The organism is Exiguobacterium sp. s80 (genome assembly GCF_018618725.1).
Classification (GTDB): Bacteria; Bacillota; Bacilli; order Exiguobacteriales; family Exiguobacteriaceae; genus Exiguobacterium_A; species Exiguobacterium_A oxidotolerans.
This window is the reverse complement of sequence record NZ_JACSMP010000007.1, coordinates 1-57248: the sequence shown is the minus strand read 5'-3', so window position 1 is coordinate 57248 and position 57248 is coordinate 1. Positions and strand designations below refer to the sequence as shown.

General features: G+C 47.4%; 57 protein-coding genes, 7 tRNA genes, 1 rRNA gene and 2 pseudogenes (1 of these 67 running past the window's edge). 25 read left to right on the top strand and 42 right to left on the bottom strand.

From position 1 onward, the window contains the following. Both KNP94_RS12240 and KNP94_RS12235 read left to right on the top strand, forming a co-directional pair. Positions 1-117, top strand: partial view of a MarR family winged helix-turn-helix transcriptional regulator gene (locus tag KNP94_RS12240; protein WP_088836062.1) — the end only. It extends 339 nt beyond the left edge of the window; the window shows 117 of its 456 coding nt (coding positions 340-456); its start codon lies beyond the left edge, outside the window; its stop codon occupies positions 115-117. Positions 118-273: 156 nt separating this feature from the next. After that, positions 274-1365: a GGDEF domain-containing protein gene (locus tag KNP94_RS12235; protein WP_251132085.1), complete on the top strand. Its 1092-nt coding sequence runs from the start codon at positions 274-276 to the stop codon at positions 1363-1365. A gap of 72 nt (positions 1366-1437) precedes the next feature. On the opposite strand, the gene KNP94_RS12230 is transcribed toward KNP94_RS12235, so the two are convergent. Beyond that, entirely contained in the window at positions 1438-2052 is a 615-nt protein-coding gene (locus tag KNP94_RS12230; RefSeq protein ID WP_215115735.1) for a TetR/AcrR family transcriptional regulator, read from the bottom strand. 193 nt (positions 2053-2245) lie between these two features. On the opposite strand from KNP94_RS12230, the gene KNP94_RS12225 reads away from it, so the two are divergent. From KNP94_RS12225 to KNP94_RS12210, 4 genes are all read left to right on the top strand, one after another. Further along, positions 2246-2902, top strand: a complete 657-nt coding sequence (locus tag KNP94_RS12225) for an HlyD family secretion protein (protein ID WP_088836060.1) — start codon at positions 2246-2248, stop codon at positions 2900-2902. Positions 2903-2914: 12 nt separating this feature from the next. Then, positions 2915-4609, top strand: a complete 1695-nt coding sequence (locus tag KNP94_RS12220) for a DHA2 family efflux MFS transporter permease subunit (RefSeq protein ID WP_214767657.1) — start codon at positions 2915-2917, stop codon at positions 4607-4609. A gap of 122 nt (positions 4610-4731) precedes the next feature. Continuing rightward, on the top strand, positions 4732-5274 hold the full coding sequence (locus KNP94_RS12215; RefSeq protein ID WP_159174009.1) for a hypothetical protein: 543 nt from the start codon (positions 4732-4734) through the stop codon (positions 5272-5274). A 128-nt stretch (positions 5275-5402) separates the two neighbouring features. Continuing rightward, entirely contained in the window at positions 5403-5960 is a 558-nt protein-coding gene (locus KNP94_RS12210; RefSeq protein WP_088836057.1) for a nitroreductase family protein, read from the top strand. A gap of 247 nt (positions 5961-6207) precedes the next feature. Here KNP94_RS12210 and KNP94_RS12205 read toward each other — a convergent pair whose 3' ends face one another. The 3 genes from KNP94_RS12205 to KNP94_RS12195 are packed head-to-tail and all read right to left on the bottom strand — an operon-like array spanning position 6208 to position 9180. Beyond that, on the bottom strand, positions 6208-7413 hold the full coding sequence (locus tag KNP94_RS12205; protein ID WP_214805681.1) for a CDP-glycerol glycerophosphotransferase family protein: 1206 nt from the start codon (positions 7411-7413) through the stop codon (positions 6208-6210). A 31-nt stretch (positions 7414-7444) separates the two neighbouring features. Beyond that, the gene (locus tag KNP94_RS12200) at positions 7445-8470 is read right to left on the bottom strand and encodes a ribitol-5-phosphate dehydrogenase (RefSeq protein WP_029332337.1); all 1026 of its coding nucleotides are present in this window, start codon (positions 8468-8470) and stop codon (positions 7445-7447) included. Beyond that, the gene (locus KNP94_RS12195) at positions 8467-9180 is read right to left on the bottom strand and encodes an IspD/TarI family cytidylyltransferase (RefSeq protein ID WP_029332336.1); all 714 of its coding nucleotides are present in this window, start codon (positions 9178-9180) and stop codon (positions 8467-8469) included. The genes KNP94_RS12200 and KNP94_RS12195 overlap by 4 nt, the downstream gene beginning before the upstream one ends. A gap of 309 nt (positions 9181-9489) precedes the next feature. Between KNP94_RS12195 and KNP94_RS12190 the strand changes: the two genes are divergently transcribed. From KNP94_RS12190 to KNP94_RS12180, 3 genes are all read left to right on the top strand, one after another. Continuing rightward, positions 9490-11253 carry a CDP-glycerol glycerophosphotransferase family protein gene (locus KNP94_RS12190; RefSeq protein WP_251132648.1) on the top strand — a complete coding sequence of 588 codons (1764 nt, stop codon included), beginning with the start codon at positions 9490-9492 and terminating at the stop codon, positions 11251-11253. Beyond that, on the top strand, positions 11250-12311 hold the full coding sequence (locus KNP94_RS12185; protein ID WP_214805679.1) for an acyltransferase family protein: 1062 nt from the start codon (positions 11250-11252) through the stop codon (positions 12309-12311). Before KNP94_RS12190 ends, KNP94_RS12185 begins: the two co-directional genes overlap by 4 nt. 219 nt (positions 12312-12530) lie before the next feature. Further along, positions 12531-13727, top strand: a complete 1197-nt coding sequence (locus KNP94_RS12180; RefSeq protein WP_214894101.1) for an MFS transporter — start codon at positions 12531-12533, stop codon at positions 13725-13727. A gap of 147 nt (positions 13728-13874) precedes the next feature. Here KNP94_RS12180 and KNP94_RS12175 read toward each other — a convergent pair whose 3' ends face one another. Both KNP94_RS12175 and KNP94_RS12170 read right to left on the bottom strand, forming a co-directional pair. Beyond that, a complete protein-coding gene (locus KNP94_RS12175) occupies positions 13875-14327 on the bottom strand; it encodes a DUF4385 domain-containing protein (protein WP_088836053.1) in 453 nt (150 codons plus the stop codon). Positions 14328-14380: 53 nt separating this feature from the next. Continuing rightward, complete coding sequence (locus KNP94_RS12170) at positions 14381-15007, bottom strand: TetR/AcrR family transcriptional regulator (RefSeq protein WP_088836052.1); 627 nt, start codon at positions 15005-15007, stop codon at positions 14381-14383. Positions 15008-15117: 110 nt separating this feature from the next. Between KNP94_RS12170 and kynU the strand changes: the two genes are divergently transcribed. The 4 genes from kynU to kynB are packed head-to-tail and all read left to right on the top strand — an operon-like array spanning position 15118 to position 19285. Continuing rightward, positions 15118-16395, top strand: a complete 1278-nt coding sequence (gene kynU / locus KNP94_RS12165; protein WP_215115734.1) for a kynureninase — start codon at positions 15118-15120, stop codon at positions 16393-16395. A gap of 10 nt (positions 16396-16405) precedes the next feature. Continuing rightward, the gene (locus tag KNP94_RS12160) at positions 16406-17788 is read left to right on the top strand and encodes an amino acid permease (protein WP_214770570.1); all 1383 of its coding nucleotides are present in this window, start codon (positions 16406-16408) and stop codon (positions 17786-17788) included. A gap of 20 nt (positions 17789-17808) precedes the next feature. Continuing rightward, the gene (gene kynA / locus KNP94_RS12155) at positions 17809-18648 is read left to right on the top strand and encodes a tryptophan 2,3-dioxygenase (protein WP_215115733.1); all 840 of its coding nucleotides are present in this window, start codon (positions 17809-17811) and stop codon (positions 18646-18648) included. Positions 18649-18661: 13 nt separating this feature from the next. Beyond that, positions 18662-19285, top strand: coding sequence for an arylformamidase (kynB, locus tag KNP94_RS12150; RefSeq protein ID WP_214894105.1), 624 nt, complete (start codon positions 18662-18664; stop codon positions 19283-19285). A gap of 271 nt (positions 19286-19556) precedes the next feature. On the opposite strand, the gene KNP94_RS12145 is transcribed toward kynB, so the two are convergent. Beyond that, positions 19557-20204: a cyclase gene (locus tag KNP94_RS12145; RefSeq protein ID WP_215115732.1), complete on the bottom strand. Its 648-nt coding sequence runs from the start codon at positions 20202-20204 to the stop codon at positions 19557-19559. A gap of 150 nt (positions 20205-20354) precedes the next feature. Here KNP94_RS12145 and KNP94_RS12140 point away from each other — a divergent pair, with 150 nt between their 5' ends. Then, positions 20355-20858: a hypothetical protein gene (locus KNP94_RS12140; RefSeq protein ID WP_088836046.1), complete on the top strand. Its 504-nt coding sequence runs from the start codon at positions 20355-20357 to the stop codon at positions 20856-20858. Between the two features lie 59 nt (positions 20859-20917). On the opposite strand, the gene cydC is transcribed toward KNP94_RS12140, so the two are convergent. After that, entirely contained in the window at positions 20918-22633 is a 1716-nt protein-coding gene (gene cydC / locus KNP94_RS12135; RefSeq protein ID WP_215115731.1) for a thiol reductant ABC exporter subunit CydC, read from the bottom strand. After that, positions 22630-24360: a thiol reductant ABC exporter subunit CydD gene (gene cydD, locus KNP94_RS12130; protein ID WP_215115730.1), complete on the bottom strand. Its 1731-nt coding sequence runs from the start codon at positions 24358-24360 to the stop codon at positions 22630-22632. Before cydD ends, cydC begins: the two co-directional genes overlap by 4 nt. 211 nt (positions 24361-24571) lie before the next feature. Here cydD and KNP94_RS12125 point away from each other — a divergent pair, with 211 nt between their 5' ends. Further along, positions 24572-25054: an Rrf2 family transcriptional regulator gene (locus tag KNP94_RS12125; protein ID WP_088836043.1), complete on the top strand. Its 483-nt coding sequence runs from the start codon at positions 24572-24574 to the stop codon at positions 25052-25054. A 14-nt stretch (positions 25055-25068) separates the two neighbouring features. Further along, positions 25069-25452, top strand: a complete 384-nt coding sequence (locus KNP94_RS12120) for a nuclear transport factor 2 family protein (protein ID WP_215115729.1) — start codon at positions 25069-25071, stop codon at positions 25450-25452. A gap of 51 nt (positions 25453-25503) precedes the next feature. Here the strand turns inward: KNP94_RS12120 and ypfJ are convergent, their stop codons facing one another. After that, the gene (ypfJ, locus tag KNP94_RS12115) at positions 25504-26349 is read right to left on the bottom strand and encodes a KPN_02809 family neutral zinc metallopeptidase (protein ID WP_214802752.1); all 846 of its coding nucleotides are present in this window, start codon (positions 26347-26349) and stop codon (positions 25504-25506) included. 208 nt (positions 26350-26557) lie between these two features. Here ypfJ and KNP94_RS12110 point away from each other — a divergent pair, with 208 nt between their 5' ends. From KNP94_RS12110 to KNP94_RS12100, 3 genes are all read left to right on the top strand, one after another. Continuing rightward, positions 26558-28081, top strand: coding sequence for a methyl-accepting chemotaxis protein (locus KNP94_RS12110; RefSeq protein WP_215115728.1), 1524 nt, complete (start codon positions 26558-26560; stop codon positions 28079-28081). A 272-nt stretch (positions 28082-28353) separates the two neighbouring features. Beyond that, positions 28354-29469, top strand: coding sequence for a glycosyltransferase family 4 protein (locus KNP94_RS12105; RefSeq protein ID WP_088836039.1), 1116 nt, complete (start codon positions 28354-28356; stop codon positions 29467-29469). A gap of 151 nt (positions 29470-29620) precedes the next feature. Continuing rightward, positions 29621-30955 (top strand): sugar phosphate nucleotidyltransferase, encoded by a 1335-nt coding sequence (locus KNP94_RS12100; RefSeq protein ID WP_088836038.1) that lies wholly within the window; start codon positions 29621-29623, stop codon positions 30953-30955. A 130-nt stretch (positions 30956-31085) separates the two neighbouring features. Here the strand turns inward: KNP94_RS12100 and KNP94_RS12095 are convergent, their stop codons facing one another. Next, positions 31086-31721, bottom strand: coding sequence for a peroxiredoxin-like family protein (locus KNP94_RS12095; protein ID WP_215115727.1), 636 nt, complete (start codon positions 31719-31721; stop codon positions 31086-31088). Between the two features lie 64 nt (positions 31722-31785). After that, entirely contained in the window at positions 31786-32829 is a 1044-nt protein-coding gene (locus KNP94_RS12090; RefSeq protein WP_214894123.1) for a YcjF family protein, read from the bottom strand. A 123-nt stretch (positions 32830-32952) separates the two neighbouring features. Here KNP94_RS12090 and KNP94_RS12085 point away from each other — a divergent pair, with 123 nt between their 5' ends. Together KNP94_RS12085 and KNP94_RS12080 are read left to right on the top strand one after the other, a co-directional pair. Next, complete coding sequence (locus KNP94_RS12085) at positions 32953-33558, top strand: hypothetical protein (RefSeq protein WP_215115726.1); 606 nt, start codon at positions 32953-32955, stop codon at positions 33556-33558. Positions 33559-33604: 46 nt separating this feature from the next. Then, a complete protein-coding gene (locus tag KNP94_RS12080; RefSeq protein ID WP_215115725.1) occupies positions 33605-34171 on the top strand; it encodes a hypothetical protein in 567 nt (188 codons plus the stop codon). Between the two features lie 89 nt (positions 34172-34260). Here KNP94_RS12080 and KNP94_RS12075 read toward each other — a convergent pair whose 3' ends face one another. The 6 genes and pseudogenes from KNP94_RS12075 to KNP94_RS12050 form a co-directional block, all read right to left on the bottom strand. Further along, a complete protein-coding gene (locus KNP94_RS12075) occupies positions 34261-34740 on the bottom strand; it encodes a GNAT family N-acetyltransferase (RefSeq protein WP_215115724.1) in 480 nt (159 codons plus the stop codon). A 62-nt stretch (positions 34741-34802) separates the two neighbouring features. Then, on the bottom strand, positions 34803-35504 hold the full coding sequence (locus tag KNP94_RS12070) for a YjjG family noncanonical pyrimidine nucleotidase (protein ID WP_215115723.1): 702 nt from the start codon (positions 35502-35504) through the stop codon (positions 34803-34805). Between the two features lie 3 nt (positions 35505-35507). Next, positions 35508-35978, bottom strand: a complete 471-nt coding sequence (locus KNP94_RS12065) for a DMT family transporter (RefSeq protein ID WP_214894129.1) — start codon at positions 35976-35978, stop codon at positions 35508-35510. 12 nt (positions 35979-35990) lie between these two features. Beyond that, entirely contained in the window at positions 35991-36659 is a 669-nt protein-coding gene (locus tag KNP94_RS12060) for a Crp/Fnr family transcriptional regulator (RefSeq protein ID WP_215115722.1), read from the bottom strand. Positions 36660-36671: 12 nt separating this feature from the next. Further along, positions 36672-37097: a DMT family transporter gene (locus KNP94_RS12055; RefSeq protein WP_214802732.1), complete on the bottom strand. Its 426-nt coding sequence runs from the start codon at positions 37095-37097 to the stop codon at positions 36672-36674. Positions 37098-37240: 143 nt separating this feature from the next. Next, positions 37241-37580 (bottom strand): annotated as a pseudogene (locus KNP94_RS12050) (zinc ribbon domain-containing protein YjdM). A gap of 114 nt (positions 37581-37694) precedes the next feature. Here KNP94_RS12050 and KNP94_RS12045 point away from each other — a divergent pair. Beyond that, positions 37695-37841, top strand: a complete 147-nt coding sequence (locus KNP94_RS12045) for a hypothetical protein (RefSeq protein ID WP_215115721.1) — start codon at positions 37695-37697, stop codon at positions 37839-37841. A 157-nt stretch (positions 37842-37998) separates the two neighbouring features. On the opposite strand, the gene KNP94_RS12040 is transcribed toward KNP94_RS12045, so the two are convergent. Beyond that, on the bottom strand, positions 37999-38850 hold the full coding sequence (locus KNP94_RS12040) for a PPK2 family polyphosphate kinase (RefSeq protein WP_214811478.1): 852 nt from the start codon (positions 38848-38850) through the stop codon (positions 37999-38001). A 77-nt stretch (positions 38851-38927) separates the two neighbouring features. After that, positions 38928-39785: an SDR family oxidoreductase gene (locus tag KNP94_RS12035; RefSeq protein ID WP_215115720.1), complete on the bottom strand. Its 858-nt coding sequence runs from the start codon at positions 39783-39785 to the stop codon at positions 38928-38930. Between the two features lie 129 nt (positions 39786-39914). Here KNP94_RS12035 and KNP94_RS12030 point away from each other — a divergent pair, with 129 nt between their 5' ends. After that, positions 39915-40244, top strand: coding sequence for a winged helix-turn-helix transcriptional regulator (locus KNP94_RS12030; protein ID WP_215115719.1), 330 nt, complete (start codon positions 39915-39917; stop codon positions 40242-40244). A 38-nt stretch (positions 40245-40282) separates the two neighbouring features. On the opposite strand, the gene KNP94_RS12025 is transcribed toward KNP94_RS12030, so the two are convergent. The 3 genes from KNP94_RS12025 to KNP94_RS12015 form a co-directional block, all read right to left on the bottom strand. Continuing rightward, on the bottom strand, positions 40283-41275 hold the full coding sequence (locus KNP94_RS12025; protein ID WP_215115718.1) for an NAD(P)/FAD-dependent oxidoreductase: 993 nt from the start codon (positions 41273-41275) through the stop codon (positions 40283-40285). Between the two features lie 67 nt (positions 41276-41342). Continuing rightward, the gene (locus KNP94_RS12020; RefSeq protein WP_215115717.1) at positions 41343-42239 is read right to left on the bottom strand and encodes a phosphotransferase family protein; all 897 of its coding nucleotides are present in this window, start codon (positions 42237-42239) and stop codon (positions 41343-41345) included. A 128-nt stretch (positions 42240-42367) separates the two neighbouring features. After that, positions 42368-42928, bottom strand: a complete 561-nt coding sequence (locus KNP94_RS12015) for an isochorismatase family protein (protein WP_215115716.1) — start codon at positions 42926-42928, stop codon at positions 42368-42370. Positions 42929-43064: 136 nt separating this feature from the next. Between KNP94_RS12015 and KNP94_RS12010 the strand changes: the two genes are divergently transcribed. Further along, positions 43065-43247: a hypothetical protein gene (locus KNP94_RS12010; protein WP_159174053.1), complete on the top strand. Its 183-nt coding sequence runs from the start codon at positions 43065-43067 to the stop codon at positions 43245-43247. A 44-nt stretch (positions 43248-43291) separates the two neighbouring features. Here KNP94_RS12010 and KNP94_RS12005 read toward each other — a convergent pair. Next, positions 43292-43769, bottom strand: a pseudogene (locus KNP94_RS12005) (short chain dehydrogenase). Positions 43770-43830: 61 nt separating this feature from the next. Beyond that, entirely contained in the window at positions 43831-44403 is a 573-nt protein-coding gene (locus KNP94_RS12000; RefSeq protein ID WP_215115715.1) for a hypothetical protein, read from the bottom strand. 119 nt (positions 44404-44522) lie between these two features. Here KNP94_RS12000 and KNP94_RS11995 point away from each other — a divergent pair, with 119 nt between their 5' ends. Beyond that, positions 44523-45785 carry a hypothetical protein gene (locus KNP94_RS11995; RefSeq protein WP_215115714.1) on the top strand — a complete coding sequence of 421 codons (1263 nt, stop codon included), beginning with the start codon at positions 44523-44525 and terminating at the stop codon, positions 45783-45785. Positions 45786-46202: 417 nt separating this feature from the next. Here KNP94_RS11995 and KNP94_RS11990 read toward each other — a convergent pair whose 3' ends face one another. The 17 genes from KNP94_RS11990 to rrf all read right to left on the bottom strand — a co-directional run. Continuing rightward, positions 46203-46970, bottom strand: coding sequence for a hypothetical protein (locus KNP94_RS11990; protein WP_215115713.1), 768 nt, complete (start codon positions 46968-46970; stop codon positions 46203-46205). A 12-nt stretch (positions 46971-46982) separates the two neighbouring features. Next, entirely contained in the window at positions 46983-47771 is a 789-nt protein-coding gene (locus KNP94_RS11985) for an SMODS domain-containing nucleotidyltransferase (RefSeq protein WP_215115712.1), read from the bottom strand. A gap of 305 nt (positions 47772-48076) precedes the next feature. Continuing rightward, positions 48077-49873 carry a glutamine--fructose-6-phosphate transaminase (isomerizing) gene (glmS, locus tag KNP94_RS11980; RefSeq protein WP_214894138.1) on the bottom strand — a complete coding sequence of 599 codons (1797 nt, stop codon included), beginning with the start codon at positions 49871-49873 and terminating at the stop codon, positions 48077-48079. A gap of 601 nt (positions 49874-50474) precedes the next feature. After that, positions 50475-51830, bottom strand: coding sequence for a phosphoglucosamine mutase (gene glmM, locus KNP94_RS11975; RefSeq protein WP_215115711.1), 1356 nt, complete (start codon positions 51828-51830; stop codon positions 50475-50477). 29 nt (positions 51831-51859) lie between these two features. Further along, a complete protein-coding gene (locus KNP94_RS11970) occupies positions 51860-53146 on the bottom strand; it encodes a CdaR family protein (protein WP_214803712.1) in 1287 nt (428 codons plus the stop codon). Further along, the gene (cdaA, locus tag KNP94_RS11965; RefSeq protein ID WP_204251426.1) at positions 53146-53970 is read right to left on the bottom strand and encodes a diadenylate cyclase CdaA; all 825 of its coding nucleotides are present in this window, start codon (positions 53968-53970) and stop codon (positions 53146-53148) included. The genes KNP94_RS11970 and cdaA overlap by 1 nt, the downstream gene beginning before the upstream one ends. A 115-nt stretch (positions 53971-54085) precedes the next feature. After that, positions 54086-54700: a polymer-forming cytoskeletal protein gene (locus tag KNP94_RS11960; RefSeq protein ID WP_088836017.1), complete on the bottom strand. Its 615-nt coding sequence runs from the start codon at positions 54698-54700 to the stop codon at positions 54086-54088. 16 nt (positions 54701-54716) lie between these two features. Beyond that, complete coding sequence (sigW, locus tag KNP94_RS11955) at positions 54717-55280, bottom strand: RNA polymerase sigma factor SigW (RefSeq protein WP_214767576.1); 564 nt, start codon at positions 55278-55280, stop codon at positions 54717-54719. Between the two features lie 125 nt (positions 55281-55405). Beyond that, positions 55406-56314: an arginase gene (gene rocF, locus KNP94_RS11950; RefSeq protein WP_215115710.1), complete on the bottom strand. Its 909-nt coding sequence runs from the start codon at positions 56312-56314 to the stop codon at positions 55406-55408. Positions 56315-56535: 221 nt separating this feature from the next. Beyond that, positions 56536-56611 (bottom strand) — tRNA-Ala (locus KNP94_RS11945). Positions 56612-56627: 16 nt separating this feature from the next. Beyond that, positions 56628-56699: transfer RNA gene (locus KNP94_RS11940), tRNA-Gly, on the bottom strand. Positions 56700-56706: 7 nt separating this feature from the next. After that, positions 56707-56779: transfer RNA gene (locus KNP94_RS11935), tRNA-Lys, on the bottom strand. A 4-nt stretch (positions 56780-56783) separates the two neighbouring features. Next, positions 56784-56867: transfer RNA gene (locus tag KNP94_RS11930), tRNA-Tyr, on the bottom strand. Between the two features lie 33 nt (positions 56868-56900). Then, positions 56901-56973, bottom strand: a tRNA-Thr gene (locus KNP94_RS11925). Between the two features lie 9 nt (positions 56974-56982). Beyond that, positions 56983-57057, bottom strand: a tRNA-Glu gene (locus tag KNP94_RS11920). Between the two features lie 2 nt (positions 57058-57059). After that, positions 57060-57134 (bottom strand) — tRNA-Asn (locus KNP94_RS11915). A gap of 16 nt (positions 57135-57150) precedes the next feature. Beyond that, positions 57151-57248: ribosomal RNA gene (gene rrf / locus KNP94_RS11910) — 5S ribosomal RNA — on the bottom strand; the annotation flags it as partial.

Genomic DNA, 57248 nt, shown 5'->3' with positions numbered 1-57248 from the left:
CGCAAATATCTTCAGGAGCGATTCGGCACTTTGTCTGAAGAGGAACTGAACGTGATGATCCATGTATTTGATAAAATCCTCGCGACAATGGATGAAGAAGTCGTCTCATCCAATTAATAAATTAAAAATCAAGAGAAGGACAGAGGTTTTATTCTGTTTTTCTTTTTTTATTCTAAACATTCAGACCTCCTATACCGTTAGTAGAACGAGTATACTCAAAGTATATAATTGGAAGTATACTGCAGGGGGAGTTGGGAGGATTTGTTGTCTATTATGAATAACTTCATCATAAATTTTTGTCTCTTATTCACGACGATCACGCTTTTATTTTTACCTTTTCGAAATCAACCAAGAATTACACCAAAATCAAAGCTTGAATCACGCCTTATTTTAGGTTGTGTAGCTGGTGCAATTGCTGTACTCCTCATGTTCAACAGCATTCAAATTGATATTGCCCGGATTGACTTACGTATCATTCCTGTCGCGATTGCCACATTATTTGGCGGATTGCCTAGTGCCTTCATCACGGGAGTCATGATTATCGGAACGCGTTTTTTAATTACACCTGCTGATCAAATCGAAGGAGCGATTCTCGCTTCCGTCATCATGATTTTATTCATTTTGACAATTGGCATAGCACGCAGATTTTTACGTAATACATTGCTGACTTTTGAATTAATGATCGGAATCGGTATTCTCTATTCGTTACCAGCTATCTATGCACTGACAAACAGTTGGGAAACGTTTTTCAAAGTATCGGTTACGTACATTTTCTTTAATTTATTAGCCGGACTCGTCACCTATCGCTTATTAGCCGAACTGCGACGACATTTTGAAAATATCCAGTACCAGCAAAAACTTGCGATGACCGACGCCTTGACGGGTCTCGCTAATCGCCGACGTCTGGACGACTCCCTATCACTCGTCGGATCGGATGACGATGGATATTCACTTATCCTGATCGATATCGATTTCTTCAAACACGTTAACGATACATATGGTCATGATGCGGGCGACGATGTGTTGCGGCAACTCGGAACGACACTTGCCTCTATTGTACGTCCGGATGATTTAGTCGGTCGGTACGGCGGAGAAGAATTTTTGATCATTTTACCGAACACATCATTGAAGGATGCGAAAAAAATCTCTGAATTAGCGCGGACGACAGTCGCCCGTAACCTGTTCCCGACTGCACATGTACCTGATTTGAAGATTACGATTTCGTTAGGAATTGCCCATTCGGGTGGATCCCATACATCACTCGAAGCATTGCAACAAGCGGATAAAGCACTCTATGCTTCAAAAGAGCACGGACGTAACCAAAGTACGATTTATACGAAACAGCTGGAATTCCGTCAAGCGTAATCTAACGTTATATCCGACTAGCACCAAAAGTGCCATTCCCTCACATCGGAATGGCACTTTTTAGTTCATTTTTTAGACAGTCCCAGGGCCTGTCTGAGGAAAACCAATACTTTCAACTGTTCCGAAGACGATCATCTGACTGAGCTGATTTGCCATATACTCGGAGGAATACGGACGATCATTTCGTAACCACGACATCAAGAGCCCGAGTTGACCACCAATGACGTAGTTCAGTAATAAATCCCGATCCGCCGGAACAGAGACACTTGTCGTCTCCCGGAAAGCAAGACGGTAGTTTTCTTTTAACGTATCCAAGAAACGGGAGATGAACGTCTTGACTGTTCCTTGGAGCAGCATCGTCCGGTAAAAGCGCTCGTTTTGCTCAATGTGGATGAACAAACGTGCAAAGTAACGACTGACGCGTTCGACTGTCGGAGGCTCGGTCGATTGTTTTCCTGTAATCCGAATCGCTTCTGCGAGCAACGTCATGTGTTCCTCAACGATTTGATCCAGCAAATCGTATTTATCTTTATAGTGCGCATAGAAGGTCGAACGATTGACCTCAGCACCATCCGTCAACATTTTGACGGTGATCGTCGAAAAGGAATGGTGTTCAAGTAAATGAAATAGCTCTGTCGTAATACGTTCACGTGAACGTTTAGGACGGGGATCGCACGACTGATTCATTTAAAATTCAGCTCCTTTTTACGTATTGTATCCGTTAACGAAGACTTTTCCAACATTTCGTCGGAAATTGTTGGTTGTTTGTTTGTTATGCACCCATATAATTAACTGTATTAACTACTCCTCCCCAGAGGAGTCTTTTTTATGAGACCGCACTGGGGCGATCAGCTAGTAACAGAAAGGATGCAACTTACTCATGAACATGAAGAAATTATTAATCATCAATATTTTAACGCTCGTCGTTTTAATTGGTGGTGGTGCGATCGGTTATTATTACTACGATCAAGCAACAAGTTACGTCAAAACAGAAAATGCCAAAATCGACGGTAAGATGATTACAATTGCTAGTCCTGGCGCTGGAAAACTCACTGACTGGACGGCAAAAACAGGACAGACACTCGATAACGGGGCGACACTTGGTCACGTCATGATAGCACAAACTGGTCAAAAACCGGTTGATGCGTCAATCGAAATGCCAGCAAAAGCAACCGTCGTTCAGTCGATGGCGACAGAGAACGGCTTTGTTGGTGCCGGTACGCCGCTCGCTTACGGATTTAACTTAAATGAATTATGGGTCACAGCAAACGTCGAAGAAACAGAAATCGATGAAGTCAAAGTCGGTCAAGCCGTCGATGTCTATGTCGATAGCTATCCTGATACAACACTTTCGGGTGAAGTCGAACAAATCGGGATGACAACAGCAGGCACGTTCTCGATAATGCCGTCATCGAACGGAAACGCAAACTATACAAAAGTCGCGCAAGTGATTCCCGTGAAGGTATCGCTCTCACAAGAAAAATCACTCGACATTCGCCCTGGTATGAATGTGACCGTCCGCATTCATAAGGATTAAGGAGGGACGCTTATGTCTACGACCTTCCTCTTTGGATACATTGTGTTCATGCTTGTCACGTTCCTTGCAGTCAATTTGATTGCACGCCGGGCACGGCAACCGCGGGTAGCTGGCGCAGGAGGTCCGGCGCTTGATGAAACATTGATTGAAGCAGAAGCGGTTGGCGCGATTCCAGCCGCCCCTGCTCCGCAAGCGCAAGCGACGATTTCAACGGAAAACATCAGTATCCCGAAAGTCATCACTGTCCTGTTAATTGGAATGTTCATCGCGATTTTGAATCAGACATTAATCAACGTCGCTCTTCCTGTCTTGATCAACGACTTCAACGTCACGACGTCGACAGCACAGTGGTTGACGACCGGGTTCATGCTTGTCAACGGAATCTTGATTCCAATCAGTGCGTTCCTCATGCGAAGCTATACGTTTCGCCGCTTGTTTCTTGTCTCGATGACGTTGTTCTTCTTCGGATCGATCATTTGTTCGATGGCGATGAACTTCCCGGTTATGATGATCGGACGTGTGGTCCAAGCAGCCGGAGCCGGTGTCTTGATGCCGCTCGGTACGAACGTCTTCATGACATTGTTTCCACCCCATAAACGGGGAGCTGCGATGGGCATGCTCGGGATTGCGATGATTCTTGCACCGGCGATCGGACCAACGATCACAGGATATGTCATTCAAAACTACGATTGGCACGTCATGTTCTATGCAATGGCCTTCTTTGGTCTCTTAACACTTTTACTTGGATTTGCCTGGTTCAAACTCGTCCAACCGTTATCAAAACCAAAGTTCGATGCTCTCGGTGTTGTCTTTAGTACGATCGGGTTTGGTAGTCTCTTATACGGATTCAGTGAAGCCGGAAACGACGGTTGGGACAGCCCTGTCGTCATCAGTACGATTGTCATCGGGCTACTTGGTATTGCCGCCTTCGCTTTGCGTGAGCTTGCGATGGACGACCCGATGCTTAACATCCGTGTCCTAAAAGTACCGGAATTTTCATTCACCCTCTTCATTAACGTCATCGTCACGATGGCCTTGTTCGGCGGGATGTTGCTGCTGCCGATTTACTTGCAGAGCATCCGTGGTTTTTCACCCGTCGACTCAGGTCTCTTATTACTGCCTGGTTCATTGATCATGGGAATCACCGGTCCTTTCGCCGGTCGACTGTTCGACCGGTTCGGCATTCGACCGCTTGCCATCTTCGGTCTGACGTTGATGACGTACGGAACATGGGAATTGACGCAACTTGATTTGAACACGTCTTACTATTCCATCATGGGCATCTATATGCTCCGGTCCTTCGGGATGGCGTTCATCATGATGCCGATTATGACAGCTGGCATGAACGCTCTGCCGATGAAGATGATTCCTCACGGAAACGCGACACAAAATACATTACGCCAAGTCGCTGGATCAATCGGGACGGCCATCCTCGTCACGGTCATGACCCGTCAAACGACAGCTCATCTCGCGGACGATGCCAACCAGTTTACGACACTTGACCCAACGCTCTCGCAACACCTTGGTGAGCTCGGACAACAGCTTGGTAGTCCACAAGCCGCATCCGTTAGCTGGTTGACGCAATTGACGAAACAAGCGACGATCAGTGGAATTACAGATGCCTTTTGGGTGGCGACTGTCTTGTCTGCTCTTGCACTCGTATTGTCATTCTTCCTTCATGGAAAAAAAGAACCGAATTTAGATTAACGTGTCTTATCCAGCCAGTTGACGGCACATCGTCAGCTGGCTTTTTAATCGTTCACCTTTGCACTTCTTCTCTAATATCGATACACTAGGTTCATTGAGTTCATATCAAAAGGAGATGCTTTATGGTTGCCTTCCTTCAATTTTACGCGTTCATTTTCGCCTGTTGCTTCGCGTGGCAGGTCGGACGACCATCTCTTTCCTGGTCGCAAAAAATCTCGCGTGCGTTTTTAACGAGTATCAACAGTCTCTTCGTCTTTTTCCGTGCTTCGGTCTCGATTTTCTTACTCGTCGGTCCGTTAGTGCTTGTCTCGTACTATGTCTTTCCGAACCTCTTACAGTTTGAAGGTGGTCTCGCAATCGTCATCAGCGTGCTCGTGATTGGTCTAATTGATCGGCTCGTCAGCCTCGTCATCTTACCGCTTATCCGCTCGTTTTTCTTGAAGCGTAAACGCATCATGCCGCAGTTGCTTGAAGCAACTTTTTATACGTTGTCCATGACGGTCTTGCTTTACATTAACTTGACGGCTGTTCCGGGTGTCGAACTCGGACTTGCGATCCCGATTTTCTTTGGTTTCACAATTTATTTTGCACATTATTTAATGGCATTACTGCGATTACGCCAAGTCAAAAAGAAACTCGCTACGACAGCAAGCAAAAAACAATAACCACATGAAACGAACGATGACTTCCATTGAATTCTAGTCACCGTTCGTTTTATTTTTCGGATTACCATTGACAATGATAATCGTTATCATTTATATTTTAAGAGTACTTAGGTCAGGAGATGATAGTGATGAATGCACGACAACTCATTTTAGAACGACGTTCGGTTCGTTCCTACACCGATCAACCTGTTCCATCCGAAATGATTGAAGAAATCTTAGAAGCAGCAATTTATGCACCGAATCATAAGTTACGCGAACCATGGCGTTTTGTTCTCGCGATTGGTGAAGGACAAGTCCGGTATGTCGAACAATTGATGGAGCTCCTTGAAGCACGTGGTCAATTCGATCAAAAAACGGATGAGCAACGCCTATCATTTAAAGAAAAAATAAGTGAAGTCCCGGTGTTCTTGACGGTCCTTTATCACGTTCAAGGAACAGACGATCAACAGACAGAAGATTTACTTGCGACTGCTGCGATGATTCAAAACATCCAACTGCTTGCATCGGAACTTGGTTTAGGAAGCTGCTGGAAAAGCGGGAAACATTGGTTTACAGACGAATATGCGACACTCGTCGGTGCCCATGATGAAGAACGTGTCGCCGGTGTCATCCAACTCGGTTGGCCTGCGATGATTCCACCACTAAAAAAACGGACACCTGCCCGCGAAAAGTTAACGCACTTTTAAGGAGTGCGCATCCTGCGAGCTACCCCTGCTCGCACCAATCAAGCCCCATTTATAGAGTCATAAGCGATTATTTTGCAACTTCCTCCCCAAACGAAGTTGATCAAATAATCGCTTTTTCTTCTGCACGCTTCCCTCATTCCTGTCAGAAAACCGATTAAAAAAACCCGGATGATTCTCACTTTTTTTTAAAAGCAGAATCGTCCGGGTTTCTCTATATACTGTGTGATGTCCTTCAAAATGATCGTATTTACACGATTGTCGTTTTTTCAGGTGATACTGCAGGCGACTGCACATGATCTAACAGATGATCCACGATGCGTTTTGTCGCTTGCCCATCTTGATACGTGAAGAATTGACGGGCGAATTCCTCAATCTTCTCTGATTCGAACTGCCCTTGTTTCACCCAAGCGATGACTTCGTTGAACGAGGAAACAATCGGCCCCGGGACAAACGATTCATACGGGAAGTAAAAATCACGTTCTTCCTTATAGGATGTCAAATCATTCACGAGGAAGATGATTGGTTTTTTGAGTAAAGCGAACTCAAAGATGACGGACGAATAATCCGTGACCAAAATGTCTGAAATCTGCATCAAATCATTGATATCCGGATAATCCGTCATATCGATGATTTGGTCCGAAAATTCAGCCGGGACGACAGGACGATTAAGCACGAACGGATGCATCCGTAACAATAAAATATACTCGCTCCCGAGTTCTTGGCGGAACTGTTCGAAATCGAGTTCCTCATCATAATGTGCCGTCGTCTGACCGTTACCCCGGAAAGTCGGAGCAAGAAGAATGATTTTCTTCGAACGCCACTCCGGATGGTCAGCATACAGTTTTTGTTCGACATGTGCTTGTCGCGCCGGATTCAAGAGTTGATCCGTTCGTGGGACACCGAGTGGATGAACACGGGCCGCGTCCATCCCGAATGCTTCAGCATACGGTTCGATACAGGCTGTTCCCGAGACATAGACTTTCGAGTAGTTTCGGTGAATTTGAACCATCTTCAAGTAATCATCGTCCGGTGAATAGGATTTATCGAGCACACTGTAACCGAATTTTTTAAAGGCGCCACATGCATGCCACAGTTGAATGACCTCAGTCCCTTGACGCAGTGACGAGACATAGACCGGATAATAGTAGTCATCGATGATGAAATAGCGGGCAGTCGCGAGTTCATACGTCGCCCGCATCATGTGGAAGACGTATTTAATCTGACCGAAAAGACCTTGTGGGAACCGCTTTAACAGGAACACATAGCTGAATCCAAGATCGCGGCTCTCAAGTTCGTCATAAACGGCACGGAAGTTATCAACGAGCTTGTCTGAACGATATGTCGCAAACACGACTTTTTGCTTGTCAATCGGCAAGCGTCTCGCAAGCCAATACGTCATGACCAGTAAATAATGAACCGTCCGCCGCTGAATTAAACGTATTTTTTGTTTCATGAGTGATCCCTTCTGTTGCACCTACTAATTTTTACATGCACCATTCCATGACGGTTTTTCCGAAACGGTTCGTTAAATCGCTTTCGAACGCTTGATGGATGTCCTCGATTTGACGAATTTGGAATACACCTGCGACTAAGTTCGACAAGTATTCTGGAATATCCGGGTACGTTTGATACAGTTCCATCGTCCGAGCGAAGTCCGTTGGTGTACTGCGACTCGACCCATAGACACGTAATCCTTTTTCGAGAATCATCCGTGTATTGACAGAAACAGGCTCCTCAGATACACCGAGCAATGCCATCGTCCCTTCTGGAATGATATAGTCAATCATTTGATTGATTGCATATTGACTGCCGATGCCGCCTACACACTCAAACCCGTGATTGAAGGCAACGCCTTCTGGAATTTGGTCGATATGATACGTCTCATCCGCGAACGAGAAGTAATCGAGCTTCGATTGTGTTTTTCCGAAGACGAGTAATTTCGCTTCCGGATACAGTTTACGTAACAACAGTGCTGTGATGAAACCAAGGTTTCCGTCACCCCAAATTCCGAACGTTTCCCGACGCGCATGTGCGATTTGGTCGAAACGTGTCACGGCGTGTACAGCGACACTGACGAGTTCTGTAAAGGCTGCGACTTCCGGGTTAAGATCTGCCGGTACTTCGACGAGACGATCGGCTTGAATGAAAACATAATCTTGCATGTAGCCATCATAACCGCTTGAACGGAAACGACTTGTCCGCAAGTAGTTTTCGCCGATGATGTCATCCGTCTCAGACGGCGTATTCGGTACCATCGCAACGAGAGTCCCTTTTGCGAATGTTCCTGACGGGTCATGAACGACTTTTCCGATTCCTTCGTGAATCATCGCCATCGGTAATTTTTTCGCGAGTACTTCTGCACTACGGCTTCCTGTGAAGTAACGTTGATCCGCGTGACAGATTGACAAGTAAGTCGGCCGGACGACGACGCGATCAGATTTTAACGACCGCTCATCATACGTCACCTCGATTTGACGAGGTGCAACGAGTTGATAGACTTGGTTAATCATTGGTTAATCCGCTCCTTCAGGATTGCGTTAGCAATACGTAAATCATAAGGTGTCGTGACTTTGATGTTGAAGAGTTCTCCTGTGACGAGTGCGACATCTTCACCTTTGAGCAATAGAATCTTACACGCATCCGTTAAAATGGCACGCTCTTCAGCAGACAAGGCTTCATAATGTGATTTCAGCTTCGTGATTTGGAAGCTTTGTGGTGTTTGCCCTTGATACATCTGGTCACGGACCGGAATGTCTGTGATTGTTTTTCCGTCTGTCGATGCAACGATTGTATCGATGGCTGAAATGACAGTATCACATGCACCATACTCAAGTGCTGTCGAGATATTTTCTTTAATGATCCGGTGTGTCAGGAATGGACGGACCGCATCGTGCGTTACGATAATATCTTCATCTGTGATGCCATTCTTTTCGTCGATCCAGTTGATCGCCGCCATGATGGATTCGTTCCGGTCATTTCCGCCAGCCGTGATGACGATGCGCTCATCTTGTCCGATGTATTTTTCTAAGATATCGCGTGTATAGTTAATCCACGCTGTTGGTGTGACGATGATGACACGGTCAAAATCATCGTTCAGTAAGAATTTTTCGACCGTATGGACGAGAATCGGACGTTCCCCAATTGAAAGAAATTGTTTTGGACGATCGACGTTCCCCATGCGTGTTCCTTTTCCCCCAGCTAAAATTGCTGCATAAATCATCTTGTATCGCAGATGTCTCATCCGTCGCGTGACGGCGCTGTCATGAAACAACCTGCTTCCCTCCCTTATCAAAAATCTTTTTTGGTTTCCACCTACCAGCGATGTGGGTATATCTTCGAATAGAGTCGGATAATCGGATCACACTTGACGAAAAAAACAAAAAAAATATACAAAGCACTATTTTTTTTGCTTTGTCACGATATAATGATTGGTGATTTCTAATACAACTATACTATGTTCCTGGTGATTTTAAAAACCTATTACTTTTGTGTAAATACATTGTAATCATTTACGTGAGGAGAGATTGTTTTGACAGAAGAAACACTGATGCCGACTTTACACGCGAAAGTCGACTATTTAGAGCTTGCCGGTACGACATTCCGCTTTGAGGCACGCTTGTTTGGATTAACTGAATTCTTGCAAGCAGAACAATTACTTTTCGAAAACCCGACAGCACAAGAAGGACAGGAAACAGAACGAGAAGATGACTACATTCAATCGGAAGCACCAGAAGCACCCATTCCGCTTGAACGTGCCATCGTCTTCCGCAATAAACGAAATAAACGGACGTTCATCCTCCGCTTCCCATTTGAAGGGGACTGGACAGAAGAGACCTTTACCGGCTCATTGAACCTCAATCACATCACACCGACGGGACGTCCTTTACCAATGGGCTATTTTGATGCCTTCTTCGCAATCGTCCAGGGCAACTCGATTTTACACGAAGCCCCATTCGGCGACACACGTGCACTGATTCCGGTCATTTACCGTGTCGATACGAAACATAGCAATCTGTTATTGAAACTCGAATATGAACTGGTCGTCCAACATTCTGAGTATAGCAACACCTTAAGCTTCCATTCCCTAAAACGCGGGGAGTCAAAACGTTTCATCCGGATGATTGACCGGTACAACAAATATAAAAAGGATTTCCGCAAACGCGCCTTTAAATTCCGTCGGTTTACGTTTAAAGCCATCTACAACGTCACGAAATGGACGCAGCCGATCGCGGAAGACAAAGTCTTGCTCGCTTCCGACTCACGGAGTGATGTCAGCGGAAACTTCGCCTACATTCTCGACGAAATCGAGCGACGCGATTTGAACCTCGACGTTAAGACATTCTTCAAACCGAATCTTCAATCCCGACGCGACTGGCGTGATAAATTCACATTGCCGTATCACCTGGCGACAGCAAAAACAATTCTCGTCGATGATTTCTATCCGATGATTTATCCGCTAAACATCCGTAAAGGAACGGACCTCGTCCAGGTATGGCATGCTGTCGGAGCATTCAAGACGTTCGGTTACAGCCGTCTCGGTAAACCGGGTGGTCCAAGCGCCAACTCGCTCAGTCACCGGAACTATACGAAAGCAATCGTCAGTTCACATAATGTCGCGCGCCACTACGCTGAAGGATTCGGTCTCCGCGAAGATCAAGTCATCGCGACAGGTATTCCGCGGACGGATATGTTCTTCGACCAAGACTACATCGCTGCTGCGAAAGAACGGATTTATGAAGAATATCCAACATTCAAAACGAAAAAAGTCATCATGTTCGCGCCGACCTTCCGCGGTAATGGTGCGAAAAGTGCTTATTACGACTTCGACCAACTTGATTTAGATGCTTTGTACGAAGCGTTCCACGAAGAGTATGTCTTCGTCTTAAAAATGCACCCATTCGTTCGTCGTCGGATGGAAATTCCAGAACTGTACGCTGATTTCTTCATCGATTTGACGGATCACCGTGAAATCAATGAGTTGTTGTTCGTCTCAGACATTTTGATTACGGATTATTCTTCGACGTGTTTCGAATTTTCACTCTTGAACCGACCAATGTTGTTCTTTGCTTATGACTTAGACGACTACATCTCTAAACGCGATTTCTATTATGACTTTGAAGAATTCGTGCCCGGACCAATCGTCAAAAATTCGGATGAATTGATTGAACGGATTAAAAATGAAGACTTTGAAATGGACAACGTCAAAGCGTTCGCTGAGTACTTCTTCGAGCATCAGGACGGGAAATCAAGTGCCCGATTCGTCGATCAAATCATTCTTGGAGAGAACAAATGACGGTTGCTCCAAAGCCGATTCCCGTGCCGGCTTACGATCACTGGCTCGGGAATTACAAAGTCTTGTTGATTTTCACGGTCGTCTTCGGTCACTTGATCGAGACGTTCCGTAATCTTGACGGCAATGATTCGGTCCAAATCGCTTACAATGTCATCTACTTGTTGCACATGCCGGCCTTCATCTTCATGAGCGGATACTTCTTCAAACAAGTCCGACCAAAACGAATCATTTCGTTTGTTGTCTTGTATTTCATTTGGCAGTCGATTCATGAAGTCTACCTGGCTTATGCGAACGATAAGACGCTCGAAGGACTGATTGACGGATTACTTCATCCGCTCGTCCCAAGCTGGACATTGTGGTACTTGCTCGGCATCATCATCTGGCAAATCGTCACGCCCGGGTTTCTGATTTTACGTTTCCCGCTCTTGATCAGTGTCGCTGTTGCGCTTTTAATCAATGCAGACCCGGGTGCGATCACAAACTTCCTGTCGCTCCAAAAGGTGATCAGCTTTTATCCGTTCTTCTTGATGGGCTATCTCGTCAAAGAACGAGGATGGTTAGCGAATGACGGTTTCCGCGATCGGTTGACGGGGCCTGCCGGACGACTTGTCGGTCTCGTCGTTTCACTGACGATTGCGATTTTTATGGGTCTCTGGACAAAAAACGGTTTTGATACGGCATGGCTCTTTTACCGGGATACGTACGGTGAATTTGAAGTATCTCTCCTTAAGGGAGCGGCGACGCAACTGTTCCTTTATGCAGTCAGTACGGTCATGATTTTCTCCGTCCTCCTGATTGTCCCAAGACGATCTTTCGGTGAACGGTTTGACGAAATCGGGATTCAGACGTTAGCGATTTACTTACTCCATTCGTTCATCGTCCGTCTCTTCCGGGATTCCTTACCACCGGCCATCGCAGAATCACCGTTCCTGTTGATCGGCTTAGGGCTCTTGCTCGCGACAGTTCTTGTCTTTGTCCTGTCGAGTCGCCCGGTCGTCCGGATTTTGCGACCGTTGCTATCGCCGAATGTGAATTGGTTGTTCAAGAAAACAAGCTGATGCTTTACCTGATACGTGTAGAAGCAGGTGACTTCATCTAAAACATCCAAAAAGGGATTGTCCATCGATTTTCAGATGGCAATCCCTTTTTCCGTATCCATTTCAAAATCAATCCGGTCTTTTCAGCCCTCTAAATTGACACAGTCTTTCTCTTGAAACTAAGATGATAAGGATGACACAATAATCGCTTACATAAGCGCGCAGAAAGAAGGGGTCCCCTTGCAAGCGGATCAACGTAAAAAATTAACGGTCTTGATGATCAACATGTTCATCGCCGTCGGGAGCTTCGGGATCATCATTCCGATTCTGCCTGCTTATCTTGCCTCCATCGGACAAGGTGGAACGGCTGCCGGGCTGATGATTGCCATCTTTGCCGGCGCCCAGCTCATCATGTCTCCAGTTGCCGGAAAATGGGCCGATCAATACGGCCGTCGCAAGATGATCATCTATGGACTGATTGGTCTGACACTGTCGATGTTCGTCTTTTACTTCTCGAACTCGGTCGCAATTCTTTATCTGTCCCGTGCAATCGGTGGTATCGGTGCTGCCTTACTGATTCCGGCAATCTTTGCTTACGTCGCCGATATCACGACGATGGATCAACGGGCGAAAGGAAACAGTTATGTCTCGGCCGCGATGTCGCTTGGAATCGTCATCGGACCGGGAATCGGTGGGTTCCTCGCCGAATATGACTTAAAGTTGCCGCTACTCGTCTCAGCTCTCGTCTCGGGACTCGCCGTCTTGTTCAGCATCTTGTTGCTCAAAGAAAGTGATGTCCATGACGCAACAGCGATGGCACCGGACGAAGGATCGATGCTCAGTAAAATCGGTGCGTCGTTCCAAAAACCATACTTCGTCCCACTCGTCATTACACTTGTCATGAGTTTTGGTCTGATGGCGTATGAATCCGTCCTTGGTCTCTTCATTGATAACCAATTCGGTGCTTCACCAAAGGATATCGCCGTCATGGTGACATCGACGGGTATCATCAGCGTTATTGCTCAAATCTTTATCGTCGACAAAATCACCCGGAGTCTGGGTGAAGGCAAAGTATTGAATATCTTTTTATTGATTGCGACACTCGGGTTTCTCGTCTCACTCTTCGCCTCGAGTTACGGCGGCTTCTTCGCCGTCACGCTGGTCATCTTCCTCGCGACGTCGATTTTACGACCTGTCTTGAACACGATGATTTCAAAACTCGCCGGGAACGAACAAGGCTTTGCGATGGGGATGAACAATGCCTATATGAGCATCGGAAACGTCCTCGGACCAACACTCGCCGGTCTGCTGTATGACGTCAATATCTTATATCCGTTCATGCTGGGACTTGTCTTCCTCGCCGTGACGTTAGTCGGCTCTGTCGTATGGCAACGCCGCCAGTCCCGGTTGATTGAAAAAATCGAACGTACGTCTTAAGTTTCACCCACTAAAAAAGAGTAGGACGACTCCGGATATATAGCGGAGACCGTCCTACTCTTTGTTTGTCGTACGATATCTAAAAAGACTGACAGCCTACTTGAATTTTTAATGAGATGCTTCTCGATACTTCGTCGCTCTTTTCCTTTATCCATATGCCTTTTGATGGGCTTTTTTTAACTTCAGGTAATCTTCATCGGCCCGGATCAAATCCCACTTCTCTTGAAAGATTTCAGCGGATTTTGCTTTTTCCGGGTCAATGTCCCGTTCGTTCAACTCGCCTTTTTCTTTATCCTTATATTTCCGCCCTCCCGGATAATTCGCATAACGGCGGGCACGCGTGTGTCCCATCTGAATGAACTTCCGTGCCATATCCATCCCGACGAAATCACCCGCCGCTTTATAGGCTAAGTACATTTCATAGATTTTTTCAGAGGACTCCTTTGCAATCTCCGGTGTCTTGAACCGCCAGTGCGGCAGGATTTCACCTTTATACGGTTCGACAAGCAGGACACCTTGCTCCCCCCGTCCAACGCGGTATTTTTCCGGTTCCTTCCGAAAGTCCGTCGTCTCGAAATCAATCTCATAATCAAATGCCACGGTTCCCACATCCCTTTAGTTAATTACAGGATAATTCCCCGCCATGCCTTCACTTAATCTTCTCGATACAATCCATGTGCATACACTTCCGTCAGCGTCCGCGCAATCTCATCGATCGTCGCCGTCGTTTCTGACCGGACGACTTCAAACAAATACATTTCATTTGCGAAAAACCACCCGCGTGCGACGAGTTTCGGATCAAGATCCATCCGGGCCAGCCCTTGCTGCTGGGCATATAAAATGTCTTGGCTGATTTGTTCAATGAACCGTTCCCGAATTTGTTTCCACTTCGTCCGGACGACGTACGATACGCCAATCGCTTGCTCGACGATCCGAAGCATCGCCCGCTCCTCGTCCGCTAACCGAAGAAAGGCCGTCGCCTGTTCCAAAATCTGCTGTTTTGCGTCCGCACGCGAACGCGGCTCAAACACTTGCTCGGCAATTTTGTAAAACCGGTCCATGACGTCTTCCATCAGGACGATCAATAATTCATCCTTCCCTTCAAAATGAACGTATGCCGTTCCGTAACCGACACCTGCTTGTTTGATGATTTGTGAGATGGTTGCCGTTTGAAAGTCTTGCGATAAAAAGACGTCACGTGCTGCAACGAGCAGCTTTTCACGTGTTCGCACCGTCCGTAGATGACGTTTGTCGACTTTCGCCTGTCCTGGTTCCTTCATCCTCACACCACTCCTTTTGATTCGTTATTCGATAATATTGACACAGTGTCAATTTGTTTGCTACGCTTTTGTCAAAATTGATTGAGGATTCAGTTCGAGGAGGAACCGAGATGACACTTACCGCAAACCGTGAAGATGCACTCCAAATGGATCAGCAAGACCAACTTGCACCGTACCGTAATGAATTTTATCTCCGTGAAGGGTCGATTTATATGGATGGCAACTCGCTTGGTCTCTTATCCAAACGTGCCGAACAGACATTGCTTGAGTCGCTTGCCGATTGGCGCGAACTCGGGATTGACGGCTGGATGCAAGGACGCCATCCTTGGTTCGAATTGTCGGAAAAACTCGCTGCCTTAAACGCCCCCCTCGTCGGCGGGCGGGCAAACGAAGTCATGGTGACCGGCTCGACGACCGTCAACCTGCATCAACTCGTCTCGACGTTCTTTGCGCCGAGCGGACAACGGACGAAAATTTTAGCGGACAGTCTGACGTTCCCGTCAGACATTTATGCACTGCAAAGCCAGCTTCGCTTACGTGGACTCGACCCAGCTGAGCACCTTGTCCAAGTCGAGAGTCGTGACGGACGTTTCCTTGACGAAGAGGATTTAATTGCTGCAATGACAGATGACATCGCCTTGATCGTCCTCCCGACCGTTTTATACCGGAGCGGGCAAGTCCTCGACATGGAGCGCTTGACGAAAGCCGCCCATGACCGGGGAATCCTGATCGGTTTTGACGGCTGTCACTCCGTCGGTGCCGTCCCCCATGCGTTTCACGACTGGGGCGTCGACTTTGCGTACTGGTGCAACTATAAACATTTAAATGGTGGACCGGGAACCGTCGGTGGTCTATTCGTCCATGAGCGGCACTTCGGGACACTCCCCGGTCTAACCGGGTGGTTCGGTTCCCGCAAGGACAAACAATTCGACATGGATCACACATTGACGCCGGCAGAAGATGCGGGTGCCTTCCAGATTGGAACACCACATGTCTTAAGTCTTGCGCCGCAAATCGGTGCCCTCGAACTGTTCGCAGAAGTCGGAATCGGTGCCGTCCGGGAAAAATCGCTCGCCTTGACGGATTATATGATGCGCCTGGTCGATGAAGAACTTGCGCCTTACGGCTTCTTTATCGGAAGTCCTCGCGATCATAAGCAGCGTGGTGCACACTTGAGCCTCGAACATCCGGAAGCGGCGCGGATCTGTAAAGCGTTAAAAGCACATCACATCATTCCCGACTTCCGTGCACCGAACATCGTTCGCCTCGCACCGGTCGCATTGTACAATACGTTTAGCGATGTCTACGACGTCGTTGCGACACTGAAGACCATTATGGAAGAGAAGGAATACGCGCAATTCGCAAATGAACGCGAAGTCGTCGCGTAAGGAGGTCATCATGAAAGAACACCCTACTGAACTACGACGTGACTTAAAAACACGTCAACTGACGATGATAGCGATGGGGTCTGCCATCGGGACGGGACTATTTCTCGGAAGCGGTCTCGCGATCAGTCTCGCCGGACCAAGCGTGCTGATCAGTTATGCGATCGGCGCCTTCATCGTCTTATTACTGATGGGCTGCCTCGCCGAAATGACGGTCGCCCATCCGACTTCCGGTGCGTTTGGAACAATTGCCGAACGCTATATCAGTCCCTACGCCGGCTTTCTCGTCCGCTATTCGTACTGGGTCGCGAACGTTCTCGCCATCGGGGTCGAGGTCAGTGCGATTGCAATTTACATGAAATATTGGTTCCCGGACGTTCCCGGTTACTTATGGATTTTATTGTTTGCCGGTGCACTCATTTATATCAATGCTACGACGGTCCATACGTTTGCGACGTTTGAATACTGGTTCTCCGTCATCAAAATCAGTGCCATTCTCATGTTCATCGTTCTTGGTGCGTACTTGATCATCGGTAGTCCGGCACCGGAAATCGGCCCGCAAAACTTCACGAATGATGGCGGATTCATGCCGTTCGGAATTTCCGGTCTGTGGGTCGCCGTCTTTATCTCGCTCTTTAGTTTTATCGGAACAGAATTAATCGCGGTCACGGCGGGTGAAGCAAAGGACCCGGACGTTGCCGTGCCGAAAGCATTAAAAGCGACGGTCTTCCGTCTCTCGACGTTTTATGTCCTGACGATCGCCGTCATGTTGATGATTGTCCCGTGGCAACAGGCCGGCGGGATTGACCAAAGTCCGTTCGTCAAAGTGATGGAGCTCCTGTCGATTCCGTATGCAGGCGGCATCATGAACTTCATCATCCTGACAGCAGCCTTGTCAGCGATGAACAGTCAACTGTACGCCTCGACGCGGATGATGTACTCGCTCTCGAAAGCGACCTACGCCCCGCGGATTTTCAGTCGTCTGAACGCAAAAGGTGTTCCGCTGTTCGCACTCGGAATCTCGACACTCGGTATCTTCTTAGCTGCCGTCATCAGCAGCCAATCGAGCGTCTCCTACCCGTTCATGATGGGGATTTCGATGTTCGGCGCGATTTTCACATGGTTCATGATTTTCATTTCCCACCTCTACTTCCGCAAAGCCTGGGAACGGGACGGCGGGCGGAAACTACCTGTCCGGATGATGGGGTATCCGTATTTGACGGCACTCGGCGCCATCTTGTTAGTCGCGCTCGTCATCACGACATGGTTCACGGACTTCCAAATTGTCCTGAAGTTCGGAATCCCATGGTTGATTTTCTTGACGATTGCCTACGCGTTTTGGAAACGAAATCATCCACCGCAAGCAGATCAACAGAAACGTTCACAATCACTTTAACGTAAAGGGGATCGATTGGAATGGAACAGACCGGTCACAATGGAATCGAATCAACGATTCAAACGGATTTCAAGAAAGAAATGTCGTATGGGGATTATTTACAGCTTGATCCACTACTCAGCAGCCAACACCGCTTATCGGATCATCATGATGAAATGCTGTTCATCATCATCCACCAGACAAGCGAGCTTTGGATGAAGTTGATTTTGCATGAGATGACGGCTGCGACAAAGGCAATTGCGGACGATCAGCTTGAACGTTCATTCAAGATGCTCGCCCGTGTCTCAAAGATTCAGCAACAATTGATTCAGTCCTGGTCCGTCCTCTCGACGTTGACACCGGCAGAGTACCTCGAGTTCCGGGATTCCCTCGGGCACTCGTCCGGTTTCCAGTCCTATCAAAACCGGCAAATCGAATTTGCACTCGGCTTTAAAAACGCGCAGATGCTGCGTGTTTACGAACATGAAACAGAATTATTCGCCCAGCTGAACACTGATTTAAAAACACCCAGCATCTACGATGAGACCGTCCGCGCGATGGCACGACGCGGTCTCGCGATTGATTCTGCAATCCTTGAACGCGATGTCACACAGGACTGGGAAGCTGATGCCAGTGTCGAAGCAGCCTGGGGGGAAATTTACCGTGACGTCGCACAATACTGGGACCTGTACGAACTCGGTGAGAAGTTACTCGATATCGGCAGCCAACAACAAATGTGGCGCTTTAATCACATGAGTACGGTCGAACGGATCATCGGACAAAAACCGGGTACGGGCGGCTCGTCCGGCGTCAGTTATCTCCGGCGTGTCCTTGACCACCGGTTCTTCCCGGAACTCTGGTCCGTCCGTACAAAATTATGAGGGGGAATTCCTGATGAACCGCTGGATTGATGTTTCACAACCGCTGTCCTCGTCCGTGACGACATGGCCGGGAGATACGAAGTTCGACTATACGATCAGTTGGAGTAAGGCTGACACAGGATCCGTCAACGTCGGTAAGGTCACGATGAGCTTACATACCGGCACACATATCGATGCGCCGTTCCACTTTGACGATGCAGGCAAAAAAGTCATCGAACTCGACCCCGATCTATATATTGGTCATGCACGGGTTATCTACTTACCCGGTCGGACAGAACTCGTCGCAAGTGACCTCGACGGATTCGATTTGACCGATGTCCGCCGTCTCATCATCAAGACGGACGGCTGGGTCGATAAATCGGTTTTCCCTGAGTCGATTCCCGTCCTGACGCCCAGTCTCGCCGAGCGACTCGGTGCTCTTGGCGTCGAGCTGATCGGTCTCGATCTTCCGTCCGTTGATGCGATCGACAGTAAGGAAATGGCTGCCCACCATGCACTTGCGACACATGGTGTGCATATTTTAGAAGGACTTGTCCTCGATAAAATTGCACCTGGGGACTATCACCTGAACGCGGTCCCGCTCCCGCTCGTCGATGGTGACGGCAGTCCGGTCCGTGCGTTATTACGTCCGTATTGAACAGAAAAAAGAACGTTCTCGTTTTTTCGAGGACGTTCTTTTTTGACTGTAATGAAGTAACTTTCGGACAAACGTTTCACTTTTCGTGACTCCTACGGGGAAAAGCGCACGATTTTTGCGCTGTCAGAGGCAGGCAAGACCCTGCTACTTGGTTCGTTAGAACCAGGTAGCAACGAGGTAGCAACGGCTTGCGCCTCGCCCGAGGAAAGCACGAGAAGGAAGACACGTTTGTCAGTCACTCACTTCGCCTAGAAACGATAGACAACACCGTTCAACGAATTACCGTCACGGGAAAGAGTGTTTCTTCAATCCGTTTCGTCACATGCGCAACCGTCGCAAGCGACTGATCGACTTGAAAACCGATATCTAACGAATGATTCGCTCCAGGAATCAGCTCAACCGTTAAGTGACTGGCCCGGCACCGTTCGAGTGCCGACGTTTCATAAAAACGGTCCGTATCACCGATGACGAGTAATCCCCGTTGCCGGCTTGCCGCAATTCCTTCCGCGATGAAAGGTACGGTCAAAAGCGGCGTCAGTAAAATGACTGTCGCTTCCGAAAAAACCGGTCGTTGCATTAACGTAACGAGCGGACCCGTTCCAAGGGATTTCGCGATGAACTGGTGCGTCAGATAGGTTTTTTCTTGTAAGACTTTCGCGATGACGGCCTCGATCCGGCGAAGGATTTCGTCGTCCGCTTCCTCGTCCGGCAACGCATAGATGTCGTCCGACATATAGTGAATCTCAATGATATTGACATCATGATTCAGCAACATCATTCGACTATAGTAAAAGTATGGATGGTTGTAGACATAACTTGCACCTGACAACAAAAAACAGACCTGTGATGACTCGGAATAATAATGCGTATATGAAACCAGCTGCTCCCCGACCGCGATTGTTTCGTGACGGATATCCATTGAACTCCCCCTTTTTAATTTTCCTTACTTTACCATCGATACATTATAAGGTCCATTAAAATTCCATTTCCATTCTGTAGGAAAACGGTCACCTGGCACTGACGATTCTTTTGTACACTGAATCCATCACATATCCTCTGGAGGTGCAGAATGGATTCAAAACGAAATGATGGGGTGATTGCTGTCGGTCTCCTGTGCGTCGAAGCCGGTCTTTTTGGTTTCGGTCATGCGATGTCCGTTTCACCTGAAGTCAGTTCCGGTAACGGCAATCCGGCCATTTTATTGGCAATGCTGTTAATCTTCTTATTCGTCACCAGCGTCCGTTCCGTCATCCGTTTCCTGCACCGTCTTCAAGTCCGTCCACCCGGATTGACGATTTTGCTGCTGCTCAGCGGGAGTTCCGTGCTGTTCGGTTCAATCTATCAAATCCATCACTACCGGACGTACCGAGCTGACTTGATTGATCATTTGATGCATCGCGAAGGAGCGACACGTGATTTAGAATACATTCGTTCCATCACATCCGTCTTCGACATCCATATGAATGATCAGACTTTCAATAGTACGACTTTTTTCATCTTCACTTGTGCCATCCTCCTCGTTAGTAGCTCGTTCCTGCTCCTCCATCACTGGTGGCTCAACGTACCCCGTTAAACCACACGAAAAAACAGGATCCGCTGGCGCCGTTCGTGGCACAAGTGGACCCTGTTTGTTTAACGTGCGATTTGATCCGGCGTAAAGACGGATTGTTCGACTTGTTTTAATGCGTAGAAGGCACCTTGTCGGTTCATCAACTCATCATATGTTCCGACTTCGATGACTTGTCCCTGTTCCATGACGACGATTTGATCCATCTGTTCAAGGCCTGCGAGACGATGGCTGACGAGTAGCACGGTTGCGTCTGTCGCACGTGCGAACAGTTGACGTAAAATCATCTGTTCCGTCAAGGCATCGACGGACGATGTCGGTTCATCCAGCAAGTAAAGCGGTGCTTCGCGTAAGAAAATCCGGGCAATCGCGAGGCGTTGTTTTTCGCCTCCCGATAGATTTTCTCCTTTCTCGAGCACCTTGTCAGCCAGACTAAACGTCAAATCAACCTGCCGCAACGCCAATTCCATCGCTTCATCCGTCGCTTCCTCATGTGCGAGTTGCAAGTTTTCACGAATCGTTCCGTAAAAGAAATGATTCTGTTGCAGGACGACATTCGTTTGTCGCCACAAGGCTTCCGGATTGATTTCTTCTCCACGGACACCAGCAATCGTGATTCCGTCTGCTGGATACATTCGGAGCAACAGTTGGAGTAAGGTCGATTTTCCGGAGCCGCTCGCACCGACGATCGCCGTCTTCGAGCCACGAGGGAACGTCACGCTGACGTCACGGAGGACGGGCCGGACTTCACCCGGAAATGAAAACGTGACGTCCGTTGCCGTAAGCGTCGGGGCAGTGTCCAGTTCAAATGGAGGATATGTCGGCATGACTTCGTCCGTCACGACATCATCGAGCCGCCGTGCGGCATGGCGGCTATCTTCGAAGAAGCCAGGTAAAATCGCCATCGGTGCCGCATTTTCGAATACCGTCAGTGATGTCATGACGAGCAATGCAAGGAAGACACCGTCGAGTTGACCGTCCGCGACGAGGTAGGCACCCAGTCCGAGGACGAGCCACGAGATGACTAACGTCACCAGTGTATTGAGCGCCAGGTTCGAGACGGCATGTAGTCCGTTTCGCCGTTCTTCTGCGACATAACGAGCTGCGACTTCGTTCAGTTCCATCTCTTTGTTCGCGAGTTGCTGATAGATTTTTAAGTCACGGTAGCCTTGGAACAACTCTGTCACTTCCGTCGAGAGTTCCCCGCGCCGCGCGCGAACGGTCCGCGCGAAACGCTGTTCCCGGTAAGCGAACCAGCCCGGGATGATGAATCCCGTCAATAACAGTCCGAACACGAGGACGAGCGCGACGCTGAGTGAGAAGAAGCTGACAAAAAAGATCGTACACAGAAAGACGAGGACGAGAATGATCGGCGGATAGACGACACGTAAAAACGTGTTCTGCAGACTCTCGACATCGCCGACGATTCGCGCGAGTAAGTCACCGCTCCGGTACTTCGCGAAGATTCCCGGCGCAAGCGGTTCGAGCCGTTTGTAAAACGTCGTCCGTAAATCACTCAAAATCGTAAACGTTGCCCGGTGCGAGTAATAACGCTCCGCATACCGACTGACGGCACGCGTCAGGCTTGATATTTTTTGCAAGGCAATCAGTACAGCGAGTGTTTGAATCGGTGGCAACAGTGCCGCCTTCGAAATCAGGAAGCCGCTTGCTGCAAACAGACCCACCGCCGTGACGCCGGCAAGAACACCAAAGACAATCGAGAGGACGATATCCCGTTTCTGGTGCAGCATCAATCGAAAAATACCCATCAATTCCTTCATCGTGTTTCCTCCCCTCGTTGGACGGCACGCATCCGTGCGTATTCCGAATCCCGTGCGAGTAACGCCTCATGTATGCCTTGGTCGACGATCCGGCCGGCCTCTAAAATGACGATGTTGTCCGACTGTTCGATCGTATGCAGACGGTGTGCGACCGTGATGACGGTCGCCGTCCGTCCGAGTTCCTGGATTGCCTGCTGTAACAGGTGTTCCGTCTTGACGTCGAGTCCCGTCGTCGGTTCATCGAACAGGATGACGTTCGGTCGTTTTAAGAAGGCACGGGCGAGTGCGACCCGTTGTTTTTCGCCACCCGATAGACCGCGCCCCCCTTCACCGATTCCGGTGTCGAGCCCGTCCGGTAAACTCGCAATCAGTTCCCCGAGTCCTGCGGCAGCTGCCGCACGCTCGATGTCTGTCCGCGTCGCCTCCCGTAATTCACCAATGGCGATGTTGTCGGCGAGTGTCCCCGCATACAGGTAAGGATGCTGCGAGATATAGCTGAGCTGTTCAAACCAGCTCGTTTCCGTGATTTGTGCGCGTGGCTGACCATTCAGGAGCACTTCGCCGTTCTTTGGATCGGCCAGTCCCGCGAGTAACTGCAGGACGGTCGACTTCCCGGCACCACTTCGTCCGATCAAGGCGACTTTTTGGTACGGTTCGATGCGCAGCGTGACGTCGGTCAGTGCAAACCGCTCGTCCTGATACGTAAAGTCCACATTTTTTAATTCAATCCGCGGTGGTGTCGCGGACTTTAATTCAACCGTTCCGAACGTTACGCCCCGATCGTCTTGCGTCAGTTCAGACGCAATCTGTTTCGCCGCCGCAACACTGCCCCGTCCGGTATGGAACGCAGCCCCCATCTCTTTTAAGGCCAAATAATACTCCGGTGCAAGCACGAGCATCAAGAAGGCTGGAACAAAGGTGATGCTTTGGAAGAGAATCAACCGGAGACTGACCTCAAGGGCAATCATCCCCATGCTGAGCATCGAGATGAACTCCAGCATCAACGACGACAAGAAGGCAAGCTTCAGCACGGTCAAGGTCGCATCACGGAAGTCGAGACTGCTCCGTTCGATGACGTCCTGCTGTGCTTTCGCGCGACCAAACAACTTTAACGTCGTGATGCCTTGCAGCGTATCGAGAAAGGTTCCGGAGAACGCCGTCATCTTCTCGAGCTGCGTATCGGCACGTTTTTGCGTCATGATTCCGATGACGATGTAGAACAGTGGAATGAATGGTGCCGTGATCATCATAACGAGTCCCGTAATCCAGTCATAACTGAATGCTGCGATCAGTACCATCAAGGGAACGATCGACGTCTGGATGACTTTCGGCAAGTATTGGCTGTAATAGCTGTCCATCTCATCGACCGCGTCAAGCAACACACTGACCTTTTGTCCCGACTGTCCTTGCGACATCACTTCGACGGAACTCATCGTATACTTCGCGACGAGCGCCTGGCGAATGTCTTGTTTGACACGTGCCGCGAGAACCGTCCCGAGCCGCCCGTTCCAATACGTAACAGCGACCCGTAACATCAGCATGAGCAGTAAGATACCGAGTAGCGGAACAATTGCCGCAAAGGCGTCCCCTTGGAGAAAAATGCGGTCGACGATGATGACGATCAAGTACGATTGACCGATGACCGCAATCCCCATCAGGACAGCCGCCAGCATCAATTGCAACATGATCGTACGTGGAATCGAGATGATTCCTTTAAGTGGATTCATATAAAAACGCCCCTTCACAAATTGTGAACGACTTTTAGTGAATATTTTCACATATCGTACATTCAGTATACCGAATCCTTCGTTTAGTTGCCATGAGAATGCCGCTCCAAAGGTGTGACGGTTTTGTGAGAAGCGTTTTACTCGACAAAATTGCTAACACCCACTATTATGGATAATAGTTGTCCACGTTATACAGAAAGGGCGAATTACCATGCAAATGAAAACCGGAGTCGAACAATCCGTCTACGCGATGCTGTTACTGACCTTTTTGCCGGAGAAAGGACTTTTACCCGGTGAGTTCATCAGTCAGCAGCTCGGCGCTTCACCGACGTACTTTCAAAAACTATTGCGTAAACTCGTCAGTGCCGACCTCCTTCTGTCTGTCCCGGGGGTCAAAGGCGGTTTCCGACTGAATCAACCTTCCGATCGGATTCGTATCTTTGACGTCTACGAAGCCATCGAAGGAAAACAATCCCTTTATGCTTCAAGTGGTGTCTTTGAAGATTTGATGGGCATCAAAGAACAGAACGTCCGCCTCTTATCTAACTTGATGACGGAAGCGGAAGATGCTTGGCAATCGACCTTAAAACGTGAAACGATTGGATCGCTCCGACAGGAAATCGACAGGAACTGTCCCCCTGACCACTTAACGACATTGCAAGCCTTGATTGAACAACAAATGATTCGCAACTAAAAGGAGACTTACGCATGACTACACTTGACCGCTACTTTGAGTTATTTGACGCTTCCCGGACCGATGAACAGGCTTTTAGTGACCTCATTTCACTCTTTTCGGACGACATCACGTTCGTCTTGAGTGGACAGGAACAACACGGGATCGACGCCTGGAAAAAATTCGTCCGCCTGGTCTTCACTGCCAACCAGGACATCAAGCACATGTATGAAGCCTGGCTCCCGTCAGCAGATGGCGATACATTCGAGACACGCTGGGCCGTCTGCGGCAAGCGGGCTGACGGAGCGGTCTTCACGCAGGACGGGACGGATATCGCCCGCCTTGATGCAGACGGAAAAATCGTCTACCTCGCCAATGTGCCGGATGATGCGAAGATGTTTAACAATTACAACGACTAACCCAAAGAGACCGTTCCCCACTCGGAACGGTCTCTTTTTGAAGTCATCCGCTTATAAGTTTGCTGCTTCGAACGTGTCGCCGCCTTCAATCGTTCCGTTATCAAAACCTTTTTGGAACCAGCTTTTCCGTTGTTTCGATGTCCCGTGCGTAAAGCTTTCCGGCACGACGTATCCTTGACCTTTTTTCTGAAGGGTATCGTCACCGACGGCATTTGCAGCACCAAGCGCTTCTTCAAGGTCGCCTTCTTCCAACAAGTTCTCCCCTTGCGCGTGATGTGCCCACACGCCGGCATAATAATCTGCCTGCAGTTCGAACCGGACGAGGTATTTATTGAATTTCTCTTCGCTCATCTTTTGACGGAGCGGCATGATCTCATCTGACGTCCCGAGTAACGTCTGGACGTGATGACCGACTTCATGGGCAATGACGTAAGCCATCGCAAAGTCGCCAGGCGCCCCGTACTTAGTTTGTAATTCATCATAAAAACTTAAATCAATGTATAATTTCTGATCGCCCGGACAATAAAAAGGACCGACCGATTTTCCGGCTTGTCCACACGCTGAACTGACTTGGTCGGTATAAAGGACAAGTGTCGGTTCTTTGTATGTCATCCCGTCTTGTTTAAACTCCTTCGTCCAGACACGTTCCGTATCGGCGAGCACGACCGAGACAAAATCGGCGGCTTCTTTTTCTTTCGCTGTTTCTTGATAGCCTGAGTTCGTACCGCTCTCTGAACCGGATAAATCCCCCAGCAAATCAGCAGGATTCCCACCCATCAACGTCACGACGATCAAGATGATGATGCCAAGTCCACCTCCGACTCCAGCGATTCCTTTCCCGCCCATTCCCCGGCGGTCTTCTACGTTTGAACTTCGTTCTCTTCCTTTCCACTTCATGCGGCTTCCTCCTACCAATTTCGATGTTTTTATATACCCGTTCAGGCATTTATTCATGCCACGTTCTTTTAGAAAAATAATGGATGTGCAGCTAACTTTTTTTCCAGTCAACAAACACATGCGTGCAACCGATAGTCTTGATACCCCTACAAAAACAGAACTTTGTCTTTGTTTTAGTTTCAACTAGAAATCGGAGGAATTTTATTTTATGAAACGTCATCAACTCATGCTCAGCATCACGTCTCTTATCGTCGTTTTATCTTTAATCGTCCATGGACTCCACCGCTTCACAACGTTTGGAGAAGGCTACTCCCTTTTACAGGGAAAAGGACCAGCCGCGTCGTTCGCTACGTTGACGGTCGTCGCGCTGATTCCTGTCTTTTTTCTCTTCGCAGCTGTTATCCTGTACCGGCTTAATTCCCAAAGCAAACAGGTCGCCATCCTCTTGACACTGACGCTGACATTCGCAAGCATGTCAATCATCGCCGGTGGAGAGGGTCTCGTCGAATATCACTTCTCGATTTTCATGGTCCTGGCATTGATTGCCTATTTCCGGCGAATCGATTTAATTTTAATCAGCACGGTATTATTTGCGATTCAGCACTTTGCCGGATTCTTTTTTGCACCGACGCTACTGTGCGGAACGACCGGGTATCCGTTTAGTTTGTTGCTGATTCATGCTGTGTTCTTAGTTTTAACGAGCAGTGCCCTGATCATTCAAGTATTCGTTCAAAATCGTGAACGTCACGCGGCGCACGCAAGGGAAACGGAAGCAAACACGTTAATCACGAACGTCAGTCAACAAATCGAAGCACTGGTCGGTCATTTAAAAACGAATACGACACACTTGAAGCAAGCTGCTGCAAACTCAGTTGTCGTCACAGATCAGATCGCTACTGCCATCGAACCGATCGTCGACTCTGCCGACGGTCAATATCAATCGATGCAACATGGAACGAATCAGTTACAGCAAGTCAATCAAGCAATCGCGACGATTCAAACACAGATGGCGACGACGGCAGACACAGCCGTCCACATGACAGCCACCGCACGTGAAGGAAATGAAGAGATGCAGTCGATGGAACGCCGGGTCGAAGCAATGGTCGAAGCGACGAACCGCTTAAACGATTCCGTCGAGACGATGACAGGACGCTCCGATCAAATCCAGACGATTCTCGCGAGTCTTGAAGCAATTGCCGGGCAAACGAACTTACTTGCACTCAATGCAGCGATTGAAGCTGCGCGCGCCGGTGAAGCGGGACGCGGCTTCGCCGTCGTTGCGACCGAAGTCGGGCATCTCGCCGTCCAGTCACGAAGCTATGCCAATGAAGTGACGGAAGTGTTAGAGGCTCTTGTCGAAGACACAAACCAAATCAAGGCAACGGCCCGAGCGTATGCCGAGACGTTGACGGAAAACCGTCAGATGACGAAACGCGTCGGTCAGACCTTCGCTGATATTACAGGAATGATTCAAGATGTCGAACAGCATATTCGCTCGATTCAAACAGCACGCCAAGGTGTCGGTACGCAAATGCTTGAAATCGGTGAACGCATGGATACGACACGTGTCGCCTCGCTCGAGGTACGGCGCGGGATCGAATTTACAGCTGCAGGACTCGAAGAACAGGCTGGTGTCCAACACGAATTTGAAACGATGACCGATTCACTCAATCAAATGACCGATTCGCTCGAACAACTCGTCGATAAATTAACGAATCATGTTAAATCCTAAAAAGCAGGTCCCTTCGTTAACGGGGACCTGCTTTTTAAAATTAAATGAAACCCTTCTAGGAATCTGCGATCCCTACCTCGAATAACTAATTAAGACTGACAGTATTAAAGAAAAATCCCTGATATTATACTGCAGAGTCTTGCGGTGAGAAAATGGACTTCAGATGACGTTGTCAGCTCTCACCTCCCTTTAAATAGCGAGGCGGTAGCTTACTCGCCCTTTCGAGACCCTCTTTTTGAATGGACCTACTACACGTATAGGAGGACATGATAATGAAACCACACCTCTTATTTTTGTCTTGGCGTGATATTAAACATCCGAAAGCAGGCAGTGCTGAAGTTTTCATTCACGAAGTATTGAAACGGGTTGCCGAAGATTATCGCCTTACCCACATCTCACCTGGCTTTGATGGTGGTCACGACGTTGAATTTCTTGATGGTGTCACCTATATCCGACGCGGAACAAACGCAACGGTCCTTCTGTATGCTTTTCACTATTACCAGATACATGCATCGACAATTGATCTCGTTGTCGATCAAGTCAATACCCATCACTTTTTCACTCCGCTTTATGTACCACGAGAAAAACGTGCCCTATTCATTTATCGACTAACACGTGAAATTTGGAAGATCAACGTCAACCAACCGTATGCCTGGTTAGGAGAACGGACGGAAACGCCCCGCCTCCGCCTCTACCGGAACGATTTGGCGGTGACTGTCAGCAAATCGACCACTGACGATTTAATCGATGTCGGATTCGCTCCAAAACGAATTACGATTTTACCGGCAGGAATCAATTTCACCCCATGGCCAGAGATAGACTGGAAAAATAAAGAAGAAAAACCGACTTTTCTTTACATTGGTCGTATGTCCGCCTATAAAGGAATCAACGATGCGATTAAAGCGTTCGTCATATTCAAACAGGAGTTTCCGGAAGCCCGTTTTTGGGTGATTGGTGAAAAAGATGAGACCTACATTGAAGAGCAACTAAATCCTCTTCTTCCGGAAGAAATGCGTCAAGATATTACCTATTTCGGCTTCGTCAGTCATGAAGAGAAACTTGAGCGAATGAGCCGGGCGACCGCTTTATTATTTCCATCAAAGCGCGAAGGCTGGGGGTTGGCAGTCAGTGAAGCTGCTGCTGTCGGGACGCCATCCATCGTCTATCATGCTCCCGGTCTTCAAGATGCTGTACAGTATGGATTAGCTGGATATATGACAACGTTCCAGACTCCAGGCGCATTAGCCATTGAAATGCGATCATGCATTCGGGATACAGAACAGTATGATACGATTCGTTACGCCTCTTACCTTTTCGCAAAAACACGCCACTGGGACTATACCGGATCCCGTTTTCGGGAATGGATACAGAAAACGTTGACTCGGTGACTAATGGTTTCTTAAAAGACCATTAGTCTATAAGTGAATTATGTGTTTTCCACTTTTCAACTCAGAACATGTCTCAATTGTCCAAAGAAATAGGAACTATTATTCATTTGCATAAATACAGTTAACCGTTTCATTGAAAGGATGGATTGGCATGTACATTTTATTATTGTCTGGCGGGTCCGGAAAAAGATTATGGCCCCTTTCAAATGACTTAAACTCAAAACAATTTTTACGCATTTTAGAAGACCCGTCCGGGAAAAAACAGTCCATGATTGAACGTGTTTTTCTCCAACTTCAAGAAATCAAGTTAGCTGAACGCACTCTGATTTCAACAACAAAATCACAGCTCGATGCTATCGAGCATCAATTAGGTCCAGATGTCGCCGTTATTTGTGAACCTTCGCGTCGTGATACGTTTCCTGCCATCATGCTTGCAACAAGTTACTTGGCTGAAAACATTGATTCGACAGAAACAATTGTCATCATGCCCGTCGATTCTTATGTAGATATGTCCTTTTTCGAGAGGTTTAGTTTACTCGATACGGCTGTCCAATCCCATCCTGACGCGTTGCATTTAATGGGTGTCGAACCACTTCATCCAACCTCAAAGTATGGTTACATTATTCCAGAAACAGCCAATCAGATGGCACGGGTAAAGAAGTTTCAAGAAAAGCCGACAATCATCTTAGCTGAACAATTAATTAAAGAAGATGCACTTTGGAGTTGCGGTGTCTTTGCTTGCCAACTCGATTTTCTTATTAAACAATTGTTTGCTCAAAACGTTCCTACCACCTACTGTGATCTACTCCGCTCTTACGACTCTCTTGAAAAAACATCTTTTGACTATGCGGTTGTTGAAAAAACGGAACTGATTTACGTACATCGGTATGAAGGTCCGTGGAAAGATCTCGGAACCTGGAATACGTTAACGGAGGAAATGCCGAGTGTTCTTCATGGAAATGCTCATCTTCTGAAATCAACAAATACACATATTGTAAACGAACTTCAAATTCCAGTTCTCGGAATTGGATTGGATGATTTAATAGTTTCCGTTAGTCCTGACGGTGTCTTGGTTTCTTCTAAAGAAGAAACGACCCATTTAAAAGAATATCTCGTCCACCAAGACCGACCTCCACAATTTGAATGGAAACGCTGGGGCTATGCGACAATTTTGCATCAACAATTACTTGAAGATGGACGATATGCAATTACACGACGCTTGCACATTAAAGAAAATCATCAAATCAGTCATCACTATCATGAACATACCGCCTCAACCTGGAGCATTCTTAAAGGAAGAGCGGAAGCAATCATTGATGGTAAACATCAGACGCTTGAAGCACCATCGGTTGTCCACATCCCCCAAGGCGTCTCACATACATTAAGAACGGTAAATGACTTAATTATGATTGAAATCAAACACTCCGTCGATTGGACAGAAGAAGACAACTATCCATTTCCAACCTCATTTCCCACTCAAGATTAATTCGTTTTTTATACTGTAGTTCTTTTTAAAATAATTCCGTCGCATACATCAAACAGCAGTCCTTCGTCTTATGAACGAAGGACTGCTGTTTACGAATAGAAAAATAAAGGAGTTGATCATTTATAACATTTTAAAGTTTTGAGATGATCGTTAACGGATCAACACGTTTCGTGTAATCGGACGGAACGTCAGCAAACGAAATTTCACCTGACGGCTGAATGATGAACGTTGCTGGTTTCGGTAGCTGCCAGTCTTCATTTCCGTTATGTCCGCCGACGTCCAGCCCTGATTCTTTGTACACTTCAACTAAATAGTCCGGCATCTCGAAGACGAGATCAAATTGACCCGCGACGACATTATCGACGTCACTGAGGACGGCGAACTCTAAGTCATTTTTTTCTTGTGTCGAGAGTGAATGATCCGGTGTCTCAGGACTGATCGCGACGAGTGTCGCTCCTTTTTCCTGAATCTTCGCCAGTTCACGTTGGTACGCACGGAGCTCTAAGTTACAGTACGGGCACCAGCCGCCACGATAAAACGTGACGATGACGGGACCTTGTTCAAGTAAATCTGCTAAAGCGACGGATGTCCCTGCCGCGTTCGGTAACGTAAAGCGCGGCGCCTCGTCACCGACAGCTAATCCTTTTGCTCCGTTTGATGCTGCGAGTTCTTCTGTTGCTTGCGTCATCAGCTTCTGCTTTTCAGCCGGTGCTTTTTGACGGAACTGTTCTTGATACGCTTGAATTTCTTCTAATAATGTAGACATGACAATCCCTCCCTGTTGTTTTTCATAGCATAACAGGGTGTCTGACAAAAGACTGAAATTTTGCTCACTCCGATTTTTTTCGGAATCGTTTCACAAATCCTATCAGACTTTCCGGTGTCAGTTCGAGTTTGTTCTCGTACGCATATTTTGTTCCGTAACCAAGTGCGAGCGTCGCCGTCGAGGCGATACCCGCTCCGAATACAGCCCCGTACCCGGGCACCATCTTCGCCAGTTGGCGAAAAGCCGTTTTTCCTGAATTGCCGACGATTGTCACGACAAGTAACTCTTTCGCACTTTCTTTCGATAAGTTCCGTTCATATAAGTTCGACAGCTTCAGCATCAAACCGATTTGAATCGACGTCAACGGAATGATGTCCGCGCCCGGGAACGGGACCGCTCCGATTGCACCAGCCGCCGTCCCGGCCCCGACAATCCAGTTGTTAGCGATTTTCCCCCGTAACGAAGGATCGATTTCGCGGACAAACAGATTATCCTTGTCGAACTTTTTTAGGATATCGAGGACCTCACGCCGCAAGCGGTCGATATTCGTCCCATCCTTCGCTGATACAGGGACAAGGGTCGGTCCCGGTAACTTCGTTTCGATGTGCCGGGTGACGGTCTCTAAGTCGTTCGTCGCATCAATCTTCGTCACGACGATGATGATGTTTTTATTATGGGCATAAATCTTATTGAAATTTTTTGTTTCCGTCTCCGATAAGACGGTCCCCGCTGCATTCAAGAAATACAAAATGACGTCAGCACTCTCGTAAAATTGCCATGTCGTATCCGAATTTAAGCTGTTCGCGTCATTGAGTCCCGGCGTATCGACGAAGATGACCTTATCTTCCGGGTGCTGCCGGATTTGATCGATGCGTGTCGTTTCACCCGGTTGCGCTCCGACCGTCGCAACATCACGTCCGAGGATTGCATTGAGCGTCGACGATTTACCGGCATTGACGTCGCCAATCAGGGCGACGGTCACTTCTTGATTGAGCGACTGGTTAAAGTCGCGCCGTTCTGCTTCAAACGATTGGTCAAATACTTCCTCAAGCTTTGACTTCCGTTTCTGTTCATTGGTCTCAAGTCCCTCACCAAAAAAATCGTCCATCGTTACCCCTCCTGAAAATATGTGCTGTCAGTCTTTTCCCGTTCTTCATTGAAATCATCCAAGGAAAACGATAAGCTTGGTGATGGATAATGTTTCCAACAAGCGAAGGAAGGGGCTTTTTCTATGAAAAACTGGATGTACATACCACTTGCCGCTCTTATCTTGACGGGGTGTAGCCAAAACCACGATCAAATCGAATCCGCCACGAAAAAAGCACCTGTCACCCAGGCTGCTTCTACATTCACCCTCGCTCCCCTGTCCGTCACAGAAGGAGAAGAAAAATTCGCGGCACTTGCCAACCAACAGATTGGTGCCGTTCAGTTAAAAGGAACAGTAAAGACGACCCACTGGCTAAAGGGTGTCGAATACCTCCCGAACAAACAAGAACATGTACTCTTCTCGATGGAACTTGAACCGAAAAAGTACGATACCACGATCCGGTTTTCCCAGTCGTTCTCGGATGACCTGATTCAATTCGGGATTGATGTCGGTGAGACGGTACTCTTCGGTGACGACACGTTTACGCATCTCGACGATTACATCGTTCGCGGTACCGACTTCCGCTCAAAAACGGCTACGGCGACCCCTTATAATCTTTTGATGGTCTACCATCTGTCGAAAAATGAGGAAATGCGTGGATTTAATTTAAATGAGGTCACGCGTCCCGCTGACGTGCCACTCAAAAAAGGAGAGCGGATTTTCGGAATTGTATTATCCAATCAGAAGTAAAAATATGACGTTCCTACAATCTTCTTAAGAAATGATGTGTTCCTGCATGAAAAAATTTGGCATTGCTTGCTTATTCGCCACTCTATTACTGAGTGGCTGTCTCTCACCTGAAAACGATCGCCTGACTGTGACACCAATTGGAATAAAAGCCGGTGAAGAAGCCTTTGCAGAAATCAATGATCAAGACATCGCCGCTTTTCATTTGGATGGTAAATTGAGTAAGGCCTATTTGCTAAGATGGGTTGAATTTTTACCGAATCACAAGGAGCGGACACTTTTTTCAATGGAAATCTCTCCGGATGACTATGATACAACGCTCCGTATTACGCAGTCTTCCACCGCAAAATACATTCGTTTTGGAGCGAGCTTTGAAGGTGGAATCATGCGTGCCAACGAAGCATTAAAACAAAAACCGGTTGCCCTTAGCATGCAAGCTCAAGGAGACACATTCACCATCAGCGATTACGATGTATTGACGCTTCGTCGCTTGTCCACGAACACTGGCAGTGAAATCAAGACGAGTTCGTTCAGTGATATTCACGGTCCTCAGGACATCGATGTCAAGAAAGACGAGCGGGTTTTTGCACTCGTGTTATCTCCACTTGAATCATAAGTGACTCCATTTGAACGAGACTAAGGGTGGCAGACTTAATATCTGCCACCCTTAGTTGTGTAGAAATCGACTTTTGCGTCAGCCGTTTTTTAAATATTACTTCTCCGTTCAAGTAACACGGTATCCCGCCAGACACCAGCCAACTGTCCAATCCGTTCCCGACGACCGACTTCACGGAAACCGAACCGTTGATGGAGTTTGAGGCTGGCGGTGTTTTCCGGAAAGATTTGCGAGTGCAGCGTCCAGATGCCTGCTGCTTCACTCGACGTAATGACCGCCTGCATCAATACCGCCCCGACTCCTTTTCCCCGTGCGTCTTCATCGATATACAAACTGACTTCGGCAACACCGGCATAGGCCGGAATCGACGAAAACGGACTGATGGCGACCCAACCGAGTAGCCGTCCCGCTTCTTCTGCAACAATCCGGCTATGGCGATGGTGATGGGCATCCCAGTAGTCAAACGACGGTACTTCCGTTCGGAACGTCGCATTCTGCGTCTCGATCCCCTGTTGGTAAATCCGACCGACTTCCGGATAATCTGCTGCGGTCATCGCTCGTAGATTCATAACAACATCCTCCTTTTCTAGTCTTTTATCGCTTCGCGTCAAACAATCTTGACCTATTTTCGTCAGCGGACTCGTTCCGTCGTCCGCAACAGATCAAGCAACTGTTCGAGCCGTTCAATGGTATAGGTCGGCGTCAATTCAACGGGAGCCGTTCCCTGACTTGGATTGAACCAACATGTGTCAATTCCGGCCGAAATGCCGCCTTGGATATCTGCAGTCAGGGAGTCACCGATGAGCAGTGTCTGCTCCGGACGGAATGCCGGAATCCGGTCGAACACATACGTAAAGAAAGCACGCATCGGTTTTTGATAGCCCGTGTCTTCGGAAACAAAAATCTGATCGAAGTACGGCAACAGTCCTGAACCAGCGAGCCGTGCATGTTGTGTCCGCGAGACGCCGTTCGTCACGACGTAGAGCCGGTAATGTCCTTTTAACTGCCCGAGTAATTCGTGTGCTCCGTCAATCAAATCCGTTCCTTGACCGAGATACGTCCGGTAGCGCTCATCCATCTGTTTTCCGTCGACCACCCGTCCCTGCTCTGCAAAAAACGTCACGAAACGTTCCGAGATGACTGCGTCTCGCGTCACTTCCCCCCGTTCGAGGGCTGCCCATAAGGCTTTGTTAATGGACCGGTACCGGGTTTCACGTTCTTCCGTCCATTCGAGCTGTTCGTCCGCGAATAGTTTTCGCAGCGCCCAGCGTTCCGTTGCGTCAAAATCAAGTAAAGTATGATCGATATCAAAGAGTAATGTTGTATAGTTCATTCGTCATGCTCCTTTTCGTAAGATCCGTTTTTCTGTCAGCTTCCCGCCGAGTTGAAACAAAAGCACCCCGCCGCCAATCAAGAGAACACCGACTGCCTTCGTCCATGTGAAAGCGACCTGTTCGAGACCGAACCATCCGAGCGTGTCCCAGAGCAGGGCAAAGAGGATTTGTGAGACCATGACAATCGAAATCGCGTAGCTCGGTCCGAGTTGCTGGACGCCTTGCGTCACAGACAGGACGACACCGACTCCGATGATGCCGCTGAACCAAAACCACGGCTGCATGCCGGCCAATGAAAAAAGTGCCGTCCCTTCAACGAGCAATCCAATCGTCAGCGAAGCGAGAAAGCCGAGTCCAAGGACTAACGTCGTCGTTGCCCAGGCTCCGACCCGTTCTTTGACTTTGGCGTTAAAGGTGTTTTGCATACAGACGAGCATCCCGCCAAATAAGGCGAGTAAAATCCCAAGTGTCATCGTGCTTGCCTCCTATTCATAAATACTTTCCCCGACACGTTCCATTAAACCCGCGCGGTCGATGATCTCAATCGTCCGTTTCGTCCGGTCAATCAATCCCTCCCGGCTGAACTGGAGTAACACCCGGTTCAGATGCCGGTAGCTCGTCCCGATCAAATCCGCTGCATCGACTAAATCCGTGACCGGCAGAGTTTGTTTTTCCGGTGTCATCGACAACAGATAACTCGCGAGCCGGACTTCGACCGGATATAAAAGATTAAAGCTCATCGAGTGCGATTTCAGTTCGAACTTCATCGTGATCGTCTCGAGCAAAAAACGTAAGAACGCCGGATTATCCGTTCCGACCTGTTCAAGTGCCGCGTAACTGATCCGGAAGACTTGGACCGGCGTTACAGCCTCGACCGTGTTCATCAAGGGGATACGGCGGACATATTCGATATCGCCGACCAGATCGAACGGATGCTTGAAGGAAAGAACGAGCCGTCGTCCTGCCGCTGACATATGTGTGATCTTCAACTTTCCTTCGACGAGCAAGTACAGCTGTTTCGCGTCATCGCCCTGCTGGCACAAGTATTCGCCCGGTTCGACCTCGACACGTTCGAGATGACGGCGTAAGCGCTCGTCAAAGACATGCGTCAATTGAAAACGGTCCAAGTATGTCGCAAGTCGCTCATCCTCCACGCGAATCCCTCCTTATAGTTTCAAGATTAAGACACCGCCGACCATCAACAAAATTCCGATGACTTGCGGCAGCTGCAACCGACGTTTCATCATTCCGAACCAACCGTTCCAGTCAATCAAAAGGGCCAGACCGAGCTGGGCGATCAAAAAGAGTGAAATCGTCAATGTCACACCCATCAAATGCACGGCTGTGATATTACTGAACAAAACAGCCGCCGCCAGTGCGCCTCCTGATAGATAAAGCGGCTTGACGTGACGCATCTCTTGAAACGTCCGGTCGCGTAAGGCGAATGTGATCAATAAGGCGACGATGAAGCCTGTCATTTGGGTCACGGTCGCTGCCTGCCAGGTCCCGATTCCATCACTGATTCGGGCATTGGCGACACTTTGGAGCGTCAGAAAAAAACCGCCGCTGATTGCAAAAAGGATGCCTCGCATCTGTATCGCCTTCCTTTCGTTATCTTCTTTCATCCTATCCTAAAACGACGGTGGATGATTGATAAAGGACATTTGTCCTGAACATAAATTCATTCGTCGAAAACACAAAACCGCCATGTCGACTTGACTGGCGGTTTTGTACATCAGATTTTTTTAACGAACTCGGATTTCAGCTTCATTGCGCCGAGTCCATCAATCTTGCAATCGATGTCGTGGTCTCCCTCGACGAGACGGATCCCTTTGACACGGGTTCCTTGTTTGACGACGAGCGATGTCCCTTTGACCTTCAAGTCTTTGATGACCGTAATCGTGTCGCCGTCATGCAATTCGTTTCCGTTCGCGTCACGGATGACCGCCGTCTCTTCCGTCACGTCCGCTTCCGCCTGCGTCCATTCATGGGCACATTCCGGGCAGACGAACAGATTTCCGTCTTCATAATGTATAGCTCGATCCACAGTTCGGACAGTTTGGATATTCAGTCATGTGTGATTCCTCCAAATTGTTCATCGTTTCTTCCCTGTTTAGTATAACGTATCTGACAAAAACGAAAATAACAAATTAAAAAAATGCTTAGACAACCTCTTATGAAGCGTGAATATGCTAGAACGAGAGGCAATCCGTTCGCGCTGCCCTGTCTCGCCTCGTCTTCAAAGCGGCAATCTTCCGCGCCGCTACAGCAAAGCTGCAGGGTCGCGACCGATTGCTTTTCGCTTTAAAAGCGATTCGAGACGGATTGCGCTCTAAACCGTCTGCATGACTGGATTTCTGTCACGGTATTACCTAAGCGTCACGTTTCGTTTCTTCCCCCGTAGGAGTCAACGAAACGCGACGCTTTATCTCCCGATAGAACTTTGTCTACAGCCTAAAAAACCGTTCATCGTCTGACGATGAACGGTTTTGATTATTCATTTTCCAGCTTTTTGATTGCTTCATCTAGTTTTTCTTGATCCTCGTCCGACACTTCAGGAAACTGCGGATCGATATCGCGTAAAACGTCGTTCATGACTTCTGTCACGATGTAACGTCCGAACCAGTCATCATCGGCCGGTAGCACGTACCATGGCGCATTTTCCGTTGATGTGTTTGAAATCAAATCGGCAAAGATGTCTTGATACTCATCCCAATGTTCCCGCTCCTCAACGTCACTGAACGAAAACTCGAAGTTCTTTTTCGGGTCTTTCATCCGTTCGAGCAACCGTTCCTTTTGTTTGTCCTTCGAAACATTGAAGAGAAACTTGACGACACGGACGCCGTTCTCGACCAGGTACTGCTCGAAGTCATTGATTTGCCGGTACCGCATCTGCCAAACGTCTTGATCGTTCGGGAGTTCTTCCTCCTCAAGCAGGTTATGAATACGCGGTGCGATGACATCTTCATAATACGAGCGATTTAAAATGCCGACTTCTCCTTTGGCCGGCAACCCGTCATGAATCCGCCATAGAAAATCGTGTTTTTGTTCTTCTTCTGACGGTTTCTTGACCGAGATCGTCTTTAAGCCTTGGGCATTCAGGTTTGAAAAGATATAGCTGATCGCTTCATCTTTCCCACCGGCATCGATTGCCTGCAGGACGACTAAAATACCTTGTTTTTCTTCTGCATGAAGCCGCCAATGTAGCTCTTTCAATTCCTCGACGCTATCTGGAATGTATGTCTTGAGTAATTGTTCTTCAGAAATCCGGTCCGGATCAGACGTTTGGTAATCAGCTAAACTGACGTTCGCATCCGGAGCGACTCGATATTTTTTGATGTCCATTTGAATCCTCCTCTAACTTTCGCTCACTCTCAAAAGAATACCCTGAGAAGGACTTCGGAAAACCCGTTCAAATGAACTTATCTTTTAATCAATCGTTCTAATGCATCGTTGATTACGACAGGTGGGCGACCGAGAATTTGTGCAAAGTCCTGACTTTCAACAGCAAGCGTATCGTTTGCAATCCCTTCTTGAATCGAGACAAGCATCGGGATGAGGAAGTCCGGGAGACCCGCTTGTTTCATGATATCAGCATACGTTGCTACATCCACTTGTTGAACAGTGACAGGTCGAGCAAGAACCGCTCCGAGTGCCTCGGCGATTTCTGTTTGTGTCAACAATGGACCCGACAGTTCATAGATAGCTTGTTTTGGAGCATCTGTTGTCAAAACAGTAGCGATTGCTTCTGCATAGTCGTCCTGCAACGCCCAGCCGACTTTTCCGTCACCCGCTGCGGTCAGCCAGTCTGCTCCGTTACGTACGGCGTCAATCGTCGCCTGCTCGTTTTCAAGATACCAGTTGTTCCGGAAGAAAACATATGGGATACCTGTCTGTTCAATCAATCGTTCTGTTACCTGGTGCGTCCGTGCCAAGAAATTTTGACTTGCTTGTGCATTGGCAATACTCGTGTAGGCAATCAGGCCGACGCCTGCAGCCTGTGCTGCCTCGACTGCTACCGTGTGTTGCCGGATCCGTGTAGCTTCTTCCCCGTCCGTTGAAATGATCAACAAACGATCAATCCCTGCAAAGGTCGTTGCTAACGTATTTGGCACATCAAAATCTCCATGACGGACTTCGACACCACGTTCTTTGAGATTCGCTGCTTTTTCGACATTTCGGACACTGACGACAAGGTCGTCCGCACTGATCCGCCCTAACAGATGATCGACAATCTTAGTTCCTAGTTTTCCAGTTGCTCCTGTAATCAATAGCTTCATGGGTATTCGCTCCTTTTTCTATCAAATGCCTATCCTGTACCTAATCTTATTACAGGTGGTACACTAATCCTAGTAGGCACCTTTTAGATACTTGGTCACCTAAACAGAACCATTGGAGGAGGACACTAAATGAATCTTACCGAACAGCGGACGGCTTGTCCGGTCACTCATGTGCAAACCATCATTTCTGGTAAATGGAAAATCCTCATCCTGTGGCATCTCAAACAAGGAACACAACGCTTTGGCGCCTTACAACGTCTGCTGCCCGGGATTTCTAAGGGCATCTTAACACGTCAACTACGCGAACTTGAGCAGGATGGCATGTTGCTTCGAAAAGTCTACCGGGAAGTCCCGATAAAGGTCGAATACTCATTGTCCGACACGGGACTTAGTTTTTTGCCGATTTTAGATGCAATGGCTGCTTGGAGCATGTCGCACATTTCAGAATCTGATCAATAATAAAGGAGCATGCCATGTCGCATACTCCTGCTTTTACTTCATTTCGTCAGAACGTGTTGCTTAAAATGCGCATCAATTGTCGCTGCGACCCGCAGACCGGATATGACGGCACTCTCAACCCGTGTCCGTCCCGAGGCATCATCCGCGTCAAGGAAGGCATCCCCAGCAAGCCAGAGCGGATGGTGATTCAGTTTTAGAAACGGCGTGTGGAAAACATCGCGTGCCTGGGCGTAACGCCATCGTTTTAATTGACGGGAAACAAGTTCGACGGGACCGAGTTGCGCTTGCAGGAGCCGTTCGATTTCAGCAAGCGTGACTGCCTCTCCTTTTTCATACCAGGCTTCACTCCACTCACCCGTCATGTAGACACTCAGTAACGGCGTCGCCGAGATTTCTTTTTCTGCGTTGTTGACGAGCTTCAGCATCCCGGGGACAAGTCCATCGTCCGCCAGACCGACCTCCCCAATTTCGAGTGGGTCTTTCAGTTCAAACAGGCCGACGAATGTCGGTTCGAACGTGACGCGGCCTAACGCTGCGTGATCGGCTGCGTCAAGCGTCAGCCGGGACGCTTGCAGTAAGTCATAGGCTTGCGGAACCGGTGCTGTCACGAGCATCGCGTCATAGACCCGTGTCCGGCTATCTGCAATCGTCCGGAGCGTGGTTGCATCCGCTTCAATCCGTCCGACCTGTTCATTCAAGTGGACCGGAATCCCGCGTGCAATCGACTGAACGAGTTGATTCATCCCGTTAATCGCGATATATCGTGGAAAATCATCACCGAACCATTTCCGGATCAATCCGCGTTCGAGCCATTCATCGACTTCCTGCGCCAGTTCATCCGTCCGGACGGTGAAAAAGACAGCTCCGTGGTCCGCCGTTCCCCGATCGATTCGTCGTGTCGCCATGCGTCCCCCGACACTTTGGCTTTTTTCGATGATCTCGACCTCGTATCCTTCGACTTGTAATTGACGGGCAGCGAACGTCCCCGCAAGTCCGCCACCGATAATTCCGATTCGTTTTGGTTGTTCCATCTGATACATTCCCCTCCACTTGCTTCATTTCCACAAGTATAGCGGTTTGACTGTCAAATCACGTCTTTTAACGTTCTTCGAATATGCTCGTCCGTTCGAGTTCAATTAATAAGCGGGCATGGTTGTTGTTAAAAAACTGTTGGTGCTGCGCTAACCCACGCTGGACGCACCAACCGATTCCCGTCAGTGCTTCAAACAGACGGTAGTACGGCAAATAAACTTCAATCGGTTCCGGTGTCCGAATTTGACCGTATCCGTTTTGATAAGCATTCAGCAGAGCGCTGCCACCTTGGAATACGTCCCGGTCGAGTTTCGTGAAGTCGATCTCCGTCGCTCCGAAACGTGAAGTTTCAAAGTCGATCAGTCCAGTGAGGTTTCCGCCGTCTGCGAGCAGATTCCCGAGCCGGAAATCGAGATGGACGGCGACCGGACGCGACGGTTCCGGTAACTCACGTTCACGCCGTTTTAATTCTGTAAAGGCGGCTTGATAAAGGGCAGGCGGCAAAACTTGTTGAATCGCCGGCTCGAATGAGGTCATCTTCGCATTTCGGAAGACACGCCAGTCCTGTGAGGTAAACGCGGTGAAGCCGTTTTGTTCAAAATCACCATAGGTCTCATGCGTACAGGTATGTAAAGTCGCGTGAAGCTGTCCGATTTGTGTGGCTAGTGTCGGTGTCACCGTCTCGATTGTCGCACCGGCTAATGCCTCCAGTACGAAAGCTCCCGTCGTCTGCGGCGTTGGCGGTGCTTCTGCAAGGATTTTCGGAACGGCGACACGGTCGGCCAAATACGTCAGCCATCCGTGCTCCCGGTACCATTTATCAGCCGTATAGGGTCGCTTTAAAAAAACAGTCCGCCCGTCACGCAGAACCAGCCGGTCGACTTCGGAACTGTACGAATCCGTGACAGAAAAAATCTCCGCTACATCGAGATCAAACGATTGAATCCACTCTTCGCGGGTCATAATGCATCCCCCAGTCGTTTTTCAAGGATTTCACCGGGCAGTCCGTCAATCGCGGCTGTACCGAGCGTCTGATAGGTTAAATAAACAGTCTCTTTTATCTTTCGCAGTTCAATCATAACTTCACTCCTTTATGTTCTGTGCTGATCGTGGATCGGTTCAAATAACTTCTCCGTTGACGGCCGGACAACCGCAAAATGTTCGACATTGTAGTGTCCGTGCAAGACTTGATTGTGGTGGGCAATCATCAACTCTGCTGATAAGACATCGGAACCGTTCGTCGTATGTCCGTCCGCAACGAGCGTCACATCAAATCCGTTGACGGTTGCACTGCGGACCGCGGTATCGATGCAGTGTTCCGTCTTGCAGCCGAGGATGACGATATGTTCGATTTGTCGTTCATTCAGATACTCAAGCAGTGGTGTCCCGTGAAACGCATTCGTTGCAGCTTTATCAAACGTCACCGCCTGATCTGGAATCTGAATCGAGGCGTGTACAGCAAACCCCGGTCCGTTTCCGTCCGCGACATCAAGATCCCGGATGAAGACGACGGCATGATCCTGATCGCAGGCTTCTTGCACGACTTGATTGATGACCTGACTGACGGCATCTTTCGCATGAACCCCTGACTCTTCTGCCGTACCTTCGACGAGATCCTGTTGAAAATCAATAATGAGTACCGCTTGTCGCATCGTTCTCTGCCCCCTTTGTTTGCTTCTCCCTTCCATACCATCCGCAAGAAGTCCTGTTTTTCTGATGAATTTCCAACTTTTGTGAAACTTTCTTTGATCGGATTCGTTAAATAAAACGATAGAAAGGATGTTACATATGGACCTATTGCCACTCTTTTTTGTGATCTTCGTGATTGTCTTAGCTGTTAATCTGTTTCTCGATAAGATGATCATGAATCGTCGTGTCACGCGACGGATATTCATCCGTAATTTCTTCGTCTGCCTGCTGATTTCACTTGTTCTGTTAAGCTTCTTCTACATCCAGTCAATGATGAGCTGACAAATAGACCGTCCACTTGATACAAGTGAACGGTCTTGTTGGATTCAATAGACTTCGTAGTTTTGTCCGGTCTGTGCCCCTTCGACGCTTTTCTCAAATGCTGTCGCGCCACGCGATGCCGGAACAGCTTCGAATCCACGGAAAAATGGTCCGTACTTGTCGAGCGACTCAATCAAAACGTTTGGACTGACACTGTTGATCCGGATACCACGTGGCATCTCAATCGCCGCGGCATGAACAAACGCTTTGACCCCGCCGTTCGCAAGGGCCGCTGACGCGCCTTGCCGAATCGGATCGTCCATCATGATACCGGTCGTCAACGTGAAGCTGCCCCCATCCCGAACCGTCTCCAAACCAAGCAGGACGAGATTGACCTGTCCCTTCAACTTACTGTCGATTCCAATCTGGTTTAACGCCGGTGTCAAATCCGTCAACGGTCCGGATAATCTCATGCCGCTCCCCTAATTGCGCGACGATGGCTTGCCCGATTGTTCCACTTGCTCCAACTACTAAAATTCTCATCCATTCGTCCTCCTTCTGCTATTCTCTACGTGTTCAGCCTACCGGAAACCGGGAGTCGTTTTCAAGAAAGAGCACGATACGTGCGATAGAACCGAGCAATCCGAAAGCCGACATAGGCCGGATCCCATAAGACTGGGTAAATCGTCCGATGATATACATCCCAGTAACTGATGATCCGTCGCTCAATTCGTTCAAGATAGCGGTTGTTTGCCTGGGCGAACGTTTTCATCTCTGCTTCCGACCATATATGTAACACCTGTTCGATTCGTTCGAGAATCTCGCGGACGTATTCGCCTGTCAGTTCAATTAAATAAAGCAGGACCCAGTCTGTTTTTGCCTGTTCCCGTTTTAGGCGTTGAACATATTTTTCACGGATGAACCCATCGTGATGACGGGTATACATGCAGTACAATATCCACCGTTGACGATCCGTCAGAGTTTGCATTTTTTCTTCTTTTACTTCATTTAAATACAGGCGTGATGGAAGAATTAATGATTCCCCAAAAAACATGACATCAATCGTTCCCCAGGTCACCGTTCTAAAGAGCCGGCGCGGTAGAAGACGTGTGACGACTCGAACATCATCCGTACAAGATTGTGGAAACGCGCCTGCCCAGTTCCATTTTATGTTCACGTGTTGTTTCCTCCTCCATACATCGTTTCTGTCTTTTATCAACTTATCATTTTAACGACAGAATGAGGTACTATATATTTACAGGTTACATTCAAACTATTGATGAGAGGCGGCTTCGCATGGACAACGCTTTAGGAATCATAACTGTAATCGTCATATTACTTCTCTTGAGTTATTTGCTTTTTCGTAAATTCAGTCGTCGTGATGCTGTAACGGATTCGGTGCTTCCGTCCGTTACTTCACAAACAATCGTTCAGGAACTTCATGCCGATGAACTTCCCTGGGAAATTGAGTCGTATGCCTCAACTGATACGACCTCGTATCATCATTCCGAATCATTAATCGTAACAAAGCGTCTAAAAGACCAGCTTGGTAATATTATTAAACTTTCACCACATGCCAAAAATCTCATCCAAAAAGAACAGAGAGTCATCATCAAATTCAGTGAAGAAGCTCTCGCCAAGCTGACATCCGGTGAATTACGAATCATGAAGGCAAAGGGATCGGTGGATCAATTTAGAGCACTTGCCGTTGATCATCAACATAGAATCAGACATCACGCAAAATTCGAAATTCAAGATATTAAAAAAATCAATCCGGCTCAATTGGCGAATTTAGCTCTTGGAGTCGCGACCATGATCACTGCTCAAGAACACTTGGACCGGATTAATCAACAACTTACATCTTTGAATCGAAAGGTCGATACATTAATTCGTCAATCCAAAAATGATAAAGCAGGTATCATCAAAGGTCATATCAAATATCTTCGTTCGATTCTGTCAAGTATCCCTGATGAAGAAGAACGATATTCGATAAAATTAGAAGACATGGCAGCCATCTCTTATAAAGAGCTGGAGTCGGTTTTACCGGAGTTAGATTTTTTAGTCAGAAGCGCTAACGAAATTGAAGAAAAAACAACATTCAAATTAGATAAAACGGTTGATGAGATAAAAGAACTCGCCGCATCATTTGAGCAAACTGTACTGATTGGATACGGAAACTTGGAAGTCATGTCAATTTGCTTAAAAATCATGAATGACTGGAATCAGGATTCACAGACAAATGCGATGAGGTTGTCGGATATCGAAAAATATCACCAGCAAATTACCGAATACCATGACGAATTTGAAAAAATATTAAACGATAAACATATCAGTCTTGATGCAACCTTCAGAAGAAATAAAACAATCACCAGCAAAAAAGAAAATATCGATAAACAGCTAACCTATCATCAGGAAAAAATACGTTCTAATAAATTGATTGTTACCGATCACATTGATCAACTGAAAGGACAAGATTACACCTCGATTCCCAAACCTGTAGATTTGAGAATAGATTTTGATGCGACCGGCGGTATTCATACGATTCATCGATTAAAATAGGCCAATCCGAAAGTTGGGACAGAGCATTGTCTACCCAATTTCGGATTGGTTTTATTCATTTGAAAATTCTTTCAAAAGTTCTTTATCTAATGGGATTTAAAAAATTCATCTAATTTTTGTACCTGTAAAATAAAGTCGTTCTCTACTCTTAGTTTAAAATTTCGCCCTGACTGACTTCCGTATTTTTTAGATAAATTAGTTTTTTTTATTAAAAACACTAGATTTTCTCTTCATTTTTTTACTTTGTTCCATGCTCTTCCTCACTCTTTTTATCCAATAAAAAACATGAACGGAAATCGAAATCACCATCCGATTTCCGTTCATGTTAGGGAACGTTTTATTTGACCGAGAATACAGTTTGTTTTGCTAAAGAACAACTTAATTTTACAGGTACACCAACAGTTCTCCAGGAACAAATCATAATCCTATATTTCTTTTTACTGTTTCCCATTCTGTGGAAACGTTTGGGTTTATAGAATGAAATATCTTACTTGATAAATGAACTCCCATACTTGCCACCGTAGTTTCGTAACTAAAAACTAAATTTAAAATAATCGGTATTACTTTATCATTTTTTTCGATTCCATTAGTTAAAAATAGTTGCCTGAATTCTTTAAAGATTTTTTCAGATGTGAACCTGAGAATTTCTAATTTAATCCATGATATTAATATTCCAGTTGTGAATATCGTTTGGGCAACTATTGAAATTAAATTTAAGTCTGTTTCTCTAACCAACATTAAAGATATCCACACAATCAAATATAAGATTATCTTTAACCTCTCCATTATAGCTATTTTTTCAGTAACTCTGAGTGTAAACAAGCTATTCTCAAATACATTCATACCTAATCGATATAACGAAGGCAACTCTGGGTTATTGTAATATAGGTTAGTTTCCTCATCATCAAGTTTTGACCCAAGCGAATCTGACAGTAAATGAACGCGCCTACGGTTCTGTGCTTCTCTTAATAAAAATAAACTCAGCCAATTACTAAAAATAAAATATAAAACTGTTATAAGAATAAAGAACACTGTTAACAGAATATTTAAGCCTAAATACTCTTCAGAAAAAAATATCGCAAATGATAATATTATGGAGCACCAAAAAAGTATATTACTTACCTTGCTTATAATAGACACCCTTTTAAAGTAATTCTCTACTGTATCAACACGCTCATTAGTCATATATTAATCTCCTTAAAAGTCAGGGAATAATTTTTTTATTTCGGATTCAGCAGTATATAGCATTCCACTTTTTTCATACTCTTTAGTTGATTGTATAATCTTCTTGGCACGCTCCAATTTACTTTTATACGCTTGAGAGTCTGTATAAGAAGGAGTTAATTTTTCAAAAACATCATAAACATACTCTTTCAAAGTAATATTTCCCCAATAGTTATTTCCAGCAATCCAATTTTCTAATTCATATGATGACAAATGTCCCCCGTTGATTCTATTCCAATACTTCATTAATCGTACTAATGGTTTTATCTTTGAGTTATATTGAATGTTAGCTGTTGTCAATTTTTGATTAAATACATTTGGTTCGGTAGAAATCCATTCTTCATAAAGCGATTTTCTTGAAGGTATATAAATCATTCCCCACAAATCTTTTTTAGCAGGTACTAACTCGAAGCGAATATGGTTTAACTCAAGTACTATAGTTGGATGAGATTGCGATATTTCAGAAGCTCTGTAATAATGATTTACAAACTTTCTGATATGATTCATTAATGTTTGCGGTTTGTAGCCATAAGGATTTTCAAAAATTAACATATAATCAACATCTGAATATTTATCAGCTTTTCTTGGAAGTATTGTCCCTCTAGTATATGAACCAAATTTAAAGTGTTCTGTCAATTGACTTCCAAAATAATAATCCAGTCGACTCGACAAAGTTTCAATAGAAGTCCTTACTTTTTCTTTTTCAACTTCTTTCAAGTTCAATAGGCTTGCTAAATTATCTAAATGTGATTGCACTGTCACAAAATTCCCCCCTTTAATAAAATCCCAGAAAATCGAAATCAATTTCACTTGTATAAATCGTAATCAATTCCAATTTCTATTATATCATTTATAATATTCTTCTAACTCTCATTATTCATAAACGCATATCTCGAAACCTTTTTATTGGAGATACTTCATCTCTACTCCGTTATTCCTCACTTTTTCAACTAAAAAAAACACGAGGTGAATCGGATAATAATTCCGATTTCCCTCGTGTGAAAGTACATTTAATTTGATCAAGAATTTTACTACAGAAAAACTTAATTTTGCAGGTACAAATCTTTTTACTCAACCGTTACCGATTTCGCCAAGTTACGTGGCTTGTCGACGTCGCAATCACGGCCGAGTGCCGCGTAGTACGAGATCAACTGAAGTGGTAAGACTGAAAGTAATGGTGACAAGAGCGGCTCGACTGACGGGATGACGAATGCATCCGTCGGCAATTCGAGACCTTCTGAAGCGATGACACATGCGTTCGCGCCACGTGCGACGACTTCCTTAACGTTGCCTCGGTTGTTGAGGTGAACGTGTGGTTGTGTCACGAGGGCGATGACCGGTGTATTATCTTCAATCAAAGCGATTGGACCGTGTTTCAATTCGCCGCCGGCATAACCTTCTGCCTGGATGTACGAAATTTCTTTGAGCTTGAGGGCCCCTTCCATTCCGACATACGCATCTTGACCGCGACCGATGAAGAACGCATTGCGTGATTCAGACAAGTATTCTGAAGCGATCTCTTGGAACCGTTCTTTTTGTGACATGACAGATTCCATCGCGCTTGAAATTTTACCGAGTTCTTTCATGAGATCGAAGTTGACGTCGACGCCTTTTGCTTGAGCGAGGTCAAACGCAAGGACGGCAAGAACAGCGATTTGCGCTGTGTATGCTTTTGTAGAGGCAACCGCGATTTCAGGACCGGCATGCAACAAGAGTGTTGCGTTCGCTTCACGTGACAGAGTAGATCCTGCAACGTTCGTGATTGTCAGTGCCGGGTGACCGAGTTTTTTCGCTTCGACGAGAACCGCACGGCTGTCCGCTGTTTCACCTGATTGTGAAAGGAAGAGGAAGAGTGGTTTCTCTGTCAAAAGCGGCATGTTGTAGCCGAATTCAGACGAGATGTGGACCTCTGTCGGAATCCCCGCGATTTGTTCGATCAATTGTTTTCCGATTAATCCTGCATGGTAGCTTGTTCCGCAACCGATGATGTAGACACGGTCACGTCCGAGGACTAAATCACGGACCGACTGATCGAGTGTGATGTCGCCAGCTTCGTTTTGGTACTTCTGAACGATGTTCCGGATAACTGCCGGCTGCTCGTCCATTTCTTTAAGCATATAGTGCGCGTACGTGCCTTTTTCGATATCTGATGCATCGATTTCAGCTGTATACGCGTCACGCTCTTGGACGTTTCCGTCTAAGTCCTGGATTGTGACACTGTCACGCGTTAAGATAATCATTTCACCGTCATGTAACTCAACGAACTGATCCGTTACTTGAAGCATGGCCATTGCGTCAGACGCAACGACGTTGAACGTACCGTCTCCGAGACCGACGAGAAGTGGTGATTTATTTTTTGCGATATAAAGAACGTCCGGGTTTTCTGCATCGATCAATGCGAGCGCATACGAACCGTGGAGCATACGAAGTGTTTGACGGAAGGCTTCCGTGACATCACCTGTTGCGTCAAAGTTCTTTTCAATCATCTGAACGATGACTTCTGTATCCGTGTCGCTGAGTAAATCGACATTGAGTTCTGCTTTTAACTGCTCATCGTTTTCGATGACACCGTTATGCACGAGTGTAAAGCGTGATGATGCACTTTGGTGTGGGTGGGCGTTCGGGACACTTGGTACGCCGTGTGTTGCCCAACGTGTGTGACCGATTCCTACTGTACCGTCTGCATCTGCAGGGACGACTTCGCGTAGCGCAGCGATGCGACCGACTTCTTTATGAACCTGAACGCCGTCATTGACGAACGCAAGACCTGCCGAGTCATAACCGCGGTACTCGAGTTTTTCGAGACCCTTTAGTAAAATTTCTTTCGTGTTAACTTCTCCGATCATACCTACGATTCCGCACATATTGATTCTCTCCCATATCAAGTATTTCCCTGAAGAGGAAACGGCTCTTGTCGAGAGTTATCAGCACTTGCTTGTTTGTCCGTCTAATCACTTAGACGATTTCAAGTAAGTTTACGGTACTGATAAGGTACCGGGAGGCATCCGCCGAATGATTCGATAAACCTCCACCTCGTCAGCTGCCTATCACATAGTCAGCCCTGGCGCTTCTGTTTCTGTCCGACTCCGTTTCTGTCCGACTTTACAATCATACGAACTTTAATTGGAAAAAGCAAGGAAGGTAACGTATTTGTAACTATTCCCGATATCTTTCTAAACAATACCTCTAATACCTAGATTTTGTAAAAAAAAGAATCGTTCATCTTTATATTACTTCTCCACCTTCGAACGAACCCGTGTCCCTGTCCGACTTCTACAGGAAAAGGAAGCTCTGCTTCCGACAGGAACAGGCGAGACCCGGGCAGCCTAAGCTGACCGCGGCTTGCGTTCCGCCTGAGAAAAGCGGGCAGAGGGACAATGGGTTCGTGACGAGTTCCCTCCTTAAAAGTTCGTCCATTAGCCGAACAAAAAAGGAGCAGCACGAAGCTACTCCTTTTTCGTCGACTCAATTTTCTTGTAACGCGTAGTTTTCACGAACGACGTTCGCGATCCGTTCGACGTACATGTCACATGCTTCTTGCGACTCTGCTTCCGCCATGACACGGACAAGTGGTTCTGTTCCAGACGCACGAACGAGAATCCGACCGTTTCCAGCCATTTCCGCTTCGACTTCCGCAATGATCGCTTGAACGGCAGGACCGTTCATTGCCCCATTCTTATCTGATACACGAATGTTGACAAGACGTTGCGGGAAGATCGGCATCTCGGCTGCGAGTTCCGATAACTTCTTGCCTGTCGCCTTCATGATTTGGAGCAACTGAACGCCGGACAACATGCCGTCTCCTGTCGTCGAGTAATCCATGAAGATGATGTGACCTGACTGTTCGCCACCGAGCGTGTAGTCGTTTTTACGCATCTCTTCGACGACGTAACGGTCACCGACTGCCGTTTGTAAGGCTGTCATGCCGTGTTCTGCGACTGTTTTATGGAAGCCGAGGTTACTCATGACTGTCGCGACAATCGTGTTATCTTTCAAACGACCGATTTCGTTCAAGTATTTTCCACAGATGAACATGATTTTATCGCCATCGACGATATCCCCATTTTCATCGACTGCAATCAAGCGATCGCCGTCACCGTCAAACGAGAGACCGACGTCGGCATTTTTTTCTTTGACGAATGCCGCGAGGTGCTCGGGATGTGTTGAGCCGACACCATCGTTGATGTTCAAGCCGTTTGGTGTTGTACCGATCGTTGAGACTTCTGCTTCGAGGTCACCGAACAAACGTGGTGCAAGGCTTGATGTCGCGCCGTGCGCGCCATCAATTGCGACATGAATCCCAGAAAAATCTTCATCCGATGTTTGACGAAGCATATGGAGGTATTTTTGCGCACCTTCATAATAATCGTGAACGAAACCAAGTTCTTTCCCTGCTGGTCGCGGGAGTGTGTCCTCTGTTTCGTCGAGCAATGCTTCGATTTCAAGTTCTGTTGCATCATTGAGTTTAAATCCGTCTGTTCCGAAGAACTTGATGCCGTTGTCTTCGACTGGATTATGTGACGCTGAAATCATGACGCCTGCAGTCGCATCCATCGTCTTCGTCAAGTATGCGACGCCCGGTGTCGAGATGACACCAAGGCGCATAACTTCCGCGCCGATTGATAACAATCCTGCGATCATCGCGTTCTCAAGCATTTGACCCGAGACGCGTGTATCGCGTCCGATTAAGACTTTCGGACGTGTGCTCTCGTGTTTCGTCAACACGTATCCGCCAATCCGTCCAAGACGGTAGGCGAGTTCCGGTGTCAATTCTACGTTTGCGACGCCGCGGACGCCGTCAGTTCCAAAATACTTACCCATGTGCTATTTCCTCATTTCACTGATTGGTTTTAATTGGTCTGTACCGATGTCCGGGGAATCGTCTTTAACGTGACGTCCATGTTATCCGGTCGTAAGACATCGAATGCTTTAGATGTCTGATATGAAATCGGTAAGCCGTGTGTGCCTTCTTTTAATCCTGTTACGTCGATGACAGCCTTGATGTCGGTTGCATCAATCGAAGCTAAGTCCGCTTCGCTGCCACGGACGACGAGATCAATCGTTTCAGCATAGTCAATTGTATACTTCGACTCGTCGAAACCGTTAAGCGTCACAGGAACACCTGTAATCGTCTTCTCTGCTCGCTCCTCGACCGTTTCCGTCGTCGATTTAGCATTTTCTTTCTCGACGACGATACTGACCGTAATCGAAGTCGGATCCATTGCCGTCACATTATCCGGTTCGACGAGTTCGATCGTCTTATCGGTCGTCTTCGTCAAATCTTTTAGTGAGATTGCCTTTGTATCGACTGAACCGATTCGCGTCAATTCTTCCTTCGTTCCGTACAGACGTGCTTCCGTGACGACGGGAACGATCTTGACGACCTTGTAGCCTTTTTTGACGCTACCTGTTGTTTTAACGTTGATCGGGACCGTCTTACTTTCCTTATAGACAGGAACTGTCACTTCAAGCTGTTCCGGATCGTACGTCGCGTTAATCGCGTTTCCGTTCGTATCCGTCGCTTTGACGTTGAACGACTCCATGAAAGTCGACGCGCGACCCGTCACGTCGATCGGGACTTGAATCGATGTGATGGCTTGGAGCTTTTCTGCTCCTCCTGTCACAGCAACCGTTTGTTTACTCGGTTGTGCTTCACCGACGACATACCCTTCGGCGATTTTATTTTTGTTGAGTAAAGCGACTTGAACCGGGACTTGTTTCGTGACTTTTTTATCAAGAAAAACTTCGACCGTCTCCTGTTTCGGTGTCACTTCAACATCTTTTCCAAATCCATTCGCTGTCACACGAACACGGTGGTACCCAGGGTCGAGTCCCTCTAAATCTAACGATAGACCAAAGTCTTTGACGAGGCGAAGCATCGTCAAGCTACTCGATGGTCCTTTGACCGTCGTTTCGATTGTAGTTGGAATATTATAGGCGACCCACTGCGATTCATCATAATTCACTGTGACCGGTACGTCAAACGTCGTCGAGCCCTGACCAGCGATCGGCAATAGACTCGCCGCGTCACTTTTCCCGCTCGAACTCGAGCCTGCGACCATCAAATAGAGCATCACAGCAAGTAGTACCGCAACGATTCGTAAAAACCATCGTTCATTGAACCACTTTTCGAACATTATTTTTTCGCCCCCATCCAGTTAAAGAAGGACGTATTCGCCGGTTCGACTTTGACGAGCGTCTCAAGCAACTTCGTCCGAAGCGAATCTTCGTCGAGTTCCCGGTAAAGACGACCATTGATTGCGAGAGATACGCCTCCCGTCTCTTCCGATACGACAAGCGTGACACTATCCGTAACTTCACTGACACCAATCGCGGCCCGGTGACGCGTCCCGAGATCTTTAGAGATGTGGGCACTTTCTGAGAGCGGTAAATAACAAGCCGCTGCCGCAAGTTTGCCTTGCTGAACGATGACCGCACCATCATGCAACGGCGTGTTCGGGATAAAGAGGTTAATCAAAAGCTGACTCGTAATTTGAGAACCGAGCGGAATCCCCGTCTCGACATATTCACTGAGACCGGTTTCCCGTTCAAACGTGACGAGCGCACCAATCCGGCGTTTCGACATGTATTGTGCTGACGAAACGAGTGCGTCGACGATTCGCGTTTGTTCATCTTCATCACTGATGGCACTCCGTGAAAAGAATTTACTCGTTCGTCCCAGGTGCTCCAGTCCTCGACGGAGCTCTGGCTGGAAGATGATGATAATCCCGAGTAATCCATAGGTGATGATTTGATTCAATAGAAATTGTAAGGTCTTCAGTCCGAAGAAGCCGCTTAAGAACCAGCTGATCAAAATGACAGAAATCCCTTTAATCAATTGAACCGCTTTTGTGCCTTTGACGATAATCATCAGGCGGTAAATGACGAATGTCACGACCGCGATATCAAGCACATCATTAATATAATCGTACCAGTGTACGTTTTCGCCCAGTTTCAACATTTGAAATTGAAGTGGTTGCCAGTTGAAGTAATTCACCAACCGTGCCCCCTATCTCATCTAATTTAAACAGCTTTCATTATAGCACAAAGGGGCGAGTTAGACTCGCCCCAACTGATTAATCAAAGATTCGTTTGATTCCGTACCAGACGCGTTCGAACAACTGATCGATTTCTTTAATTTCTCCAGTCACGTTTCCGGCACTGGCTGTGTAAGCCGTCCCGTCAACGGTCATGACGTCTCCATTGACTTTGCCTTCAATCCGGACATTGCCGCCTTCAACGTATAAATCTTGATTGACCGTCACTCCTTTTGGAACAACAACTTCGCCATTTTCAGCGACGATACCGGGAGCGTTCGTATACGACAAGTCTTTATCTTCTTGCGTCATGTACCCCCCGAGGCTACCGACCGAAAGTAACGCAAAGATCGAGGCAGCTGCAAGGAGTGGATACTGTTTCATCTTCCCTCCAAAACGAGAAGGTTTACGAAGCGGTGTCACATTCGACGTGTCCACCTGTTCAGGCAGTTGTGCCAGCACGCGGGATGTAAAGTCTGCCGAGAGCTTCGGCTTCGGAAGCGTGCGTAACTGTGCATCGAGGAGTCGATACTCTTCGAAGTCGTCCATCGCATTCGCCTCCCGTAACTCCGCTTCGAGTTGTTTAAAGTCTTCTGGAGGTTGGTTTTGGTCTAAATAATCTTGGATGCGTTCGTTTACGTGTTCTCGTGTCATGGTGAGATCCTCCTTCTCACCGCGTTCCGAAGTGCTTCTTCAGCGCTTCTCGGCCACGGTGAATTCTAGTTTTGACTGTGGCGACTGGTAAATCGATCAGTTCACTGATTTCCTTTAATGAAAGGTCTTCAATATATTTCAAGACGAGTGGAATTCGATACTTTTCAGGTAAAGCGGCAATCGCGTCCCCGACAGCATTTCGTTCTTCAGAATCAACGACTTGGTCTTCTGGCAATTGCTCCTTACTTTCAAGCTGGGAATACAGCGTCAAGCCTTCAGTACCTGACATCTCGGCATCAAGGGAATAATCTGGACGTTTCTTCCGTAAGCGGTCAATTGAAACATTCGTCACGATCCGGTAGAGCCACGTACGGAATTTCCATTGTGCATTATACGATTCAATCTTTGTAAATACGCGAATAAAGGCTTCTTGCGTGGCATCTTCTGCTTCCATCCGATCACGTAATACACGGAAGGCAACTAAAAATGCCCCTTCTTTATATAGATCAACAAGTGCCGCAAATGCATCCCGGTCGCCTTGCTTCACTCGCTCAATCAAGCGTAGTGTTGTTTCTTCCACTTCAAATACCCCCCGCTCTATGCGGTCAATCTCTTATACGGAGTCGACCGATAAATGTTTCATCTCAATTTAAATTGTAACAAAAAAAACTTGAACCCCGATGAAAAGAGTTCAAGTTCTATCCATTATTTTACTAAATGTTGGTTTTGCATCGCTTGAAGTAGGTTTCCAATCAAGCTGTTCGCAAGAATCGCGGTTCCGTTCCCTTCTTCTAACAACGGATTCACTTCGACGAACTCTGCTGCAATAAAGTTTTCTTGTTCCGCACAAGAGTTCAAGACGGTCTGAGCATCCTCTAACATGACACCGTCCGCAACCCGCGTCCCGGTCCCTTCGACTAAACTCGGGTCAAGACCATCCATGTCGAAACTTAAGTAAAATGCGTCTGTCGTTTCGTTCAGGTAAGCAATCGCTTCCTTCATGATGGCTTCCATTCCCCGTGTCCGAATCGCTTCCATATCATAAACGCGAATCCCAAGCCGATCAATCAATTCCTGTTCTCCCGGATCGACGTCACGCAAGCCGATAAAGACAAGATGCTCCGGTTGTAACTTGACGTCTGTCCCACCGATTTCCGTTAGGCGCTGATGCCCTTCCCCAAGAGCAACAGCGAGTGGCATTCCGTGAATATTACCTGTAGGTGACGTTTCCGGTGTATTTAAATCGCCATGCGCATCGAACCAAATTGCACCGAGCCGCGGAATCGATCGACGAAGTCCTGCGATCGTTCCGATTGCCATGCTGTGGTCGCCCCCGACGAGTAACGGAAAACGTCGTTCGGACAGCGCATCATGTACAAGTAGCTGTAAATCATTCGTCGTATGGACGACTCCTTCGAGACGCTTTAACTTCGCATCTTCCTCACGTACCGCGTCTTCTGGTAAGACAGCCGCTTCCCCGTAGCGGACCGCTTCTTGTCCATGTGTTGCTAACGTTTGAAATAGGCCTGCTTGTTCGACTGCTGCCGGACCATGCTCTGTTCCTGGCTTTCCTTGACCGTAACGATATGGCACGCTGATATATGCAATGTTCATCCCCGCATCCCCTTTGCTTAATTAAGTTACCTTAATTGTAAGCGGTAACATACAGCTGGTTCAACTCGACAAGATGACGCATCTTTATACAGTAGAAGACAACAAAAAAGCACTGTGAAGGGAATCACAATGCTTTCGCGTACGTACTCTGGTTAACAGGCATTTCAAGTATAAAAAAACTTAAGACGAACGAAACTCGCTTAAGATCTTTAAGCAAAATTTGGTGGAGCCTAGCGGGATCGAACCGCTGACCTCCTGCGTGCAAGGCAGGCGCTCTCCCAGCTGAGCTAAGGCCCCAAAAAAATAAACAAAAAGCGGAAGACGGGATTCGAACCCGCGACCCCGACCTTGGCAAGGTCGTATTCTACCACTGAACTACTTCCGCAAGAAAATGAGCCATGCAGGATTCGAACCTGCGACCCTCTGATTAAAAGTCAGATGCTCTACCAACTGAGCTAATGGCTCGACATGGTGGGGGGGGGCGGATTCGAACCGCCGAACCCGAGGGAGCGGATTTACAGTCCGCCGCGTTTAGCCACTTCGCTACCCCCCCAGTTTGTCTAGGAAAATTTAATTAAAAAAACAGTGCCGGCAACAGGAGTCGAACCCGCGACCTACTGATTACAAGTCAGTTGCTCTACCAGCTGAGCTACACCGGCACAATAAAATGGTGACCCGTACGGGAATCGAACCCGTGATACCGCCGTGAAAGGGCGGTGTCTTAACCGCTTGACCAACGGGCCATTGGCTCCGCAAGTAGGATTTGAACCTACGACCTACCGGTTAACAGCCGGTTGCTCTACCACTGAGCTATTGCGGAATAAAAAAACAAAATTGCCTGGCAACGTCCTATCCTCACAGGGGGAAGCCCCCAACTACTTTCGGCGTTCAAGTGCTTAACTTCCGTGTTCGGCATGGGAACGGGTGTGACCAC

What these genes read in the sequence shown, in the direction of transcription:
- KNP94_RS12235 (WP_251132085.1), top strand. Translation starts at nt 274, where the DNA reads ATGAATAACTTCATCATAAATTTTTGTCTCTTATTCACGACGATCACG.
- KNP94_RS12230 (WP_215115735.1), bottom strand. Translation starts at nt 2,052, where the DNA reads ATGAATCAGTCGTGCGATCCCCGTCCTAAACGTTCACGTGAACGTATT.
- KNP94_RS12225 (WP_088836060.1), top strand. Translation starts at nt 2,246, where the DNA reads ATGAACATGAAGAAATTATTAATCATCAATATTTTAACGCTCGTCGTT.
- KNP94_RS12220 (WP_214767657.1), top strand. Translation starts at nt 2,915, where the DNA reads ATGTCTACGACCTTCCTCTTTGGATACATTGTGTTCATGCTTGTCACG.
- KNP94_RS12215 (WP_159174009.1), top strand. Translation starts at nt 4,732, where the DNA reads ATGGTTGCCTTCCTTCAATTTTACGCGTTCATTTTCGCCTGTTGCTTC.
- KNP94_RS12210 (WP_088836057.1), top strand. Translation starts at nt 5,403, where the DNA reads ATGAATGCACGACAACTCATTTTAGAACGACGTTCGGTTCGTTCCTAC.
- KNP94_RS12205 (WP_214805681.1), bottom strand. Translation starts at nt 7,413, where the DNA reads ATGAAACAAAAAATACGTTTAATTCAGCGGCGGACGGTTCATTATTTA.
- KNP94_RS12200 (WP_029332337.1), bottom strand. Translation starts at nt 8,470, where the DNA reads ATGATTAACCAAGTCTATCAACTCGTTGCACCTCGTCAAATCGAGGTG.
- KNP94_RS12195 (WP_029332336.1), bottom strand. Translation starts at nt 9,180, where the DNA reads ATGATTTATGCAGCAATTTTAGCTGGGGGAAAAGGAACACGCATGGGG.
- KNP94_RS12185 (WP_214805679.1), top strand. Translation starts at nt 11,250, where the DNA reads ATGACGGTTGCTCCAAAGCCGATTCCCGTGCCGGCTTACGATCACTGG.
- KNP94_RS12170 (WP_088836052.1), bottom strand. Translation starts at nt 15,007, where the DNA reads ATGAAGGAACCAGGACAGGCGAAAGTCGACAAACGTCATCTACGGACG.
- kynU (WP_215115734.1), top strand. Translation starts at nt 15,118, where the DNA reads ATGACACTTACCGCAAACCGTGAAGATGCACTCCAAATGGATCAGCAA.
- KNP94_RS12160 (WP_214770570.1), top strand. Translation starts at nt 16,406, where the DNA reads ATGAAAGAACACCCTACTGAACTACGACGTGACTTAAAAACACGTCAA.
- kynA (WP_215115733.1), top strand. Translation starts at nt 17,809, where the DNA reads ATGGAACAGACCGGTCACAATGGAATCGAATCAACGATTCAAACGGAT.
- kynB (WP_214894105.1), top strand. Translation starts at nt 18,662, where the DNA reads ATGAACCGCTGGATTGATGTTTCACAACCGCTGTCCTCGTCCGTGACG.
- KNP94_RS12145 (WP_215115732.1), bottom strand. Translation starts at nt 20,204, where the DNA reads ATGGATATCCGTCACGAAACAATCGCGGTCGGGGAGCAGCTGGTTTCA.
- KNP94_RS12140 (WP_088836046.1), top strand. Translation starts at nt 20,355, where the DNA reads ATGGATTCAAAACGAAATGATGGGGTGATTGCTGTCGGTCTCCTGTGC.
- cydC (WP_215115731.1), bottom strand. Translation starts at nt 22,633, where the DNA reads ATGAAGGAATTGATGGGTATTTTTCGATTGATGCTGCACCAGAAACGG.
- cydD (WP_215115730.1), bottom strand. Translation starts at nt 24,360, where the DNA reads ATGAATCCACTTAAAGGAATCATCTCGATTCCACGTACGATCATGTTG.
- KNP94_RS12125 (WP_088836043.1), top strand. Translation starts at nt 24,572, where the DNA reads ATGCAAATGAAAACCGGAGTCGAACAATCCGTCTACGCGATGCTGTTA.
- KNP94_RS12120 (WP_215115729.1), top strand. Translation starts at nt 25,069, where the DNA reads ATGACTACACTTGACCGCTACTTTGAGTTATTTGACGCTTCCCGGACC.
- ypfJ (WP_214802752.1), bottom strand. Translation starts at nt 26,349, where the DNA reads ATGAAGTGGAAAGGAAGAGAACGAAGTTCAAACGTAGAAGACCGCCGG.
- KNP94_RS12110 (WP_215115728.1), top strand. Translation starts at nt 26,558, where the DNA reads ATGAAACGTCATCAACTCATGCTCAGCATCACGTCTCTTATCGTCGTT.
- KNP94_RS12105 (WP_088836039.1), top strand. Translation starts at nt 28,354, where the DNA reads ATGAAACCACACCTCTTATTTTTGTCTTGGCGTGATATTAAACATCCG.
- KNP94_RS12100 (WP_088836038.1), top strand. Translation starts at nt 29,621, where the DNA reads ATGTACATTTTATTATTGTCTGGCGGGTCCGGAAAAAGATTATGGCCC.
- KNP94_RS12095 (WP_215115727.1), bottom strand. Translation starts at nt 31,721, where the DNA reads ATGTCTACATTATTAGAAGAAATTCAAGCGTATCAAGAACAGTTCCGT.
- KNP94_RS12090 (WP_214894123.1), bottom strand. Translation starts at nt 32,829, where the DNA reads ATGGACGATTTTTTTGGTGAGGGACTTGAGACCAATGAACAGAAACGG.
- KNP94_RS12085 (WP_215115726.1), top strand. Translation starts at nt 32,953, where the DNA reads ATGAAAAACTGGATGTACATACCACTTGCCGCTCTTATCTTGACGGGG.
- KNP94_RS12080 (WP_215115725.1), top strand. Translation starts at nt 33,605, where the DNA reads ATGAAAAAATTTGGCATTGCTTGCTTATTCGCCACTCTATTACTGAGT.
- KNP94_RS12075 (WP_215115724.1), bottom strand. Translation starts at nt 34,740, where the DNA reads ATGAATCTACGAGCGATGACCGCAGCAGATTATCCGGAAGTCGGTCGG.
- KNP94_RS12070 (WP_215115723.1), bottom strand. Translation starts at nt 35,504, where the DNA reads ATGAACTATACAACATTACTCTTTGATATCGATCATACTTTACTTGAT.
- KNP94_RS12065 (WP_214894129.1), bottom strand. Translation starts at nt 35,978, where the DNA reads ATGACACTTGGGATTTTACTCGCCTTATTTGGCGGGATGCTCGTCTGT.
- KNP94_RS12055 (WP_214802732.1), bottom strand. Translation starts at nt 37,097, where the DNA reads ATGCGAGGCATCCTTTTTGCAATCAGCGGCGGTTTTTTTCTGACGCTC.
- KNP94_RS12045 (WP_215115721.1), top strand. Translation starts at nt 37,695, where the DNA reads ATGCTAGAACGAGAGGCAATCCGTTCGCGCTGCCCTGTCTCGCCTCGT.
- KNP94_RS12040 (WP_214811478.1), bottom strand. Translation starts at nt 38,850, where the DNA reads ATGGACATCAAAAAATATCGAGTCGCTCCGGATGCGAACGTCAGTTTA.
- KNP94_RS12035 (WP_215115720.1), bottom strand. Translation starts at nt 39,785, where the DNA reads ATGAAGCTATTGATTACAGGAGCAACTGGAAAACTAGGAACTAAGATT.
- KNP94_RS12030 (WP_215115719.1), top strand. Translation starts at nt 39,915, where the DNA reads ATGAATCTTACCGAACAGCGGACGGCTTGTCCGGTCACTCATGTGCAA.
- KNP94_RS12025 (WP_215115718.1), bottom strand. Translation starts at nt 41,275, where the DNA reads ATGGAACAACCAAAACGAATCGGAATTATCGGTGGCGGACTTGCGGGG.
- KNP94_RS12020 (WP_215115717.1), bottom strand. Translation starts at nt 42,239, where the DNA reads ATGACCCGCGAAGAGTGGATTCAATCGTTTGATCTCGATGTAGCGGAG.
- KNP94_RS12015 (WP_215115716.1), bottom strand. Translation starts at nt 42,928, where the DNA reads ATGCGACAAGCGGTACTCATTATTGATTTTCAACAGGATCTCGTCGAA.
- KNP94_RS12010 (WP_159174053.1), top strand. Translation starts at nt 43,065, where the DNA reads ATGGACCTATTGCCACTCTTTTTTGTGATCTTCGTGATTGTCTTAGCT.
- KNP94_RS11995 (WP_215115714.1), top strand. Translation starts at nt 44,523, where the DNA reads ATGGACAACGCTTTAGGAATCATAACTGTAATCGTCATATTACTTCTC.
- KNP94_RS11990 (WP_215115713.1), bottom strand. Translation starts at nt 46,970, where the DNA reads ATGACTAATGAGCGTGTTGATACAGTAGAGAATTACTTTAAAAGGGTG.
- glmS (WP_214894138.1), bottom strand. Translation starts at nt 49,873, where the DNA reads ATGTGCGGAATCGTAGGTATGATCGGAGAAGTTAACACGAAAGAAATT.
- glmM (WP_215115711.1), bottom strand. Translation starts at nt 51,830, where the DNA reads ATGGGTAAGTATTTTGGAACTGACGGCGTCCGCGGCGTCGCAAACGTA.
- KNP94_RS11970 (WP_214803712.1), bottom strand. Translation starts at nt 53,146, where the DNA reads ATGTTCGAAAAGTGGTTCAATGAACGATGGTTTTTACGAATCGTTGCG.
- cdaA (WP_204251426.1), bottom strand. Translation starts at nt 53,970, where the DNA reads ATGTTGAAACTGGGCGAAAACGTACACTGGTACGATTATATTAATGAT.
- KNP94_RS11960 (WP_088836017.1), bottom strand. Translation starts at nt 54,700, where the DNA reads ATGACACGAGAACACGTAAACGAACGCATCCAAGATTATTTAGACCAA.
- rocF (WP_215115710.1), bottom strand. Translation starts at nt 56,314, where the DNA reads ATGAACATTGCATATATCAGCGTGCCATATCGTTACGGTCAAGGAAAG.